Source organism: Coleofasciculus sp. G2-EDA-02, from assembly GCF_040226375.1.
Lineage (GTDB): Bacteria > Cyanobacteriota > Cyanobacteriia > Cyanobacteriales > Coleofasciculaceae > Coleofasciculus.
The window spans coordinates 1-45429 of sequence record NZ_JAVKEW010000085.1; the positions used below are offsets into that span (position 1 = coordinate 1).

The following is a 45429-nucleotide window of genomic DNA, read 5'->3' on the forward strand; positions in this document are numbered from 1 at the left end:
TTTAGCAATACAGTGATTCGTGTCAGCGATAAACCGTCTCTCCCGTCCAGACAATGCAACCAATCTACGAGTTGCACTACGGGTGCCTTTACGCTGCAAAGACTTTCTCGCTCTAACATAACGAGAAGCTTTGTGTCTCACATAAGAGCCACTGAAAAACTGAGTCTTATTGCGAGTATCTGCTGCAACAGCAATATAGCGTTGCCCAACATCTACACCCATAACTCGGTTAATATCATTTGGCATCAGCTCATGGGCTTCCACTTCCATACTCAATAGCAAGTAGTAAGTTTTGGTGGGTTTTGAGTACCAAAGTTTTGCTGCTCCAATTTTGGCTACTCCAGAGCTAATCATTTCCAAATGCTTGGAGTAGCATTGGTAATTTACCTTGATTCGACCATCCAGTGTGATCACACTTACTTTCTGGTCTTTGACAAATGAGTAGTCACGCTGATAGTTCAATGTGCAGGTACGAGAAGCGTATTTAGGTGGTTTATCTAAGCCTTTATATCGCTTCTTAGTACGACCTGCCTTAATCGCCTCCTCATTCTTTTTTAGCTTTGTCCGCAATGACTTGTATGTTGCCCCAACTTGACGAGGAACGTTGCAAGCCATTTGTGATGGAAGCTTAAATTGCTCTCGCAACCTATAATAAACTTCCTTCTGGATTTTGGTGCCCTTGTAGGTTTTGCCCAGATCAAAGGCAACAGCAGACGTGTAATTTAGGGCGTCCCTGTACGCCAAAGAAGTCACCCGGAGCTGTTCTTTTTGCTCCTGGGTGACTTCTAGTTTTAATTTGGCGGTTAGGGTTTGCAACATACTTGTTTCACGAAGTGAGTTTATAGTAGCATTGTCGTGAAACAAACACAAGTGCTTGGACAGCCCCGTACCTAAGCTGTCCCGCCATTCCTCCCCCTCCTCAAAACGAGTGGGGGGAAGAATGGCATTTTAGTTTAATTTTAGCTTTCTTTGCCGGAACGTCTGCACAAAGTAACTAAAAAGTGATCAAAATCACATATTGATGTTGCCGCAAATGCCAGACAGAGTTTAGCCAAACTTGTTAGGCTGTGGAAAACAGTAGGTATAACCAGAGGTAAAGCGTCTCCAAGCTGATGCTAATCTGTGAGGAACTAGCATCAGATGTAGTAGCTAGACCCCTTAACCCTAGAAGTAACTGGATCGCTTTGTGCAACTACCTCAAAAAAAACCATTACTGCTTTGCGAGCCTGGAATGATGAGCGGTGTGAGCAACTCGAAAACGTCAGGCAAGGATTTATCGCGAGAGCGAATAAATTCCCTGGCGGTCAATTCCGCAGGCGTTGAATGTTACTTGACGCCCATAAGCTCATCCATCCACAATCAAAACAACTGGTTCAAACCAGCTTGAACAAAAAACTCCTAAACCACCATGACTATTCTATTTAAATCCCTAAGGGAGTTTTTTGGGGTTGCCTACCGCTCAAGGATGGGTTGATGATTACTCCAGGTCGGTGGAGATGTTAAGACTGTGGGAATTGGATGAAAAAGACTCCTCATCAACCTGATCAAACGTTACATACAGACTGCCTGAAAAAGCCTGCAAGGAAAAAATATGTCTAGTCAGCACAACGGATTCACAATTCACTTTTGGGGCGTTAGAGGAAGTATTGCCTGTCCGGGTCCAGAAACAGTTCGCTATGGCGGGAATACTCCTTGTGTGGAAATGCGAGTGGGTAGGGAAAGGTTAATTTTTGATGGGGGTACGGGCTTGCGGGTGTTGGGACAGTCCATGTTGTCACAACTGCCAGTAGAGGCTCATCTGTTTTTTACCCACTCCCACTGGGATCACATTCAAGGTTTTCCGTTCTTTGTTCCCGCGTTTATCAAAAGCAATCGTTTCTGTATCTATGGAGCGATCGCACCGAATGGTTCCACGATTAAGCAACGCCTCACTGACCAAATGCTCCACCCCAATTTTCCCGTCCCTTTACAAGTCATGCAAGCTGATTTGCAGTTCTATGACTTGGAGGTTGGCGAAACCGTTGAGCTTGGAGAGATTACCGTCGAAAATACCCTGCTCAACCATCCCGGTGAAGCTGTGGGATATCGGGTGAATTGGCGGGGACATGCAGCCGCCTACATTACCGATACCGAACACCGAGGTAGTGGTTTAGATCAAAATATCTTAAAACTGATTCAGAATGCGGATGTGCTGATTTACGACGCCACCTACACGGATACCGAATATTATTCTCCGGCAACCAGCAAAGTGGGTTGGGGACATTCGACTTGGCAAGAAGGCATCAAGTTAGCCAAAGCCGCTAACGTGAAAACTTTGGTCATTTTTCACCACGATCCCTTACACAACGATGATTTCTTGGATCGAATTGGCGAAGAAGCCATTCAACACTTTCGCAATACCGTCATGGCTCGTGAAGGTTTATCCATTTCTCTGGTGGAGTCGGCTATTTCTGAGCCAGTACCCCTGCAACAAGAGGCAAAAGCTTCTGTTTAATAGCATTTCTTACCTTATCTCTCCTACCAGATAGCCGACTTCTTGAATACGACTTCGGGTATTTAATCTAACTTGAACCTAAAGAATTAGTCAAGATCTAGCCACGACTCATTGAATGTGTAAAAATGTAAAGCGTGTGGGTTACTTCTTCTCTTGCCACTGCTTTAACACCAACTGCTGTTGCCCTAGGAAACTTTGACGGCATTCACCGAGGGCATCAACAGGTTATTCAGCCTATTTTGCAGCACTCTAGCCTTTTACCTCATGAGTCTGAACCGATAAATCCCCAGGAGAGGGTTGATCGGGAAGGAGAGCATATTTATCCGACTTTGGCAACCTTTTATCCCCATCCCCGTGAATTTTTTTCCGGTCAACCGTGGAAGCTATTGACTCCAAAACCTGAAAAAGTAGACCAGTTAAAGCGCTTGGGCATTGAACAACTGGTGCTGCTGCCATTTGACCGTGAATTGGCGGCATTAAGTCCAGAAAAATTCGTGGACAAGATTTTAATTGAGCAATTGCGAGCCACCCATGTCAGCGTCGGAGAAGACTTTCGCTTCGGATATCGCCGGAGTGGAACAGCGAAGGACTTGCAGGCGATCGCAGCCACTTATGGGGTTCAGGTTAGTATTGTTACCATCCAAACCTGTCAAGGTGAACGGATCAGCAGTTCCTTAATTCGCCAATCCCTTGAGGCAGGAGATATCCTCAAAGCTAATCGCTTATTGGGTCGTCCTTACAGCATTAAGGGTCAAGTTGTCCAAGGGCAGCAACTAGGCAGAACCCTGGGATTTCCCACCGCCAATCTGGAATGGTTCCCCGACAAGTTTTTACCCCGCAACGGGGTTTACTGTGTGCGCGTCAGTAGTACCTCATTCCCTGAGCAATGGGGGGTGATGAATATTGGAGAACGTCCTACCGTCAAAGGAACCTGCTTGACAGTTGAGATTCACCTGCTAAATTGGTCTGGTGATTTATACGGACAGACCATAACAGTGAGCCTAGAGCAGTTTTTGCGACCTGAACAAACGTTTGCCTCCCTAGATGACCTCAGGAAGCAAATTCAGGCTGACTGTGCGGCGACGATAACTTTTTTTGAAACCCAGCAATAGGGAATGGGGGAGCGGTAATGAGAGAACGGATTGAGCAACTCAAAGAAAATCTGGCTCGGACAATTGTGGGTAAAGCTGATACCATTCGTTTAGTCTTGGTTGCTTTGCTCTGTGGCGGTCACGTTTTGTTAGAGGATGTGCCTGGAGTCGGTAAAACTCTGCTGGCAAAATCCTTAGCACGTTCTATTGATGGGCGATTCCAGCGGATTCAATGTACCCCTGACCTTTTACCTGCGGATATAACTGGGACAAATATCTGGAATCCGAGTAGTCGTGAATTTGAATTTCTCCCAGGTCCAGTCTTTGCCAATATTCTACTGACGGATGAAATTAACCGAGCAACCCCGCGCACACAGTCAGCCTTACTAGAGGTGATGGAAGAACGGCAAGTTACGGTGGATGGGGTATCGCGCAACGTTCCTCAACCCTTTTTTGTGATTGCCACTCAAAATCCGATTGAGTATCATGGCACGTTTCCCTTGCCAGAGGCGCAAATGGATCGGTTTACCCTATCATTATCCTTGGGTTATCCGACGCCTGAGGAAGAACTGCAAATGCTGCAACTGCATCAGGGGGGGATGGTGCTTTCGGATCTTAAACCCTGTATTTCAACCGAGGACGTTTTGGAGTTACAGCGTCTTTGTCAGCAGGTGCAAGTTGAACTGGAGTTACAGCAGTACATTCTCAACTTGGTACGGGCATCTCGTGAGGCGGAAGACGTGGTGTTAGGAGTTAGTCCACGGGGGACTTTGGCATTACAACGGGCGGCACAAGCTTTTGCATTTTTGGAGGGGCGAAATTATGCGATTCCTGATGATGTGAAGATGCTGGCACCTCATGTTCTGTCCCATCGTCTCATGGCAGCAGGGGGGCGACAGGCAAAGCCGATTGTTGAACAGTTATTGCGTTCGGTGGCAATTCCTTAAGAGGATATGGTTAGAGACGTTCCGACAGAACGTCTCTACAAAGTTAATAGATAGTCCGTAATTTTCTAAACCTATGTTTCCGATGAAATACCCTGTTCCTCAAAGTGATCCACCCAAATCGCCGAGGGAAACCTTGCCGTCGATGTATGATCTGCCTAGTGAAAATCCGGAGGAACCTGGTTTGCCTGATGAGTTCCATGATTGGCAGGCACAATTGTTGAGCCTAACGTTCTGTCCGCCCTATTATCCGGCGGCGGAGGTGTTTTGTGCCAGTGACATGAACCTTTACTATGATGTACGTCATGCTCTGTGGTACAAACGACCTGATTGGTTTGGTGTGGTGGGTGTACCCCGATTGTATGATCAAGTCGATATGCGCCTGTCTTACGTCGTTTGGCAAGAGGGTGTCAATCCGTTTGTCGTGGTGGAGTTACTGTCTCCTGGGACAGAAAAAGAAGATTTAGGGGAATTAGAAGCGGACAGGTTGCCAGATGAGCCAAGTTCGCTGGAGGGTAATGGACAAGCGATTGAGTCTCAGTCTACTCAGACTCAATCTAAGGACAAACCGCCGCGAAAATGGCAGGTTTATGAACAGATTTTACGGATTCCTTACTATATCGTTTTTAGCCGTTATACTAATCAGCTCCGCGTCTTTAAACTAGAGGGGGCGTGTTACCAAGAATTAGAGTTACCCGAATCGCGAGTATGGATGAAGGAGTTAGGGCTAGGTTTGGGATTATGGCAGGGTGAGTTCCAAGGCATTGAACGGTTGTGGTTACGTTGGTATGATGCTGAAGGAAACTGGATTCTGACTGAGGCAGAACAAGAGCGACAGCGAGCTGAGGAGGCAGAATCTAAGTTAGAATCATTGCTTCGGCGACTGCGGGAATCCGGAATTGACCCTGATACATTTTTGGAAGGTGAGCAATAACAAATGACAAATGACGAATGACAAAATACAATCTGCGATCGCAAGTCATTTTATTTGGGCTGGTACTGGTTTGGAGTATCCTCATCGGTGGCGGTATGGCAGGGGTTTTAAAGGCAGCAGAACCACCTAAACCCCCGAATTCAGAAACACTGGTGGCAATTAACACCATTGACCCCATTCCAGAGCGCTATCAGACGGGGTTAAAACTCTACCTAGAAAACTGTGGCAGTTGTCATGTTGCTTTACCGCCAGAAGTCCTACCAACCCAAACCTGGCAAACTCTGTTATTAGAACCCGAACAGCATTATGGGCAAAAGTTAGAGCAGATTCCGCGCCCGTTTATCTTTATTGTCTGGAATTATTTACGCACCTTTTCTCGTCCTTTAGGGGAAGATGAGCAAACGCCCTATCGTGTAACTGAATCACGGTATTTTAAAGCACTTCATCCCCTTGTTGATTTACCTCCGACGTTGACGGCGGCTGGGTGCATCAGTTGTCATCCAGGAGCAAGAGATTATGACTATCGGCGTTTAAGCCCAGAATGGGATGATGCACCGTAGGGACATGGATAGAAGATTGTGCTTCCGATGATCCGTCACGGCAAGCAGAAGCTTTGATTGAGCTAGTGGATGCTGAAGCTTATGTGGCTGCACTGCAAATCAACAAGTTACTCACTGCTGCTGATCCGGCGATTCGCTCTACGGCGGCTTACGCTTTGGGTTATATGGGAATACAGGAACCAGAAACAATTGGTTCTACCTTAGTAAACTTACTTAACGATCCAGAAGTAATTGTTAGATCTGAAGTGGTTGAGGCACTGGGAGGGCTTCATTATAAAAGAGCGATCGCACGTATTCAGCATACATTACGAAATGATCCTGAGCCACTGGTTCGGGCTTCAGCTGCTGAAGCATTGGGAGATATAGGGGATGAACAAGCTTTAACAGCCCTAGAAGATGCCCTAAAGGATGCTGATGAGGCTGTGCGAGCTTATGCGGCTAACTCCATCGGACTTTTAGGTACAGCGCAACTTTTACCTAAACTTGAAGTATATCTGAAATCTGAACCTTCTGTGGGAGTACAAGCCGAATTACTCGGAGCGATGTATCGGCTGGGCGCGGTAGAAGCCTTAAGTCAGCTCTTAAATTTGTTGGATAATGCTGATGAAGATTTGGCAACCTGTATTCTGAATCTTTTAACGGATTTAACGGAACGCAAAATCCCCTCAACGCTGATAGAGAACGCCTCTGAGATTCGCCAGTCATTATCCGCGATCGCACAACGTTTTCCCCTGCTGCGTTATCAAGCTGAAGAAATTGGCGAACAGTTAGCAACTGGAGTTTAGACGATAAAAAATTGACTCAAGGGATGTTAAATAGGTAACTAGCCACTCAAATTACTGCTGGTTTTACTAAAATCGGACGCCGGATGCTTGACTTCGTAAGCATTCAACTTATTATTCAGTTCTCGAATGCGGCGGGAGAGTAAGCGGATAATATTAATGGCAATTCCTGGGGTCTCATCAATGGCGTCATACAATTGCAGTTGAGTCAGCATCAGACATTCGCAAGTTTCCAGCGTCGTCACTGAGGCGGAACGCGGTTCAGCATCAAAGAGTGACATCTCGCCAAAACAAGCACCTTGCCTCAGATATGCCAAGTCGCGATCGCCAATGTGAACCCGCACAGAACCGGATACCACAATATAGAGCGATCGCCCTTCTTCCCCTTGAGTGACAATCGTATGGTCACTGGGGAATGATAACTCATCCATAACCGAAGCAACGCGCACCAGAAAATCGTCCCGCAATTCCTGAAAAATGGGGACGCCCCTGACAAAAAGTAAACGCTCAACGCTGGTTAACATGGGATTAGCGGGTAGCTGCTGAGGATTGGTGCTAAGTATAGCTGAACCAAGCTCTAGTTTACTTTATCCCACATTGACTGATAATCAAGGATTTAAGGGCACTAAACACGCTAATCCGCTTAATATCCCTGAAAATTAAGCCAATAACCCTTTAATAAACCCTTTCCTAACGACTGCTCCATCAGCTCACTAGACCAAATTCGTTACTCATCTGCTGAGCTACCGCCGCCACTAACCGATCGGAATCATGTTTAAGCATCGGTAGTAATTCGATACAAGAACGGGGCGATGCAGCTTTCAAATAAGTTAAAACTGCTTCTCGGACAAAACCTGTGGGATGACGCAGACAGACTAACGTTGCTGCCGGTGTCAAACTCACATGAGCCGCCCGCGCTAAATGGAAACAACAAGCCAGTGTCCAATCCGAGAGAAAATGACGAAAATCAATTAATTGTCGCACGCGATCGCTGGGATTCATCGGTTGATAAGAAACTAGCTCCTGCACACATTCCAGCTTTTCGGCAAAGGAACGGCGATCAAACAGAGCTAAAAAGGCTTGCTTTTGGGGAATATCTATGGTATTGTCCAGTATTTCCAGTCCCATAGCAATATTGGAGCGAGACTCCGATTCCAGATTAAAAGATGCCGCTTGAATCGCACCGACTGGATAAAGAAACTTCATCAGCAAAAAACAATTATCCAGCAGATCCTTTTGCTGATCGTTTAACGCCCGCCGCAGCAAATCTGCCTCCTGTCCACTGATCAGTTCTGGCTTCAAATCCACCAGTGCGGCGTAAATCTGACCCAAAAACAGCAGTTCTTGCTCAATTAACGTCTCAATACCACTACGTCCCAACCGATCAAGTACCGCATCGATTCCTTGCTCATTGGGAATTTTCAGTAAGCTGCGGAGGATATTACGGCGGCTGATCCCCCAACTCGTCATTAACTGTTGCACCAAATGATTGAGGGCATCGGATGTGCCAATTTCAGCCAAAGCACTCCAAGCTTGTACCCGAACTAAATCAGGTTTATGGATATCTTCTGCCAACTCCAGCAGCAACGGAATCGCTTCATCACCCAGACGCACCAACGCCATGCGAGCAGCTTCACGAGTCGATTTGTAATACAGCCCCCGTACTAGCGACGGATAGAACTCGTCCAAATGGGTTGCTGCAATCACCTCTAATAAAGCGCAACGGACGCGCAACGACTCATCTTTTAACAGATAGGGAATATAAACTCTCAAGGCTTGCAAATACTCTGCCTCTCCCAATGCTCGCGTTCCCATCACCCGTTCTCGTTCCCGTTTTGAGATCACCATTCGCCGCAGGATATCTGTCGCTTCCGCTTTCTCTTGTGAGGTTCCCCGACGCAAGATAATCGCGGCGGCTGTGGCTCGCACCATAGGATCAACTGTCCCATGGAGATACGGTTTAATCGTATTAATATCCAATTCGGGTTGAGTCAGCCAAACATAGCGCAGCGCCAACGCCAAAACTTCTGGCGGCGGTTTTTGCTCAATCAAGACTTGCACATCCTGACAATAGGTTGGGTTGGGATACTCCAACATCGTCTCTAGACTTTGACACTGGAGTGTAATTGAAAGGCGAGGCAAAAGGGGAGCCAGAACCTCACCCACATTTGCGGGGTCAATCTGGGATAACAGTTGAATGCAAGAGCGTTTATCGGCTTCAGTACCTGGTTGTTCCAGGGTTTCTATCACCGTTCGCTTGAATGCATTTAAGTCCACATCAGAAAACCCTAAGCGTCCTTGTTCAGCGCTATCAACCAGCAAGGTGACGTAACTTGATCGCATCGACCAAGCACTCAGCAACCAGATCAGGGAGAAAAATACAATGGCAAGAATAAACATACCACTCTGCCATTGCTGAATTTGAGCTTCCGGCTGTCCAGGAAATACATGATGCAACAGCCAGATCCCAGCGAGCATACTAATGCCCGTAATACCCGTGGTTATGGGTTCAGCAATCCCCTGAACCCTGGTTTGCAAGCTATTACGAATTCCTTCGGGTATCGGTTGAAACAGGAATGGTTCAATTCCGGCAATTAAGGTATAGCGCAGGAGTTCGTCAATAAACCGCAGGAAAATTAGACCGACAAAGAGTCCGGTTACAAATCCTGGGATGGTAATCACTGAACCCAATAGCTTAAGGATCACATCCAGCAAACCACTCAATGTGATTAATCCCATAATCGCTAACGATGCAGGTAGCATCATTGCGGCGACAAAAACTCCCAGACGTTCAACGGCGCGACTGGATAGGAACCACTGAGAGGTGAGTTCAAATATCCCGACAATCCCACTGAACAAACCCAAGAACCCGGCAATCTCTGAGGCTTCTAAATTTGCCTCTAATTGACCGAGATACTGGAACTCTACCAACAGATAGAGGGCTTCGCCGAGAATAAAAAAGGCAAATAACGGAACAATATAGCGTTGTAGATGTCCCGTGGTGCGGCGGACAACAAATTCCTGACCATCCTCTTCCCAGTCCCGTGTGGGTAAGTTAGGAAAGGCTTGCTGGTAGCGTTGGGTTAAATAAAACAACGTGCCAGCACCAACTATCATCATCAACGCCGCCACCACGAGAACGTTTTGAATTGTGCCGACAACGAACAGCAGCAGGGGTAAAGAAAAGCCGGAGATCACATCGGCAACTAAAAGTCCCGACGAGACAATCGGATAGGTGCGCTTAATTTCCCGGATATTGAATAATTGATTCGCGGCAACTTGAGAGTTGAGATCGTTGAGAACTTCGACTGCATCCATCCACAGTCGCAACAGAAAAACGGTACCCAAGGCGATTAAACCGTTTAAATAGCCAATGCCTAGGGTCAACCGTAAGATCAACAAGGGTATGCCCGTTAGGAAAGCGACTGTGACTAAGACACCCCTCATGGGAACCCGCTCTTGTAACCAAGAGTATAAGACTCCTAGTCCAGAAACCATCACGGAGCTGGCGATATAAATCACGGGTAACCACCTCGCACCGTACTCATCCAAGAACAGTGCTGTCGCACTATACTCGAACCAAAGCAGCCCAACTGAGGTAGCGGTGTAGAAGGCGAACATCAAAAAGGTGCGCTCGCCTTCTTCCGGGCGAAGATTAACCCATTCTAGGATTCGCCGTACCCATTCATTTTGAATGCGAGTACGAGTTTGTAGTTTCATTTGGCAGTTTTTCCTTAGTCGTTAGTCCTGAGTCATTAGTATTGAGTCCATCGTGGCTAACCCATGACTAGTGACTAATGACCAATGAACCCAATTCTTATTTTTTGGGAGAGAGTAGCATCATCATATTACGACCTTCACGTTTGGGGGCTTGCTGAACTTCGGCAACGTCCTGCAAATCCATTGCCATGCGCTTGAGCAAGTCTTCGGCTAAGTTGGCGTGCTGAATTTCTCTCCCCCGAAAGGTAATCGTGGCTTTAACTTTGTCTCCTGATTTCAGAAAGCGCTCAGCCGCGTTAACACGCACTTGGTAGTCATGATCATCAATCTTATAGCGCATCTTGACTTCTTTAACGTCCGCCGTGTGTTGCTTCTTGCGAGCTTCTCGGGCTTTCTTCTCCTGTTCAAATTTGTATTTGCCGTAGTCCACGATGCGGCACACTGGCGGATCTGCCTTATCGCTAACCAATACCAGATCCAACTCTTTTTCCTCGGCGATGCGTAAAGCCTCTTGAGGAGCAATGATTCCTAGCTGTGTGCCATCTGTATCAATCGCACGAATCTTAGGATAACGGATTCGTTCGTTGATTTGGGGTAGATCGCGTTGGCGTCTTCTATCACTCACGGGCGTCTGCTTGAATTTCTAGTTGTTAAGGGTTTGATAAAAAGCAAGCTGATTTTACTTGCCATTCTACTGAGTCTGATCCGGTTTCTGTCCATCTTTTTAACTTAACTTCCAAAATGCCGGGGGATTGGAGAGAAACCCTTCTAGGAGGTGGAATATGTGAGACGTTTGTTAGTCCTCATTTTTCCTAGGCTATGGGGCATCGGCTGTAGAGAATAATATCCAGAAACCACTACAATGAATAGGTGAGGATTTGTAAACGTTTTTGAAGTTGAGGCAGGTTGTGAACCCATCCGTATCGTGGCAGCAACGAGTCGGTAGTCAGCGAGACTGGGTTTGGCAAGGTTGGCAGACTCGTTACACCTATATTCGTCCACCGCACTCTCTCTCAAGGTTGGTTCCTCCAGTCCTGATGCTGCACGGATTTGGTACTTCAATCGGACATTGGCGTCACAACTTACCTGTACTGGGTCAACACTACCCGGTTTATGCACTGGATCTGTTGGGGTTTGGCGGTTCGCGTAAAGCTTGGGCAACATATACGATTGACTTGTGGGTCAATCAAGTTTATGAATTCTGGCAAACCTTGATACAACACCCCATGGTGTTAGTGGGTAACTCGATCGGTTCACTGGTGGCTCTGAGCGCCGCTGCAACTCACCCGGAGATGGTCAAGGGACTCATCTTGATTAATTTGCCGGATTTTTCCCTACGAGAAGAGGCGCTTCCGGGTTGGCTGCGACCTGTTGTATCCACGGTTGAGGGTATAGTCGCGTCTCCTGTGGTTCTCCAAAGTCTGTTTTATTTGCTGCGACGCCCATCAATCGTCCAGAAATGGGCAGGACTCGCCTATTACAACCCCAGCGCTATTGATGCAGAATTAGTGGAGATTCTCACGCAGCCTGCTCGCGATCGCGGGGCGGCGGCTACATTTAGTGCGTTGTTTAAAGCGATGACCTCTTCTAAATTTGGTCCTCCTATCAAAGCAGTTTTGCCGACTTTGGATATTCCTTTGCTGTTAATTTGGGGACGTCAAGACCGGATGATCCCTCCCCAGTTAGCCCAACAGTTTGCCGATCTCAACCCTAATGTGAAGTTAATTGAGTTAGATCAGGCGGGTCATTGTCCTCACGATGAATGCCCAGAACAGGTAAATCGGATTCTACTCGACTGGTTAGCTGGGATTTAGGAAGTTTTGACCTTTCACTTCGCCCATAGAGCATAGCGCGTGAGTGAACTCCTAATACTGCTCGCAGCGAACTCTAATTTAACTTTTTCTCCCAGACGCGCCATGGCGCGTCTCTACATTGCTCCCCCTGCTCCCCCTACTCCTCTGGGTTAAGATCGAAGCGGAATGAGAAAAGTCTCCCGCTTTCCTTGAACTTATGAACAGCGCTGATTTTACAGATACCTTAGATTGGACACCTGAAGCTAAAGCGAAACTCAAAAAAATACCTTATTTTGTACGTACTCAAGCTCGACAACGGATTGAGCATTTAGCTCGTGAGGCTGATTTGGGTGTGGTTACCGTAGAAATTGTCGAGCAAGCTAGGGTTGAGTTTGGTCAATAGGAAGTGACTTGTAGTCGCTAGATGTCTCAACTATTATATAAGCTTGTATTGCAGTTACTCCCATGCCATTGATAATCCTGGTTGTAGATGACAACCTAGGTACTCGTCTTTCTGTGAGCGATTACCTGGAAATGTCAGGCTATTCAGTTGTAACGGCAGAGGATGGTCAAGAGGCTCTGTCTCTGATTGATAAGTATCATCCTCACTTAATCGTGACCGATATCAATATGCCGAAATTGAATGGCTATGAACTTGTGCAACAAGTTCGGAAACGACCAGCTTTCCGCTTGTTACCTGTGGTTTTTTTAACTGAGCGCAGTAGTACTGAGGAGCGGATTAAGGGTTATCAGTTAGGATGCGATCTGTATTTGCCCAAACCCTTTGAAATGAAGGAATTGACTGCCGTAATTCGCAATTTGCTGGAACGTTCTCAGATGATGCAAGCCGAATTGCGATTCTCTTCCACTGAGATAGGACAATCACCCCCACCGACACAGATTCAGGAGGCTATGCCCAAATCCGAATCAACTCCCCGTGCGATCGCCTCCCTCACTTCCCCGCCCAATGTACTACATCTGACTCAGCGGGAACAACAGGTTCTAGAATTACTGACCACAGGGTTATCCAATAGCGAAATTGGTAGCCAGCTACACCTGAGTCCTCGGACGATTGAAAAATACGTTAGCTCTCTCCTGAGAAAAACAGAAACTAGCAACCGAGCCGAAATTGTGCGTTTTGCCCTGGAAAATCATTTAGTGGATTGACTCAAAAGCTTTTTTGTGGTAGGAAAATTTATTCTGATTTACGATGGGAATCATTGAATTCTGTCAATCAGGAGACCACATTACCCACTGACATAAGGCACAATAGTAGTAAGGGCTGGCTAGAGTTGCTAGCGATCAATTTGGAGGAATTGACACTTAGCAACTCTAAAGCTACAATACCGAATTCACACCGCTTTAGACTATGCTTCAGGACACTCGAACCATACGTTACTATCAGCAACTTACAGATGCTCTAGTTTTTATGTGGAACCGGGGATATCGCTTTGATGACCTACGGTTATATATTGATGGCTATCTTGATGCTCTTCGACATAGTAACGCTATTGAAGTTTATTTAATTCATCGCTTGGAGGAAGATGCTGTTCGTTATCTGCGCGATCCCTCAAACTTTGAAGCCGTACCCTTACCAGAACCTGAAACTGATTACTATTAAAAATAAATAAGGTACTTAGGTGTGGGCGCAAGCCTTCATCCGTGGCAACTTAAGCCACAACCCTTACCAATTCTCGTTTCCAGCAATTCAAGGTAAGCAGAGCCTCAACAGAGGTATTCCCTTTTGAGATCTGGAAACGAGAGATTCCCGGCTCGCCCTGCTTTTCAGCATAGACTGAAAAAGCCTGCTTAAGCAGGCTTTTTGGTTTATTTGGTGCTAATTATCTTGAAACGTGTAAAATGTCAAGATGCCAGTGCTACTTCGACCATTTGCTGTAATTCGCCGTTCTGATAAAGCTCGATCATCACATCTGAGCCACCAATGAACTCGCCGTTGACGTAAACTTGCGGAATCGTGGGCCAGTTGGAATATTCCTTAATGCCTTGACGCACTTCCGGATCATCAAGAACATTCACCGTTTCGTAAGAAACACCTAAGGTATTCAGGATTTGGACAACATTGTTGGAAAAACCGCATTGAGGCATCAGTTTGGTGCCTTTCATAAACACGACGATTTTGTCTTGGTTAACGAGCTGGTCAATCCGTTCTTTAACTGCTGGCGTCATAGCTTTGCTGAAATGTCTTGTGTAGTTTTATATGGGTCTAGTGTAGCGAGAGTTTATACAGCCTGACTGGTAGCTTGCCAAGATTCAGGGGTGTAGGTTTTCAGCGCTAGAGCGTGAATGGCTTCGCTTGCCATTGCTTGTTGGAGAGCGCCATAAACAAGCTGGTGCTGTTTGACCAAGCTTTTGCCTTCAAACTGGGAGGATACAACAATCGCTTGCAGATGATCACCGCCGCCCGTTAAGTCTTGCACCTGTACCTGAGCATCGGGAAGTTCTGCTTTGATCATTGCCTCAACTTGCTCTGGACTAATCATACCCACTCCATTATTCTTCAACTTTCCACTATTAATTTAACGTTCTGGAGTCACCGATGATGTAGGTTCACGATTGCCAGAGGGGGGAAAGGGAGAACCGACGAATCCCAATTCAAAAAGCTGTTGGTAGGCTTTTTTGCCCAAATCGCGGGTGGGATTCTGAGAGCGAATGATCTGAATCAGTAAGGGAACCGCCAATTCCGGTTGATTTTGGACGCGATGCACCAACGCCAATTGATAGGTGGCTTCATCCCGCATTTCTGCCGTTTGCAGCGCGTTTTGCCGATGCTCGTTGAAAATCCGGTTATCGATACCCGAGAAACTTTCAGCCAACTGCTGATAGAAATTCGATAATTGGTTAAAAACCTGACGCGCCTGCTGGAGTTTTTGAGCGGCTAAGGTATAGTCTTGAGCTTCAACAGCTTGATTCGCCTCTGCCATTAAGCGTTCTCCCCCCTGTAAACTCAGAAGACTATCCTCCTGCGTTAAAGGGCGTAGATTACTGGGATCATCTGGCTCAGGCTGCATTTGGCTGACCTCTTCTGGAAGCGCAGCCGCTTGAGTTTGAGCGTGGGCGGGTAGTAAGAGCGCCACACTCGTCGTGAAGGGAAAGGCAACAAGGCAGGTAAAGCCAAGGCTATGAATCGTTCCAGAAGAGAGCATGTAAAAAATAGGGAAGGTATTTTAGAGACAAAAACAGAAACCTTCGGGTATCTTACCATCGCCAGATGCGGCAAGGGGAGTCCCATTTCAATCGCCAGACTTGGGGGCAAAGAAATTGCCGTTCCTAGTGAGATTGGCGGCAAGCCCACATTATAGCTGTAGGCTTTGGCAGTAGGTTCCGTGACAGTTAACCATCAGCGATCGCGATGACTGGAATACAAGGCAGTCCCCCCGTCTCAACCAGCTAGACTTAAAAAATACCCTGAAGGTTTCTTAAGCATTTTGGAGACTAGGTTGACGCTCCCATCGCTTTTAGCGAGGGATTCTCAGTTCAATGAGCGAACTTACCCAAACTAAGTCTCCTTACTTTGAGCAGAGGTTCTTCTCTCCCTGAGCGTTAATTTCTGTCCGCCCGACAGTATTTGTAGCGCCCGATCTAGGATGTTCCTGGCTGCATTCTCATCTCTATCGATAATTGTTCCACAGCCACAAATGTGAGTCCTAACCGATAGCGACTTCTTGACTCTTTGTCCGCAACTTGAACAATCTTGGGAAGTATAGTTAGGAGCAACAGCTATCACTTGCTTCCCAAAAAGTTTGCCAAAATACTCAATCCACTCTCTGAATTGAGTCCAGCCAACATCAGATATCGACTTCGCTAAACAGTGGTTCTTAACCATATTCTTTACACTTAAATCCTCATAGGCTATCAAGTCGTTAGATTGACAAACGCACCGTGCTAACTTTATAGCATGGTCTTTACGCTGCCTTGAAATCTTTAAGTGAATGCAACCCAGCTTAACGCGATTCTTGTGATATCTCTTTGACTGCAACTGACCTCTCTTATGTTTTCTAGAGAGTCTTTTCTGTAGACGTTTTAAGGCTTTCTCGCTTTTCCTCAGATACCGTGGATTCTCTACTTGATTACCCTCAGAATCTGTGTAGAAATGATTGAGTCCTACGTCTAATCCAACCTGCTTGCCTGTAAACTCAACAGACTCTTTACGCTCAATGTCAATGCAGAACTGAGCATAGTAACCGTCAGCTCTACGCACCAAACGTATTCTTTTGATTTGAGCGCAAGTGTAGTAGCTTAAGTCTCTTGAGCCTGCAAGCTTAAGTTTACCGATTCCAGTTCCATCAGTAATGGTTAAGGTTTTCTTGTCGCTGGAAATCCGCCATCCACTCGTTTTGTATTCGACAGAGCGGCTGAATTTATTGAACTTCGGATACCCTTTTCTTCCCGGAACCTTCTTCTTGCAGTTCTCAAAGAATCGACCAATGCTAGCCCAGGCTCTCTCAGCCATAGACTGTCGAGCCATCGAGTTCAACTTAGCAACAAATGGATAATCAGGATTATCAGCTAAGACCTTGCAATATTTGTTCAGAGAAAACCGATTAACTTTCTCCTCTCTAGGTGCATCCATCCAGTACCTTAAGCACTTGTTGCGGATGAACTGCCCTGTGCGTATCGCTTCGTCTATTGGTGAAAACTGATGCTTATGTGATTTAATTTTGAACTCATAGACTAGCATTTATTGACTCTTAAACACTGCTAGACTAATCATAGTTACTTAACTGTACAAATGTCAACTCCGCAAAAGACTATCTACAACAGCACTCGCAGAGCAGTATACAATCTTACTGTACACATGGTATTTGTGACAAAATATCGGCGCAAGGTACTCTCTGAACCTATGATGCGTAGATTGGGTGATGTTTTTGGCTCAGTCGCTGAAAAATGGGATTCCAGCCTCATTGAATTCAATGGAGAATCTGACCACGTTCACTTGCTGCTTAGCTATCCTCCTCACAAGCTGTTGAGCAATCTCATAGCTAATTTAAAAGCCACAGCATCTAAGACACTGTGGCGAGAATTTGAACCAGAACTGGCTAAAATTTATAGGAAACGTGTTTTATGGACAGGTTCTTATTTTGTCGCTAGCTGTGGTGGAGTTACTATTGAGCAACTTAAAATTTACGTTCAAAACCAAGATTGTCCGGATTCATCCCATCGCTTTTAGCGATGGGATGAATCCGGACGCTAAGATAAAAAAGATTCATATAACTGATCTTGTATGATTGACGGTAGTCCATTCTAAACTATGATCCCGCATTCTGATTCTGTGCCAGACGATTCTCCTCAAACAACTCCGGTTCCCTCTGAAAGCCTGGGTCTAGTCCTGCAACGGGGCGGTGAAGAACTGGCATTACTCAAGGTGCGCGATCGCTTCACCCTTTGCCCCCAGAACCAAATCCCCGTAGAGCAACTCGAGCAAGTCTTCAGTGTCCAATATCAGCGCCAAATTCCTCACACCCAACTTGCTGAATTTACGGTTGACGTCGAACAACGGGATGAGGCGATGCAAGCCGCACGCGATCGCGAAGATGTTGTTTTTGCTAGTCATGTCTACCAGCTCAAGGACAATCCGGCTACCTTAATTTACCTAGGCGATCAACTCACTATTCAATTTCACCCAGACACCGATGAAGCAACAATCTCAGCCCTTCAAACTGAATTTGGCTTAAAATCTGTGCGATCGCTCGTCGGTATTCCCAACACCTTCGTCTTTCAACTCACCCCCAATTCCCCAGAGAATCCGCTAAAAATAGCCAATCGACTCATTAGACTCCCCGAAGTTTTAACCGCAGAACCCGATATCATAGTCCCCAAACAGCCGAGCTACCATCCCCAAGACCCCTTATACCCTCAACAGTGGTATCTAAACCACAGTGGCGGTTCAACCTTAGCCCCAGGTTCTCATATCGACGTAGAAAAAGCCTGGGATATTACCCGGGGAAATCGCTCCATTGTCGTTGCCATAGCTGATGATGCCATTGATGTCAACCATCCCGATTTTCAGGGCACCGGAAAAATTGTCGCGCCCAAAGACTTTAAAGACAAAGACTTCATTCCTCTACCCAGTGGTTCTGATGAAAGTCATGGTACCGCTTGTGCTGGAATTGCGGTTGCTGAAGAAAATGGTCAGGGTATTGTCGGTGTAGCACCCGGATGTGCGCTGATGCCCATTCGCACCAGTGGGTTTCTGGATGACACTAGCATTGAAGAATTATTCAACTGGGCAATTGAAAATGACGCCAGCGTTATTTCTTGTAGCTGGGGTGCCGCAACGGTTTACTTCCCCCTTTCCTTACGGCAACGGGCTGCCCTAACCCGTGCGGCGACTGAGGGACGAGGCGGGAAAGGCTGTGTAATCGTCTTTGCTGCTGGAAATGCTAATCGCCCAATCAATGGCACCATCTTTGAGCGCGGCTGGACGAGTGAATTACTGCGTGGACCGACAAACTGGCTCAGTGGTTTCGCCGTACATCCAGATGTGATTGCGGTTTCGGCTTGCACCAGCTTGAGCAAAAAAGCGGCATACAGTAACTGGGGAACCAATGTCTCCGTTTGCGCCCCCAGCAACAATGCTCCGCCAGGAATGTGGTTTGAAAAAACAGGTTTTATTGGCACGGCACCCCAAGTGAATGCCCCAACCCCAGGTAATGGTGTCTTTACCACCGACTTACTCGGAGCAGCCGGGTATGAAATCGGTGACTTTGTCGGCAGTTTTGGTGGCACATCGAGCGCCTGTCCAGTTGTCGCGGGTGTTGCGGCACTGATTCTCTCAGCTAATCCTGATCTGACGGCTAAACAAGTCAAACGTATCCTGCAAGATACAGCCGACAAAATTGTAGACCGTGATGCTGACCCCCAGCTTGGGATGCGATTGGGGACTTATGATACGAATGGGTACTCTCAATGGTTTGGCTATGGTAAGGTCAATGCTTTTAAAGCGGTACAAGCGGCTCAACAGCAACGAGTTCAAACCGCTAAGGTTGCCCAAATCCTCAAACGACGCAATGATCAAAACTTAGCTATTCCTGATGATAATCCCCGTGGTGTGACTAGCACGATTCAAATCACAGAATCTGCCCCAGTGCAAAACATTCAGGTGACGGTGGACATTGAACATGAGTTTTTGGGAGATTTAGAAGTGCAGTTGAAATCACCCAATGGTCAGACAGCGCTGCTACAAAGTCGTACATTGGGTATTAATACTCAACTCCAATACACCTATTCTATAGACAATACTCCAGCGCTCAAGTCGTTGCTGAATCAGGATAGTGTTGGGAGTTGGCAGTTAAGAGTCATCGATTATGTGCCGATGGATACAGGGAGACTTAAAAGCTGGGAATTAGTTATAGGAATCTAGTTGGCACTCCCCGCCCATAGCTAGGCTATGAACGAGGATACCTTCTTCTGTGACTCGCCGTTAGACGACAGGATTGCTCCAATAGCTTGCGTAGGGCAAATCTCCCCAAGGGAGGGTGGGGTAGCTTTTGCTACATTATTTCAGGTATTTATGTTTTCAAAATATAATGAGTAATATTTTATTTCGGCATCAAATTATCCCAAATAATTTGATAGATTGAGAGAATAATTGAGGCGTTTAAATTTAATTGCTTAAAATAATAATTGGTGACGAACAGTTGTTTAAAGTATGAGTAAAGACAACCGTGAAACTCTGTGAATATTCCATGAATACAAAACATTACAAGCCATCAGAAAGCATACTCCCCCATGGGTATTTCTCTGAAAGCTTTATAGAATAAGCCTTTAATAGATTTAGTTGCCCGGGGATATCTATAGTCATAGAATTAATGATTTAGGAACCCAAGCAACCTTAAATTAGTCTAATAATGCTAAGGTAAGAATGAAATGCCTTAATTTCCGTGCCTGTTGAGGTTGAAGAAAAATTCACCTATGTCACAGCCTACTATGAATGCGTGTTCCCAAATTCAATGCCCTTTTTTCGATGCTAAGTCTTCTGAGGGCGGATGCATACGATACAGTCATCCTACTCAATGTCATTTAACCTCGATGTTTGAATTTGACTCAGATGGTAAGTGGTTATTTACTTCCGCCGAAAGTGAATTCCAGGACATCCAAACTCTCAATAATCGTTTTATCAACAAAGACAAAGCTAGTCGAAAACAACTCCAGCAGTTAAGGAATAAGTCACCGAGAAGTTTAGAGTTACCAATTCCTCAGGCAATACCTCATCCCCGAACAGAAACACAGTTACAACTGGAAGGGTAAGTTATTTTTGAGCATTCATTAGTTGATGGTTGGTTAGAGCTGTTTTGGTCTCTCAACAGCTTGACTTTAGTCTTGCTTTGGGTGAAAAAATGAGTTTTTATTCTCAGGTTATTCTCACGTCAGTTATGGGAGAGCGACGTCTTCCTCTATACACTTAAAGCAGGAACACAAAAAACGGTGCTCCTGCTTTCCCTACTAAGATAGTTAGCAGACTTATTGACGGATTAGGCGCGTAAGTTAGCGCCGGAGAAATTTGGACGCAATTAGTACAGTTCTTCTTCTTGGTGAGTGATGATGGTGCAGTCAGATTTAGGATAAGCTACACAGGTCAAAATATATCCAGCTTCAATCTGATCGTCATCTAAGAAAGACTGGTCAGACTGATCGATTTCACCACTGACGAGTTTACCTGCACAGGTAGAACAGGCGCCAGCACGGCAGGAATAGGGTAAATCAATACCCTGCTCCTCCGCCACGTCGAGAATGTACTCGTCATCGGGTACTTCTATGGTACTATTCAAGCCTTCAGTTTCGTTCTTTAAGGTGACCTTGTAACTTGCCATTTGTGTTCCTCTCTGTTAGTTTGAAACAGCAGAATCAATTGTGCTGTAGTATACTGACCCAACTAGCATAAGCCGATGGGCGAACTTTTTCTGCTTCACTACTGATACTACGAAAAAAAGTTAAAAAGATTAAACGGGATTAGGAATGAAAGTGTTAATTGAATATTAAATTAGTTATTCTTATAGGTAAACTGACCGATTAATTTCCCGATATGTGCTGCTGATAGCCCCAGTCAATAGCCGTGTTGACAAAGGTTTACCAGGTTTCCTATGGAAGCTATGGACGGATTCAATCCTTGATTAATCAGTATTAGTTATATTTATAATTAAGTTCGATGATTTGTACTTAGACATGAACGACCCCGCCTACTGTAAGGACTTTGCTGGCGAATGTTACTGGCATAGCGCCAAAGGCAATAAAATCCTTAGCGGCTCTAACGTAGTTCGGTCATCCTAGGGCAGAATGTTAAATTCGCCAGCAGTATCCTGTGAGAGCGGGGAAGGTAGAAGCCCACAGGGAATCAGAGATTCCCCTGTGGGAGGATGTCACTCCACCCAGTTCTTGGCACGTTCAACGGCTTTTTGCCAACAGATAAAATTATCCTGGGCGGCTTTTTTGCCATCTCCCGGCTCAAAAGTCCGTTCGATGGGGGTTTGGGCAACTAGCGTATGGTAATCATCCCAGAAACCAACGGTTAACCCTGCACCAAATGCAGCACCTTGCGCCGTAGCATCGAGAACGGCGGGACGTTCCAGGGGAATGTTGAGGACATCGGCTTGAAACTGCATTAAGAAGTCATTCTGAGACGCACCACCGTCTACTTTCAGGAGTTTGATCGGGGTGTCGCCGTCTTTGTTCATCGCATCGACGACTTCTCTGACTTGATAGGCGATGGATTCCAATACCGCCCTTACCATGTGTTCCCGCTTAACACCGCCTGTAATGCCAAGGAATGCACCTCTGGCACTCATATCCCAGTGGGGGGCACCCAAACCACTGAGAGCGGGAACAAAATAGATTCCATTTGTATCTTCGACTTGACGCGCTAGGGGTTCCGTTTCGGCTGCAGAATTAATCAGTTGTAGACCATCTCGCAGCCACTGAATACAAGCCCCTGTGGTAAACATCGCACCTTCTAGGGCATAAGCGACATCTGCGCCACTGCCATTTGCCGCGTTTGTCCAGGCGACGGTGGAGAGAAGTCGGTTGCCCGATCGCGTCAGTTCTGTGCCAGTATGGGAAATCAAGAAGCAGCCTGTACCATAAGTACATTTGAGCATACCTGGGCGATCGCAACCGTGGGCAAATAAGGCGGCTTGTTGGTCGCCAAAAATCGCCATAATCGGAATTTGTCCCCCTAACAAACTCGGTTCAGTCTTACCAAAGAGTCCCATACTGGGCTGAATTTGGGGCAAAATCTGAGGGGGAATGCCAAATAAATCTAGGAGAGTGTGATCCCAATCCTGATTGGCGAGATTCATCAGCATGGTGCGGCTGGCATTACTGTGATCGGTAGCGTGGACTTTTCCCCCGGTGAGATTCCAGAGAATCCAGGTATCGATGGTTCCAGCTAATACGTTATCGAAATTCGTATCCGGTTTTTCTTGGCGCACCCAGTTGAGGAGCCATTCTAACTTTGTTGCCGAGAAATAGGCATCCAGAACTAATCCGGTGCGTTCTTGAATATCTACATCATGACCTTGTTGGCTTAACTCCCGACATCGGTTAGCTGTGCGCCGATCCTGCCAGACGATCGCATTATACAACGGTTCACCGGTGGTTTTATCCCAGAGTAAACAAGTTTCGCGCTGTACGGTTAAACCAATCGCCGCAATCTCTGAGGCTGACACCCCCTTATCCTTTAAAACTTTCTCTATACAGGCGCGAGTATCCCGCCAAATTTCTTGGGGGTCATGTTCTAACCAACCGGGTTTGGGGTAGTGTTGGCTAAATTCCTGATAAACTTGTCCCGCGATCGCACCCTGTTTGTCAAATAGAATCGCTCGGTTCCCCGTGGTACCGAGGTCAAGGGCGAGGACGTATTTAGCGTTAGTAGTCATCACAATTTTAAAAGCTTACAGCTAAACCCCTAATAGGGTTGAGTACAGATTTACCAGGTTATGCGATCGCTCGGCTACTCTCTGTAGTCTTTCTTTGCGTTAACAGCGGAAATCACAGATCAATTCAAGTCCTTGGATCGATTGACAAAATTTACAATCTGTACTAAAAGCCTAATAAGATTACCCAGCTTATAGCTCACCCATGTCACCCTAAGTCCTGAGAATGCCTAACCCCGCTTCCCGTTCAATATAATCGGCTAGATTAATAAAATCATCGCGGGGATAACAAATTCCGCCCACCAGTTTAAACGCTAACTCACTGCGAGCTTCTTCGGGATTTTCCAGTAAATGAATTCCCCAATAATACAGTTGATCACTAGAGCGAATACAAGCGTATTTTGGATCAATACAATGAAACTTATTGTCGAAGGCTTTGACCTCATTATACGTATTCAAAAACGTATCTCTGAGCAACCGCAATCGCCTCTTAGACCCCGGATATTTAAAATTATTTACCAGCACAAATAAGTGAGCTTGTTGATTGAGTTCTCGGATTTCTTTTACCGTATCTTTAATCACTTGACCATGTTTGTTCAGTCCCAAGGGATTTAAGGTAGTCGGAATAATACAATAGTCAAATTGACTCACCAGCTCTTTGGGGTTACGTTCTAAGGCAGGTGAGCAATCACAAACAACTACTTTACAATCCCGTGCTGCATCTTCATGCCACTCACGCCAATCATAGACAGCAATATAGGTACTCGCCCCAACCCCTCTAGGGCGGGGAACATCCACCCCATCTCCTAATAGCTTTTGCAGGTTTTGTTCCGGGTCTAAATCGACGAGCGCTACATTAAATCCTTCCAAAGCAAACGCGCCAGCTAAATGAGCCGCTACTGTCGTTTTGCCAACGCCACCTTTACAGGTAAAAACCCCAACATAAATTTTACCCGATTTCGGCGGTTCTGGCGGTGGTAATTCATCCTCATTAACCCAGAGAATTTGATTATCCGCCGTAATTCCACATTGAATTTTAGCATCTGAACCCCAGGAGCGAATTAAAGCATTCGCGGGCGCACCATAGCCTTTGGTGGTGATAAAAAAGCCACAGTTAAAGTTTTGACCTGCTTTCGATTCTAAAAACCCTAAAAATCTGAGGATTTGGGGTTTTTGGACATTACTAATCAACCATTTCAGATGAACCGCACCAACTTGACCCTCTTTGCTAACCACTAAATCATACTCCGGCGGCTTGGGGTCGGGAGTGGTGACTGTCCACCCCTCGTTTTGAAAAATAGTTGCTACATGTTGCTCAAACTGAGCAAAGTCTCTCATATAAGGCGGCTTTCGAGATGATGACATAACTACGATGAAGTAATAAGTAATAAGTAATAAATCAAAAAGGGGATGCCAGAGAGGATAAACCGTTGTTTTTACTTACACACATTTTGCCCAATAAGTCAACCCTTGTTTTTAAGCGACTCTCTGGACTATTGTAACTTTTATCACCAATTCGCCCCACGTTTCTGGCGATCGGGGAAGGGGTGATTGCGAAGACCCAACGCGCTGGTTAGTGGAACCTGGTTTGTCGGGGTTCTTTTCACTATTATCATTTGTTGTCACCTTGATGTTACTCGCGCCCGCCCCCATCTCCCTTGTCTCCCCCATCTGTGTGATCTCCGTGATCTCTAGTCTCTATAAAAAAGCGGTACTGTTTACAGTTTAAGCCCCTAGATGGATGCATTTGTTCTAAACGCCTCAACAGTGGATTCAATTTAATTCGCCAGAGGGATGTACGTTAATTAATTCTTCTGTAGATTGATAAGTGGAATACATATTGATGATTTTCGAGGACTTATTATGGATCAGACAAATCCTTCAGATCGCCAAGCCAAGACAAAAAAGCAAATTAAATCCGATACCTACGACAGAAACATCGTTCCGGCGGAAACAGCCGCCCGTAAAGAACGGGAAGGAGATAACTATAAGGCAAAGATTACGCAAGATAAGCAAAGCAATCCTGATAGTATCGACACCACTGAAGGTTATACCGTAGACAACGAAGGCTTGGTCAATAACTTTGCCATAGAACCCGAAATGTATGTCAACGAACCGGGCGACTTGCGCGAAAAAGAAGAACAAGAGACGGCTAAACGTCGCCAAGAACTTCAACAACTCGATGAAGAACGCGAAGGCGAGTTGACGATGGAAAAAGATGAGCGTGGTAGAGGACCCGGACTTATCTAAGATAGATATGCAAAACTGATTACCTTTTGATAATTGAATACCATTTGGTACAGAAGAGGGCAGTCAACCCTCTTTTTTTATGGAATTTATGTAAGTATTAAGTTTTGTAACTCATAGAGTTAAGCCCAGATACTAAGTAGTCGGACTAAATTAAAGTTGACGGTTGGGATTAGGAAAAAGGGAAAGCAGCCTCCCATTCCATCACTTATTGTGGCTTAATCTTTTATCATAAGGATATTAAAAGACATCGTATTTATCAATGAATGTTTGGCAAGCGGATTTTTACCGACGTCCTCTGCGAAATGAAACTGGACAAGTCTTGTGGGAATTATTGATTGGCGATACTATAGGCAACGTTATCTATAAATCATTCTGTCCTCAGCCAGAGGTAACCCCTGATTGGTTGCTGTCTCAGGTGCAAGTCGCGGCGGCTAAAACAGGGTTACCGGATGCTATTCAAGTCTTTCGCCCCCAGTCGTTCAATTTGTTCCAGGAGATTGGACAAGGATTGGGGATTAAGGTAGAAGCGACACGACGCACTCCAGCCTTAAAGCAGCGATTACAAGAAAGAGCGTTAGAGTATCAACAGCAAGAGAATTACACCGGGGAAGCGTACAACCCCCTTGGCTTGGACAAACCGCCACCTGTACCCTTACCCGAAAATCTCTGGGGCGATCGCTGGCGATTTGCTACTATTCCCGCAGGGGATATTGAGGAGGGGTTTGCCCAACGCCCGATTCCGATTTTACAGATGCCAAATGAACTCTTACCTTTCCATTTAGGTTTAGCCTCAACGGTAGCTATTCCTGGAGTTGTGATTGATGGGGGACGCCAGTCCATGCCATTGGCGCGTTGGCTGCAAAAGGTGCAACCTGTAACACTTAATTATATCCCAGGTGCACCGGATGGGTTAATTTTAGAGGCGGGGTTAGTAGAACGCTGGGTGATGGCAACATTTGAAGATGAAGAGGTTGCTGCGGCGGCGAGGTTGTATGAACAGCGTAAGCAACAGAGTCAGGGGTTGCATTTTTTATTGGTGCAACCGGATGATTCGGGAATGACGTATACCGGGTTTTGGTTATTGATGGCTGATTGATTTTGTCATTTGTCATTCGTTTATGTCATTTGTCATTGGTTATTAGGCATCTTTAATGTTGATGAAGGGCGGGTTTTGTTGAAAGATTATCCGTAGGTATCCAAATTAAATGGCTAAACCCGCCCCTACAGTTACTTTTCATTCTTCGACCCACCCTACTTATCCGATTCATTCTGTTTACGCTCTTTGAGAAAGTAGGTAATCATTTATCCCTTACCTTTAACATGAATTGAACCGCGTTCTTGAAAAACGTATTTATTTTTTAAGTGTTCATACGTGGCATCGGAAACCTGAATATAACCAGGAATACCAGTTCAAACAGAAAGTGATACCTTGATCTGACCCCTCCCTAACCCTCTCCTTGCCAAGGGGAGGGAACAATACTGAGAAATTCTTTAACTAATTGTTGGAGGTGGCTTGGTTCATGAGTTGCCATTACACAAATGCGAATCCGACTGGTGGGAACGGTGGGAGGACGAATTGCTGGGACAAAAATACCTGCTGTTTTTAGCTGTTGTGCCGTGGTGAGAACATCTTTGGCGCTGGGAAATTGAAGGCAGAGAATAGGAGATTCAGACGGCAATAATTTGAGATGGGGTAATGTTTGGGTAATTAAAGATTGGAGCATTTCTACATTTTGCCAGAGTTTAGCGCGACGTTGGGGTTCTTTGTTGATAATTTCAATCGCGGTTAAAGCGGCGGCGGTATCAGCCGGAGATAATCCAGTGGTATAAATCCAGCTAGGGGCGCGATTTCTCAAGAAATCAATTAAAGTCGCTGAACCTGCAACATATCCCCCTAAACTTCCTAACGCTTTACTCAGGGTTCCCATTTGAATCAAGGGTTGTCCAGTACAGCTAAAATGTTCTACACAGCCTGCACCTGTAGTCCCTAAAACACCAGTAGCGTGGGCTTCATCTACCAATACCATGCAGCTAAATTGATCAGCAAGTGATAAAATTTCAGGTAAAGGACACAGATCCCCATCCATACTAAAAACGCTATCGGTGGTGATGAGACAACGGCGGTAATTTTGCCGATGGTGAACCAGTTGACGCTGTAAGTCTTCTATATCAACATGAGCGTAGTCGATAACCGTTGCACCACTTAAAATTGCCCCATTTTTTAGGCTAGAATGATTATACTGATCTGCCAGAATCAAATCACGCTTTCCGATTAAAGCCGCGATCGCACCCAAATTAGCCAAATAGCCAGAACTAAACACCAGTGCGTCTTCAGTTTGTTTCAGGGATGCGATCGCACATTCCAATTCTCGATGCAATTCCCGATGTCCACTGAGTAACCGAGAACCCGTACTACCTGTACCATAATCCTTTGTCGCCCTAATCGCCGCTTCAATTAAGCGATCATCCCCCGCCAATCCCAGATAATCATTACTGGCAAAATTAATCACCTCTCGCCCTGCCAATTTTACCACCGCACCCGGACGACTTTGCAGCGTTTGGACTGAACGATACCAGTTAGCTTTGTGGATAGTTACAAGAGAATCTTCTAACCAAACATAAGGGTTAGTTCTCATATTGTCTCCCCCTTATTTCTTCCCCAAAATTTCTTTGCCAAATCCGCCAACTCCCTCTGCGCCCTCTGCGTTAACCTCTGCGCTCCTCTGCGTTAAAAAAATATAATTTCTATGCTCACCAATTTCTTTATTTATCAATATCTCCAGTTTTATCTTTTTGTTCTTCCGCCTTAGAAATACCCTCAACCAAACTGTCAGATTAAGTGTACCACCGCGAGTCCTCAATCTGTCGCTGGTTCCATGATTTGGGTGAGCGTCGTGAAAAGGCGATCACAACTCGGTGCAGCTTGACGGACTTTTGCCACATCTAACCGTTCGAGAATTTGTGCCGCATGACGTGTTTTATGATACTCTTTCTTTAGAGTCTTAGAGGCTGCAATTCAATTTCTTCACCTTCACTACCATAGGATAGTAAGTTTTTGAGTCGCAGGGTGCGAATTAATCGTTTGCCTTCCATATTGTCCGCCTCGGTCACGTCTTTATTATTTTAGAGTAATCCAGCCGTTGAACGATTTTGATCCGGATGAGTAGCCAGTCACCTCGAATCCTAAGTGAGGAACATCTACCTGAGGCAATCAGCTCTCGACTATGAATCGTATTCAACCGTATTTTATCCCCGCGATCGCAGGAATTATTATTGCTGGTTTCAGTAGCTGGGGTTGGCTAGCCGCAAATGGTAAGGGAACTCCTAACAATCTTGTCGAAAATTCCTCTGAGTCATCATCTCTCACTACGGCAAATCCTGACTCAACCGCCTCCCTTATCGCTCAACCGGATTCCTCTGTCATCCCTGAAGTGAATCCAGTCTCGACTCCCCAACCCGCTGATGCTGTCAAAACCATAACTCTTAATATTTATCGAACTGACAGCCAATGTGAAACCCTTATCCCTGAACCCGTTGCTGTTGCAGCAGAAACCCCAGTAACAGCGTCCGTGGGAAACGTTATCGCCCAAGTTAGTTCGGGTGACTTGGATTTAACGGGTTATCGCGTTAACCTCAATAACGGTATTGCTACTATCGATTTGCGCTTATCTCCGGATTCCCAACGTCAATTTATCTCCCTCTCGATGTGCGAACAATTGGCATTATTTGGTAGTATCCGCAAAACCTTGTTAGAAAACCCCAGACTCAATATTAAAGACGTTCGCTTTACAGACCAAGGAAGAGATATTGTACTTTAATTGTCATTCGTTATTTGTCATTTGTTTGCTCCCTCTGCTAAGAGACGCGCCATGGCGCGTCTCTACATGCTTCCCCATCCCTCATCCCTCATCCTGAGCCAACTCGCTACAATCTAGAAGAATATCAGCTTAAGATTACCGTAATTTGCATGATTCCTACAGTTATCGAACAATCGGGTCGCGGTGAACGCGCCTTTGACATCTACTCTCGTCTGCTGCGGGAACGTATCGTTTTTCTCGGACAACAGGTTGATTCAGATTTAGCTAACCTAATTGTGGCTCAACTGTTGTTCTTAGAAGCCGATGACCCCGAAAAAGACATTTACCTCTATATCAACTCCCCTGGTGGTTCTGTAACCGCAGGAATGGGGATTTACGATACCATGAATCAAATCCGTCCCGATGTCTGCACCATCTGTGTGGGTTTGGCGGCGAGTATGGGTGCGTTTCTCCTGAGTGCTGGGGCGCAGGGTAAGCGGATGAGCTTACCCCATTCCAGAATTATGATTCACCAGCCCTTAGGCGGCGCTCAAGGACAGGCGAGTGATATTGAAATTCAGGCAAAAGAAATCCTGTATCACAAACAACGGCTCAACCACCTTTTGGCTGAACATACGGGTCAACCCCTTGACCGAATTGCTGAAGATACAGAACGTGACTTCTTTATGTCAGCCGAGGAAGCCAAGGAGTACCGCTTAATCGATCAAGTGATTGATCGGCGTCCTTCTGCAACCAAAACTCCAGTTAAGGTGGGCTAGGCAATTTAATCTTGGCAAGAGTGAAACCCGTCCCTACACATCAGTCTGGGCGGGTTTTGCACAAACGTTATCATCAACAGCAAGACGAAAGTGACTAAACCCGCCCCTACTTTCCTCAAATCTGATTAGTCGGGTGTCGGTTCTAATTCGAGATGATGCAAGAAGTCGAGTAACTCTTCATCGGTTAACAACTGACGCGATCGCTTACCATAGGTTTCGATGAGGTAATCCCGTCCCTGTTGATTTGTCCAACCCAGCCGTTTGAGTTCCACATTGGTTCGGGCAATAATTTCGGAAAAGTCAATGGGTGTTTCGGATTTGGGTTGATTGTCACTATCGGGTTCAGCTTCCTTTTGTGCAGGTGTATGAGATGGGGGTGGTGTTAATTCTGGCTCAAACAAAGACTGAGTGACTCCCACTGGGGTGGGTGTTTCTTCCTTAAACATGGGTGTCTGTGATGCTGATACTTCCTCCGTTAAGGAAAGCGGCTCAACTGTATCAGGAAGCGTTACTGTCGGTTCAGGTGTTTGGCTAGATTTTGTCTCAGTTAAGGGGGGTGGCTCAACCGTCTCTGGGAGGGTTTCCTTCGGTTCAGGGGTTTGAGTGGATTTTTCCGATATGGGGTGAGTCTCTATTGGACTAGCACTTGGATTGTCTTCAACCTCAGGTGTTGATTCCAGACTTTCTGAGGAAAAAGCGGGAGGTGAGTTGGGAATTGACTCAGGGGATGAGGGAACTTCAGCCGCCGCTACTGAAGTTTGGGGATGGCTAAGGGGTGGGGACGTTTCGGCGTCTGTATTACTCTCGTGATCAATCGCTAAAACGGTTATTGCTCGAAGTCTTGCTTGGTCTTCTGCTAATTCTACCCTTTGAGCAGCAGCTAGACCGGTTGAGCGGGTTACGCCATCAATTTCCACGCTGACACGCACGATATACTGACCGTGATCGATGGCTAAAAGCTCACTAATCAGGTTCCCTTGAGGATAACAAACTCGGAATTTATTCAACATATACTCCATAAAACTTTACTCAACGCGGTACATTGACACGGTATATTTCGGACTGTCCGGATAGACAACGACAGTATTGTTGGTACGGTGAGGGCGTGTCGATCCAAATATGTAACATAACGTTACATCAATGACTCAGGACAGTCCTGTGGCTTTTGAAACGACCCGGAACAAGAATGGGCAAGTATAAGCCACCCTTTGGTGAACGGGCATTTAGTACAAATTTACCAATTATTTCCCACCTGTTGAACTTCGGCATAACAACCGACGTTTAAAGGCATAACTTTTGATGCTTGACTTCCAAGGTAGGGGTACGAGAATCTACAATAATGACATACTGTCCCAAGTGAGCTGTAACTCACGGACTCTTGCCGCAACGCGACGCCAGCGAGCGAACAGCGGCAATTATCCGAAACAGGTCGTGGGTTAACGTGTGTCCGTAAACCTGAACTGGATAGCTCAAGCCCTATCCGCTCGCGATCGCGTCCCTGAAGAGACGGTTGTATTCTGACAGATCCTATTCTATTTCTATGACTGCTCCGTCAGATGAGGCGCGATCGTTCTCGAAAAGGAAAATAGCTCTTCTGGCAAGAGATGCCATTACCGTTGCCATAGCGATCTTGATCGGTAAGCATTCTGGCATCAAATCCACGGGATTCTCTCAGCCCTTCTTTTATGAGTGATTTGAGCGTCAGTTTCAGTCAGAGAACACGGATATAGGTCAATGGGAGCAACTGGAAAGCACCGTTACCCATTGACTCTCCACGTTTGGAGTAAACTCCCCCACACTAACGCTACGGGTAGCGTATTGCCATTAGGCAAATTCAAGTAAACGCCGAATCAAAGAAAAAAAAGGATTGTTGGATGGAATTTTCAATCGCTACATTACTCTCCAATTTTACCGATGACAAGTCAGTCGCCCCAAAAGTTTTGGAAAAGAAACTGGGGTGTCAGGACGACGAAAATATGCAAAAACTCCAGATTGCTCTGGATGTGCTGGAGAAAGTTGGCATTTTGGAAAAAGAACGGGGTCGGTATCGACGAGTCTATGAAGAGGATGTGGTCGAAGCCAAACTGCGCTGTTCGAGTAAAGGATTTTGCTTTGCCATTCAAGATGTTGAAGGCGCCGATGATATTTACATTCAAAAGAATCATCTGAGTAGCGCTTGGAATGGCGATCGCGTTTTGGTCAAAGTTACCAAAGAAGGAAGTCGTCGCCGTTCTCCAGAAGGACAGGTACGGTTGATTCTCGAGCGAGTGAATCCCTCGGTACTTGCACGAGTCAGACAGGCTGAAGATGGCACTTATCACGCTGTCCCCCTGGATGATCGCCTACTATTTGAACTAGATCTGCGACCCAACAGCGCCCCTCTGGAGGAGGCGGTCGATCATCTAGTTCATGTGCAAGTTCTGCGCTATCCCCTCGGACAAAACCCACCCCTGGGCAAAGTGGCTCGCGTTTTGGGAAGTGATGCCGAAGACGCCGCCGATACGGATATAGTTTGTTGTAAACACGATCTGCGCCGCCAATTTCCCAATCCAGTGTTAAAGGCTGTCGAAGGGTTACCCGACTCACTCCGCAAGACTGATTTGAAAAATCGCCTGGATCTGCGGAATCGGCTGACAATGACGATAGAAGACAAATCAGACTCCCTAGATAGCGCCATTGTCGAAAATGCCTTTACTCTAGAAAAAACCAAGACCGGAAATTGGCAGGTGGGCATCCATATTGCAGATGTAGCCCATTGGATACCCCTAGACTCACCCCTCGATAGAGAGGCGCGAAAGCGAGGAACTGCAGTGTATTTGGGAGATACGGTTCTACCCATACTCCCGGAAAAACTCCTGTCTCAGGTGTCCCTCGTACCCGGTGAAGATCGCTTAACCCTTTCAATGCTGTTAACTTTAACTGAATCCGGACAACTCGTAGAATTTGAAATTCAACCCAGTGTTATCCAAGTAGATCACCAGCTCAGTTATGAACAAGCACAGGCTTTATTGGGAGGACATGAACAAAGCCAACCCGAACTCGCACCGATTGTAGAAAAGCTCAAGGAACTCTTCTTTAGCTTGTCTCCAGCACTCAGAGCCGTGCGACAGCAACGAGGCGCCTTTGAATTGAATGGAACATTGCCAAAAGAAGCCATTGCTCGACCCCTTCCCCACAGCAAAGATGAAGGACGACACGGTGCAATAATGGTTTCGGCGTCTATGCCGTTGCGATCACTCCTGACAGAACTGATGGTACTGGCAAATAAAGTGGTAGCATCCCATTTGCACGCCTTATCCTTGCCAGGAATTTACTGTGTCCATCCGACTCCCGATTTAGAACGGCTGGAAGATTTGCTCAAGTTAGCGAGTAATCTAGGACTCGATGTCGAGCAATCCTTGGAGGAAGATGTGACGTCCCAAGATTATCAGCGCTTGACCCAAATTTTGGCGAAATCAACGGCGGCTAAAGTCCTGAATCACTTACTTCAGGGAACCTTAAAACCGATTGGTTATAGTTCTAAACCTGGATGGCACTTTGGTTTAGCTGATGATACCAGCTATTGCCACGCTGTCTCTCCCGTATGGCGCTATGGGGATTTATTTGTCCAGCGAGTCTTAGAGTACACCTTCTTAGAAGGACGCGATCGCCGTACCACTCGGTCTAAAGATCGGGTCAATCTTCACCATAGTAGCGCCCATGGCAATATTAACTGGAATGTTTTACCCCCTGACATTCAACAAGAGTTGGAAAGTCAATTAAGCACCTTGGTTCCCCATCTCAATGACCGGGAAAAGCTAACCGAAGATGCGGAAATTGATTTAGAGGGCTTGAAAAAAGCCGAGCAGATGAAAGAACGCACCGGTCATGTATTCAGTGGTTTAATTACAGGAGTGCAATCCTATGGATTCTTTGTCGAAATTGAAGATTTGTTGGTGGAAGGATTGGTTCATGTCAGTTCCCTGAAAGATGACTGGTATGAATATCGCTCTCGTCATGCTTGTTTAGTCGGTCGGAAAAACCGCACAGCTTATCGATTGGGCGATCATGTAGAAGTTCAAGTCAAGAGCGTGGATTATTACCGTCAACAAATTGACTTGGTAACTGTTAGTGGCGGTAGCGTGGCGAGTAATGAAGATTTAGAGGATTAAATTTCTGGTCATTGGTCATTGGTTATTTTAACCTGACAAAAAGGACTAATGACAAAGGACAAAGGAGAAAGGACTAATGACCAATGACTAACTGGTATACTCTCAATCTTGTCGATGTTCTCAAACAGCTTAATACCGATGCCACCATCGGGTTAAGTCACAAAGAGGCTCGTCAACGTCAGGACATCTACGGACTCAATGAGTTAAACGATCGCCCCCTAGAAAGCCCCTGGAAAATCTTGTGGGAGCAGTTTACCGCCACCGTGGTGGTGGTGCTGATTGTGGCGGCTGTGATTTCGGCTCTGTTGGGTGAATATAAGGATGCGATCGCGATCTTCGCAATTGTGGTATTTAATGCCATCCTCGGCTTTCGCCAAGAATACCAAGCCGAACGCGCGATCGCAGCACTGAAAAAGCTGGCGGTTCCGACGGTGAAAGTGCGTCGCGATGGCATCCTCGAACAACTGTCCGCCCGTGAACTGGTGCCGGGGGATATCGTTATCCTAGAATCTGGCAACTTAGTCCCGGCTGACTGTCGGTTGCTCGAAAGCAGCAATCTCCGCACCTCAGAAGCTTCACTCACCGGGGAATCTGAACCCATTGATAAAATTTCCCAGCAGATTGCCACAGCTAATCTGCCTTTAGCAGAGCGACAAAACATGGCGTACATGGGTACAGTGATTAGTTATGGGCGGGCATTAGCCGTGGTGACGGAAACAGGCATGAAGACAGAACTCGGTCAGATTGCCAAAGCGATTCAGGGGATAGAACGGGAAGCAACCCCCCTCCAGCAACGGTTAGACCAATTAGGATGGATATTAGCGATCGCGATTTTAATCTTAGTCCTGGTTATTTTTGGTTTGGGGCTACTCCAGGGCGAATCGGTTCGCTTAATGTTCCTCATGGCAGTCAGTTTAGCCGTTGCCGCGATTCCCGAAGGATTACCCGCCGTCGTCACCATCGCCTTAGCATTGGGCGCTCAACGGATGCTGACACAGCGAGCTTTGATTCGTAAATTACCCGCCGTAGAAACCTTGGGTTCGGTAACAACGATTTGTTCGGACAAAACCGGTACCCTCACCCAGAATCGGATGACAGTTACTCATCTGGATCTGATTGGGCATCAAATTGAGTTGGGGATGCCAGAACTTGAGGAGTTAATGATGCCCTCACAGAAGGATGAACAGTCTAAGCTGTTAAAAGAGGAACCCGCCACCGCCTTACTACTCACGGCGGCGACTCTGTGTAATGATGCGATCGCGGAGTTCCATCTGGAGCAATCCAACCCCATCCAAGTTCTCGGTGATCCCACAGAAACCGCTCTGATTGTCGCCGCCACCCGTTTTGGTTTATGGAAAACGGATATAGACTATGCTTTTGAACGGATAACCGAGGTTCCCTTTGACGCTGAACGCAAGCGCATGACTACGGTTCACGAACTCCCAACTACCACAGACAAACGTCCCGATGACCTAAGTTGGCTTAAGCCTTGGGAATTACTCTTTAATCAGGCGCCCTATATTGCCTTTACCAAAGGTGCCGTTGATAGTCTCTTAGATATTTCCACTCAGGTTTGGTTCGATGATCAGATTACCCGATTAAACGATAGTTGGTATGAAAAAATTTCTCATGCCAATAACCAACTTGCGGAAAATGGAATCCGTGTTCTTGGTATCGCGGTTCGTCCCATAGAATCTCACCTCCTCGCCACACTTCCCCTAGAACGACACGAAGATGTTTTAGAGAAAGACCTGATTTTTATCGGCATGATTGGTATGATCGATCCGCCGCGCCCGGAAGTCAAACAGGCGGTTCTGACTTGTCAGAAAGCCGGAATTCGCCCCATGATGATAACCGGAGATCACCCCCTAACCGCTCGCTATATTGCCTCAGAAGTGGGTATTTCTACCAACGGTTTAATGTTAACGGGTCAGGATATGGCAAAACTGTCAGTATCAGACTTAAGTGAAAGGGTTGATGAGGTGTCTGTTTATGCCAGAGTTTCGCCCCAGAACAAATTAGATATTGTTCAGGCGCTGCAAAACCGGGGACATATTGTGGCAATGACAGGGGATGGCATCAACGATGCACCCGCTTTAAAAAAAGCCGAGATTGGCGTAGCAATGGGGTTAACGGGTACAGATGTGGCGAAAGAAGCGGCAGATATGGTGCTGCTCGATGATAACTTTGCCACGATTGTAGCAGCGACTCAAGAAGGACGAGTTATTTACGATAACGTCCGTAAGTTTATTAAATATACATTAACCGGGAATTGTGGGGAACTGTGGGTGATTATATTAGCACCATTTTTAGGGATGCCTTTACCATTGCTTCCTTTACAAATTCTCTGGATTAATTTATTGGCTGATGGATTGTTAGCATTGGCATTAGGCGTCGAACCGGCGGAGCCGAATATCATGTCCCGTCCGCCTCATAATCCCCAAGAGAGTGTCTTTAGTCGGGGAGTGGGTCGAGATATTGTTTGGATTGGGTTACTTCTGGGACTTGTCTTATTAGTAGTTGATTATCACTATTGGTTTACGGGTCAAGCGGCTTGGCAGACGATGGTATTTAGTATATTGACGTTTTCCCGCATCGGTTTAGCTCAAAGCATGAGATCTGAGCGAGAATCCATATTTACCTTAAATTTACTCTCGAATAAGCCATTATTAGGCGCGGTTGTTTTAACCTTTCTATTACAACTTGCGGTGGTGTATGTCCCATTATTACAGGATATTTTTAATACGACAGGGTTATCACTTTCTGATTTAGGCATTAGTCTCGCCATGAGTACAATTGTGATTTGGGCAATGGAATTGGATAAAGGGCTACGTCGATACAAAAAAGCTAAGCTAAATTATGAATTATGAATTCCCTGTTGCCACCATAGTGAGAGTAGCAGCAAATAGGGTGATGAGTAGGATTTGGATATCCATCAGTCATTCGTCATTAGTCATTTGTCCATGGTTATGTATAATTTGATGAACATCCGCTACAGTAGTTACCTATGCCAGGTAATCCGTAAATCGTAGGGGCGGGTTTGACTCCTAACTGATGCAACTCACTATTTAATTCGCTAAACCCGCCCTGATCGCATCCCAGACGAATCGCATCCCAGACGAGAACAGATTTATGATGTTGGTAGGATGCCCTGAGTAGGCATGATTGTTTGGCACGATTGGGGTGGAGAGGGGGCGGGTTTAGATACGTTAATTCCTACAACCGTTACGTTTTTAGTGAAACCCGCCCCTACAGATTTAATTATCGATAAGCAGATTTTATTTAATTAATCAGGTTTTGGAATTCTCCAGCTTTTGGGACATCTGCTTTCATTTTCAGTTTACCTAACCCGATCACATTCACACTAACTTCTAAAGATACATTTTCCGTAGGAATATCTTTTTCAATAACCCGTTTGCTAGCAATTTGCATCACATTTACAGCCCGATCAACCGCCGCAGTAATCGCATCCTCAGACAACTCTGCCGCTTTATCTTGAGTAACATTGGCAACCTTCTCTTTGACCTGTTGTCCTTTTTCTTCTAGTGTATGAGTGACTTGATCCACTACATTTTTCCCTTTCTCTTGAAGGTTTTGCAAATCCATACCTATCTCTTTAGCTTGGTAAAACGATTGAGTCTAGTGTAAGGATTGTACTTCTGTTCCACCTCATCCCAGAGTTAGATTATCTGTCATGCTATAACCCAGACGCGCCATGGCACGTCTCTACAGTCTAGAAATACGGGTCTTCCGTAGTTAGTGTGCTAAATTGTTAGTTGTATTTGCCGGAATATTGGACAGCAATAGCTTTAACCATTTTCATCCGGATTTCAAGAGAGTTTTGATGCGATTAAAAGCTACAGTTCTTTTCTGGTAAGCTTCATGACTCATTGAAGCTAATAGTTTAGCACAGTAAGTCCGGAAGACCCGTATTTCTGACACTAAAAAGTTATGATTCCTTATAAAAATAGGATTGCTCAACAAAAAAAGGGACTCAATTGTCCCCTGATTCTTAAACAGTGCGGAAATCCTCAAACTACATCGAATCGGTCAACTGTGATTGAGTCACCCAAGTCCCATGAAACCCATAAGGAACACGTTGAGGCATCAAAACCCGCGCTATCGGTTCAGCCGTCAAGTCTTGAGCATTCAACACCATCAGTTCAGAGGTGTCTGAATTATGATCATGGACAAACGTGATTAGCCAGCCATCATCTTCAGCCGTGCCATTCGGACGCGGCGCAAATACCGCCTCACCGCCATAACATTTTGCCCCATAGTTGTGAACTTGAGACGTGCCATTACTAAAGTCGTATTTAATCACGCCCTCAAACAATGGCATCGGATTATCTGCCATCTTTGCCGTGTAACCATAGCGCATTTTGCGTCCGATTCGCTGTTCATTGATGCGGGGGAAATCCGAGATGCGCTCATCTAATGGCTCTTCTTGCACTTTGCCTGTGCGAAGATTAAACCGCCACTGATACAGCCGAGCTTTATCAGTCCCAGCTTCAGGCGTAGCCTCTTCAGAGGTTAACACTGTCGTCGAATTCATGCGACAGGCAATCAGCACCACCTCATCCCCTTCCTGATAGGCATTCAGGGTATGGAAAACAAAGCAGGGCAGACTCTCAAACCAACGGATACTGCTATTATCACCATGACGGGGAACAATACCAAACCGACTGGGACGTTCAGGTTTAAACTGAAGCATTGGTTCTCCCTGGGGGTTAAACACCATCGGCAGATCCATAAACAAAGTGTAATCTTGGGTAATGGCAAAATCATGCATCATGACCGGTTCTGGCAAGTCAATTGGCACAGTACGCAACAATTCACCTGATGCCGACACAATGCTGTATATTAAGAAGGGTGGCTGCATGGGTGAGTAGCCAAAAAACATCATTTCGCCAGTGACTGGATCAATTTTGGGATGCGCCGTAAATGGAGACGCTAACTTGCCGTCGTAGGTATAAGCACCAATCGTCTCTAACTCCGGAAGCTTAATCGCGTAGGGTTCCCCACCTTCCCACAGCGCCAGAAAATGACCAGCGTGCCAGATAACAGACGTATTCGCAACATTTTTAACCGAGGGTGGGGAGTTCTCGTCCTTAGGCGGTTCCATTAACCCTGTCCAGATAGCATGACCCGCTTCTCGCTCTTTCTCAAACCCTGGAGTCCGGACATAGCGATCGCGGTAAGATGCTGTACCATTACTAATGTGCACCCCATGTAACATCCCATCGCCATCAAACCAGTGATATTGACCGATAGGCGAAAACTGAGGATTCGGACCATTGCGAACAAACATCCCGGATAAATCCGCAGGAAGTTCACCAATGACGGTTAGTTCATCCGCCGTGATTTCGTCCTGTACTGGGGCAAAATTCCCCGCTAAAAACGGATTGACGGCTGTTGTATTCATCTTGTTCACTGAAGTTGTTACCTACAATTTGGGGAAAAAATTCCCACTATCCTCTATTGTGTCTTGCCGAGACAGAGTCAAGACAGCTGCTGAAGCACCCTAATCCTCAACCTTTTGCTTCAGTACGACTAAGGTAATATCATCAAATGCAGTTCGGCAAAGAGCAATTCCACGTCCACAGAATCGCAAACCTGATCAAATACAAATATGATGAACCTGGAAAGTCAAGCCTTTAGCGCCAACGGGATGATTCCTTCCCAGTACACCTGTGATGGAGAGGAGATTTCTCCCGAACTCCACTGGGATGCACCCCCCATAGGAACCCAGAGCCTTGCTTTAATCGCACATTGGGATTAGACGCAGGTGCAACCAAAGCGCAGATTCAAGCCGCGATGAGTGGTCATATTCTGGCAAATGGGGAACTGATTGGACGTTACTCGCGAGCTTAATTGGGTTAAAGTTAGGGGTTTTCTCTGTTACAATCCTCTTTGTTCAAAACTTCTGCTCTTAAAACTGGCACCGCAACCCTACCACTTGCCCCTTGAGGATGTCCTGATGTCTAGCTCTGGTTGGCGTAAACCAAAACCATTACACTCAATAGCGACGAGAAGATTAGCTGTGTCCAAGCCGACTTTATTTCTGGTGAGTAGCCTATTCCTCACCGGCGTGACGATAACCTTAACCCCTGTAGCTCAAGCGAGTCAACCCCAGCTAGTGAGCCAGCTACAGCCGGAACAACAGCAGCTGCGTGAATTACTCCGCCAAGCGCGAGACTTGGTGGATGCAGGGAATTATCCCCAGGCGATCGCAACCTATCAACAAGCGGCTAATCTAGATCAAGACAATGCCAGGATTTTCTCCGGAATCGGTTATCTCCAGGCGCGTCAGGGAAACTTCCGAGAAGCGGCGAGAGCCTATCAACAGGCAATTGCCCTTGAACCCAATAATGCAGAATTTCAGTATGCTCTCGGCTACAGTTTAGCCAATGCCGGAGAGAATGCGGGAGCCGAACAGGCGTATCGTCAAGCACTGAGACTTGAAAGCAACCATATTAATTCCTATTGGGGATTGGGGGTTGTCCTCCTGCGTCAAAAAGATTATGACGGAGCTATCCAAGTTTACCGCCAAGTCATCAGTCTTCAACCCAAGAATGCTCAAGCTCACCAGTTGCTGGGTAGGGTTTTTCTCCAGCAGGGGCGTGCCCAAGAGGCGATTCAGGCACTCCAACAAGCCGAAACCTTATCACCTCTGGATAGTAATATTCAGCTTACATTGGGAATGGCTTGGTTAAGTCAGGGCGATATCGACACCGCACTGAAGGTTTTTGACCGCGCGGCAAAATTAGAACCCAATAATAGTCAAGTTTATCTGCAAATTGGCAAAATTCTCCAAGCTCAAGAAAATTTCGCCGGTGCATTGAAAGCCTTTCAACGAGCTGTGGCGGTGCAATCGGATTTAGTTGAAGCTCAAGCCGCTATTGGTGAGATTTTACTCACTGAGGAAAATTACTTAGAAGCCATTGTTGCCTATCGGCGCTTAATTGAAATTGCCCCCCAAGACGCCCAAGCCTATTACAATTTAGGACTAGCCTTAAAAGGACGGGAGCGCATTGCTGAAGCGATTACTTCTGTGGAAAAAGCGCGTGATCTCTTCCGTCGTCAGGACAATCGCGATGGCGTCAAGCAAGCTGAATCTTTGCTACAGGATTTAAAGAAAGCGCGACGTTAAACTGGGTTCGTAGTCGGGGATGCGAGCCTTTCATTCTGTTAAGCTTCCTGCGTCAACCCATATGTAGAGACGTGCCATGGCACGTCTGGGAGCAGGGGAATGCTCTTGCTGATTGCTCTTTCTTTTACTCTTCCTAACCTTTTAATTCATCATTTTTTAACATATATTCAATTTAAATTCATATTTATTCAGATTTTACAAATCTATAATATTTGCTGAATATTCTGTGAAATCATTCCATTCCTATAGACAAGGCAATCACAGATTCAGTAAATTATAAAAATATAAGGGATTACTAATTTTTTAGTTATTCAACCCGAGTACCCTGAGTTTTATAATCCTATCACCCCTCTATTGAACATGAAACAACTGCCTTTACATCTCCTAAGTCACAGCTTACTTGCTACCAGTTTTACACTCATATCCTGTTTTATTTCAACTAACGCGGTACAAGCTTCAGTTATTTCCTTGGATAACACCAGCACATCAACACATACGCTTACTACTGACGCTGTTGTTCAAGTCAACGAAGCAAATAGAAGAATACTTATTAGTACAATGCCTCATATTCCTGAGCATAGTCTGGATCATGATGATGGTTCTGCGTCCCAACCAACTATGCTAATAAGTTTTGCTTTGATAGTTGGTTCTATCGCCGCCACAGCCGCACGTTATCGGCAGTCTTGCTAAATATTGAGTATGAATCGGTTGGCTGATTGGGGTTGGAAGTTAAATGATACTTCTAACCCCTTTTTTTCGTTGTTGTGAATTATATAGCGTTTCACATATTGATACTTGGCTTGAATTGCCATGTCTAGTTAAGCGTAGGTATTTTTAGAGTCTGAAAGGATTAGCTGAGGAGAGATAGGATGTCTTCGTTCCTCCCGTTTATCAGGACTTCATAAATCAAGGCATTTTGCTGAAATTTATGTAAAATTAGATACTTTTTATAGACAACATACGAAAACATTCAGTAACGTAGTAAATAAGAAGAGGGTGCTGATTCTTCTGCCATTCTAAAAAAGTCTCATAAGTTTTCTACTCCTACAAGCAAAGCACAAAAATATGACAACTTTCACCTCTCGTTTACTGGGTTCCAGCTTACTCGCTACAAGCATTGCTCTCGCTTCCTCTTTGGTTTCAGCCAACGCCGCACAAGCCTTAACCATTAACTTTGATAGCACCAGTACTTCAACCAATACTCCAGCGACAGGCGCTTCGGCTCAGGTAGATTTTAATTTCGTTGATGTAGCAGATGGTGTTCAACTTGATTTAAGGTTACTCAATACCACAAATCAACTGGCTACTTCATTTGGGCTAGGAGCGACTGACTCGGAATTTGTAGCATTTGGATTCGATTTACCCGATTTTATTTCATCCTACACTTACGATAGTCTGAGCAGTCCCTTTACCAGGCTTTTCGCCGATGCTGAAATTAATGGTGCTGGCGGTAAAAATGTCTTTGACATTGGCATTCGTGTTGCTGGCTCAGGAACGTTTAGTGGTGGACAAACAGCCGCCGGACTCAATTCAGGTGAGTCTGCACAAGTCAGCTTTTTCCTGAATACAAATGATAATGCACAAGCGGTTGAACAAGGGTTTGCGAATTTATTTAATGGTCAAGAATTCCGTGCTGTCGCTCGCTTCCAATCAGTCGATGGGCTAGGGTTTAGTGGCGCTTCTGACAAGTTACTAGTTAGCACTATTTCTAACAGTGATCCTGGTGATGATGGCGAAGTTTCGGTTCCTGAACCAGGTACGCTGGCAGGTTTAGCCTTGATAGGTGGTTCCTTAGCCGCAGCGCGTCGCCGCAAGTCTTGCTAACTATTCAATTGTTAATTGGCTGGTTGACGGGGGTTAGAAGTTGAGCCATACTTCTGACCCCTTTTTTTAGGGCGCACCGATGTCATTGGTGTCAACTTAAGCGCTAAAAGGTTTGTAGAGACGTGCCATGGCACGTCTGGGAGCAATGTAGAGACGTAGCATGCTACGTCTCTTAGCTGGGGGAGCTGGGGAAGGTTCAGTCTAGAGTTAATATTTTTCCATTGGTAGGATCTAGAAGTCTTGACCTCTGCTGATAAAGCTTTTTGAGGATACTAACATCACCCATACAATAATCAATCACTTGTCCTCGTTTCCCGCGTTGCCAAAGTTCTGGTGCTAACTCTCCTTTCCCTGATTTTCCATACCCCAGATTAACTCTGGCTAGTTGCTCTAAACTGTAACCCCCACGAGTTTTACCTTTAATATAATTAGGCGGCATTCCGGCGGCGACACGGACATGGCACAATAGGTCGTATGTCGTCTTGACGTGTAATCCATTGGCGGCACAAAGTTGATCATCAAAGGCGATAGAATTAAAGCCGATAATTTCTTCGGCTTGATTGATTAGTGCTTGGAATTCTGCTAGATTATCTTCTAAATAAATATGATATCGCTCCTGCCAGGATGAGTAAGCACAGATAACTGATATCCCCATTCCCGAAAAATCTTTCCAGCCTTGGCAGTATTCTAGGTCAGGTGAAGGCTCGTTGTTAGGGATACAACGGGCAATCTCGCAGTCGTATATCACTGCTTTTTGGGGAAATTCTGGTTTAGGCTGAGATATTCTATCTCTTTTTGAGCGTCTATTTGGTAACCAATTCAGCATTTTAAGTAGGTAGGTACAATAAAACTTTCCCTCCTTTAGCTTTATTTCCCTGTCAAAACAAAGTCAATTGTATGGGTGAGTGATCAATCTGATTCCACGGTAAGGGGGGAACGGGTACACCATGATCCGATCGCGGCAATTTGGGACAAAGCTGAAAACCGGGTGACATCTGGGATTTCCACTGCGCGATCGTTTCTGAACTGGGAATCGCGTAAAATGTGGTATTTCCTTCAACTGTCCTCAACCGCTGACTATAAAGATGCAGCAATTGTCCCCCTTGACTCTTCGGCGGATAAAATTCACCTATCCAACCCTTATATGCCCAAACTGCACAACCCAATAAAAAATTCATCTCCACAATGAACCTGCAACGATTAGTCATCTCACCCACGCAACGACAAAACCAACACATTCTCCTCACCGAAAGCCAACAGCATTACCTGGTGCGAGTCTTGCGACTGAGTAAAGGCGATCGCTTTATTGCGATGGATGGACAGGGAAACTGGTGGTTGAGCGAGTTAGCGGCTAACTTGAGTGCAGCTATCATTATTGAATCTATTCCTATCCAAACCGAATTACCCTGTACTATTACTTTAATGGCAGCGATGCCAAAGGGGAGTGGATTTGAGGATATCATCTCCGGTGCAACCGAACTCGGTGTAACCTGTATCATGCCCATTAAGAGCGATCGCACAATTCTCAACCCCAGTCCCCGCAAACTGGAACGCTGGCGGCTTATCGCCCAAGAAGCCGCGGAACAATCAGAACGTCAGATTGTACCTACGATTCTTGATCCCCTGGATTTTACCTCAGCCATTGAACAAGCTATCCACTCAGCCAGCCACTGTTATATTTGTGTCGCACGAGGTAACGTTCCTCATCTGTTAAATTGCTTACCCAACTCAGAAGTTTTCAACTCTAAACCAGAAAAGGAAGATGAGGGCGGGTTTAGTAACCTCAGGGTGACAACAAACGATAGTAGTGAAACCCGTCCCTACGTTCAAAACCAGGTTCCCTCGAACCCAGTGAAGGGTCAAAACCACGCCCTCGAACCCAGTAAAGGGTCAAAACTTCCTGTTATCGCCATTGCGACAGGACCCGAAGGCGGCTGGACTCCCGCAGAAATTGAACAAGCCATGGTTGCTGGATTTCAACCTGTTTCACTAGGACACCGGATTTTACGTGCTGTTACCGCCCCGCTCATGGCTCTCTCTTTAATTGCCGCTAGTTTAGAGGTACAAAAGTTGACATCCTCCCCCGGCTAAAGAGAGCGGGGGATTCCTCACCACGCCACCTTTTTAGGGGTGGTCGCTGATTGGGGTTGACGCTTCGCTGAAGGTTGCCTCCAAATGAGGTCTTACACCCTCTCCACGTCCGTTTATAGTCTCGGAATGCCCTCCCGCGACTTGTATTTACATTACCACAATAGTAGAACGTTATCC

The 45429-nt window shown here is 45.9% G+C and carries 43 protein-coding genes and 1 pseudogene; 25 read left to right on the top strand and 19 right to left on the bottom strand.

Annotation, left to right across the window (positions count from 1 at the left end; all coding sequences use genetic code 11):
• A pseudogene (locus RLO19_RS08945) lies at window positions 1–819 on the bottom strand (RNA-guided endonuclease InsQ/TnpB family protein); the annotation flags it as partial.
• Window positions 820–1591: 772 nt separating this feature from the next.
• Here RLO19_RS08945 and RLO19_RS08950 point away from each other — a divergent pair.
• The 6 genes from RLO19_RS08950 to RLO19_RS08975 all read left to right on the top strand — a co-directional run bounded on the left by RLO19_RS08950 (window position 1592) and on the right by RLO19_RS08975 (window position 6808).
• Window positions 1592–2494, top strand: coding sequence for an MBL fold metallo-hydrolase (locus tag RLO19_RS08950; RefSeq protein WP_446337230.1), 903 nt, complete (start codon window positions 1592–1594; stop codon window positions 2492–2494).
• A gap of 134 nt (window positions 2495–2628) precedes the next feature.
• Complete coding sequence (locus tag RLO19_RS08955) at window positions 2629–3606, top strand: bifunctional riboflavin kinase/FAD synthetase (RefSeq protein ID WP_446355672.1); 978 nt, start codon at window positions 2629–2631, stop codon at window positions 3604–3606.
• 17 nt (window positions 3607–3623) lie between these two features.
• A complete protein-coding gene (locus RLO19_RS08960) occupies window positions 3624–4532 on the top strand; it encodes an AAA family ATPase (protein ID WP_446355674.1) in 909 nt (302 codons plus the stop codon).
• 73 nt (window positions 4533–4605) lie between these two features.
• Window positions 4606–5463, top strand: a complete 858-nt coding sequence (locus RLO19_RS08965; RefSeq protein WP_446355676.1) for a Uma2 family endonuclease — start codon at window positions 4606–4608, stop codon at window positions 5461–5463.
• A 17-nt stretch (window positions 5464–5480) separates the two neighbouring features.
• Window positions 5481–6023, top strand: a complete 543-nt coding sequence (locus RLO19_RS08970; RefSeq protein ID WP_446355678.1) for a cytochrome C — start codon at window positions 5481–5483, stop codon at window positions 6021–6023.
• Between the two features lie 53 nt (window positions 6024–6076).
• Window positions 6077–6808, top strand: coding sequence for a HEAT repeat domain-containing protein (locus RLO19_RS08975; RefSeq protein ID WP_446355679.1), 732 nt, complete (start codon window positions 6077–6079; stop codon window positions 6806–6808).
• A gap of 38 nt (window positions 6809–6846) precedes the next feature.
• On the opposite strand, the gene RLO19_RS08980 is transcribed toward RLO19_RS08975, so the two are convergent.
• The 3 genes from RLO19_RS08980 to infC all read right to left on the bottom strand — a co-directional run bounded on the left by RLO19_RS08980 (window position 6847) and on the right by infC (window position 11150).
• The gene (locus tag RLO19_RS08980) at window positions 6847–7329 is read right to left on the bottom strand and encodes a Crp/Fnr family transcriptional regulator (protein ID WP_446337237.1); all 483 of its coding nucleotides are present in this window, start codon (window positions 7327–7329) and stop codon (window positions 6847–6849) included.
• Window positions 7330–7510: 181 nt separating this feature from the next.
• Complete coding sequence (locus RLO19_RS08985) at window positions 7511–10525, bottom strand: HEAT repeat domain-containing protein (protein WP_446355680.1); 3015 nt, start codon at window positions 10523–10525, stop codon at window positions 7511–7513.
• A gap of 97 nt (window positions 10526–10622) precedes the next feature.
• Window positions 10623–11150 carry a translation initiation factor IF-3 gene (infC, locus tag RLO19_RS08990; RefSeq protein WP_446355682.1) on the bottom strand — a complete coding sequence of 176 codons (528 nt, stop codon included), beginning with the start codon at window positions 11148–11150 and terminating at the stop codon, window positions 10623–10625.
• Between the two features lie 283 nt (window positions 11151–11433).
• Here infC and RLO19_RS08995 point away from each other — a divergent pair, with 283 nt between their 5' ends.
• The 4 genes from RLO19_RS08995 to RLO19_RS09010 all read left to right on the top strand — a co-directional run bounded on the left by RLO19_RS08995 (window position 11434) and on the right by RLO19_RS09010 (window position 13939).
• Window positions 11434–12339: an alpha/beta fold hydrolase gene (locus RLO19_RS08995; RefSeq protein WP_446355684.1), complete on the top strand. Its 906-nt coding sequence runs from the start codon at window positions 11434–11436 to the stop codon at window positions 12337–12339.
• Window positions 12340–12535: 196 nt separating this feature from the next.
• On the top strand, window positions 12536–12721 hold the full coding sequence (locus RLO19_RS09000) for a PCP reductase family protein (protein WP_446337241.1): 186 nt from the start codon (window positions 12536–12538) through the stop codon (window positions 12719–12721).
• Between the two features lie 62 nt (window positions 12722–12783).
• Window positions 12784–13485: a response regulator transcription factor gene (locus RLO19_RS09005; protein WP_446355686.1), complete on the top strand. Its 702-nt coding sequence runs from the start codon at window positions 12784–12786 to the stop codon at window positions 13483–13485.
• 202 nt (window positions 13486–13687) lie between these two features.
• Entirely contained in the window at window positions 13688–13939 is a 252-nt protein-coding gene (locus RLO19_RS09010; protein WP_446337243.1) for a DUF6761 family protein, read from the top strand.
• A 242-nt stretch (window positions 13940–14181) separates the two neighbouring features.
• On the opposite strand, the gene grxD is transcribed toward RLO19_RS09010, so the two are convergent.
• The 4 genes from grxD to RLO19_RS09030 form a co-directional block, all read right to left on the bottom strand.
• Window positions 14182–14505 (bottom strand): Grx4 family monothiol glutaredoxin, encoded by a 324-nt coding sequence (gene grxD, locus RLO19_RS09015; RefSeq protein WP_446355688.1) that lies wholly within the window; start codon window positions 14503–14505, stop codon window positions 14182–14184.
• A 53-nt stretch (window positions 14506–14558) separates the two neighbouring features.
• Complete coding sequence (locus tag RLO19_RS09020; protein WP_446337256.1) at window positions 14559–14819, bottom strand: BolA family protein; 261 nt, start codon at window positions 14817–14819, stop codon at window positions 14559–14561.
• A 36-nt stretch (window positions 14820–14855) separates the two neighbouring features.
• On the bottom strand, window positions 14856–15482 hold the full coding sequence (locus RLO19_RS09025) for a hypothetical protein (RefSeq protein ID WP_446355690.1): 627 nt from the start codon (window positions 15480–15482) through the stop codon (window positions 14856–14858).
• Window positions 15483–15835: 353 nt separating this feature from the next.
• A complete protein-coding gene (locus RLO19_RS09030; RefSeq protein WP_446355692.1) occupies window positions 15836–17017 on the bottom strand; it encodes an RNA-guided endonuclease InsQ/TnpB family protein in 1182 nt (393 codons plus the stop codon).
• A 51-nt stretch (window positions 17018–17068) separates the two neighbouring features.
• On the opposite strand from RLO19_RS09030, the gene tnpA reads away from it, so the two are divergent.
• From tnpA to RLO19_RS09045, 3 genes are all read left to right on the top strand, one after another.
• Window positions 17069–17506, top strand: coding sequence for an IS200/IS605 family transposase (gene tnpA, locus RLO19_RS09035; protein WP_446355694.1), 438 nt, complete (start codon window positions 17069–17071; stop codon window positions 17504–17506).
• Window positions 17507–17587: 81 nt separating this feature from the next.
• On the top strand, window positions 17588–19699 hold the full coding sequence (locus RLO19_RS09040; protein WP_446355696.1) for a S8 family serine peptidase: 2112 nt from the start codon (window positions 17588–17590) through the stop codon (window positions 19697–19699).
• Between the two features lie 668 nt (window positions 19700–20367).
• On the top strand, window positions 20368–20586 hold the full coding sequence (locus RLO19_RS09045; RefSeq protein WP_446355697.1) for a hypothetical protein: 219 nt from the start codon (window positions 20368–20370) through the stop codon (window positions 20584–20586).
• Between the two features lie 263 nt (window positions 20587–20849).
• On the opposite strand, the gene RLO19_RS09050 is transcribed toward RLO19_RS09045, so the two are convergent.
• The 3 genes from RLO19_RS09050 to RLO19_RS09060 form a co-directional block, all read right to left on the bottom strand.
• Window positions 20850–21149 carry a ferredoxin gene (locus tag RLO19_RS09050; RefSeq protein WP_446355699.1) on the bottom strand — a complete coding sequence of 100 codons (300 nt, stop codon included), beginning with the start codon at window positions 21147–21149 and terminating at the stop codon, window positions 20850–20852.
• Window positions 21150–21695: 546 nt separating this feature from the next.
• Window positions 21696–23210, bottom strand: coding sequence for a glycerol kinase GlpK (glpK, locus tag RLO19_RS09055; RefSeq protein ID WP_446355737.1), 1515 nt, complete (start codon window positions 23208–23210; stop codon window positions 21696–21698).
• Between the two features lie 210 nt (window positions 23211–23420).
• Window positions 23421–24572, bottom strand: a complete 1152-nt coding sequence (locus tag RLO19_RS09060; protein ID WP_446355700.1) for a nucleotide-binding protein — start codon at window positions 24570–24572, stop codon at window positions 23421–23423.
• Between the two features lie 498 nt (window positions 24573–25070).
• On the opposite strand from RLO19_RS09060, the gene RLO19_RS09065 reads away from it, so the two are divergent.
• Both RLO19_RS09065 and RLO19_RS09070 read left to right on the top strand, forming a co-directional pair.
• A complete protein-coding gene (locus tag RLO19_RS09065) occupies window positions 25071–25457 on the top strand; it encodes a hypothetical protein (RefSeq protein ID WP_446355702.1) in 387 nt (128 codons plus the stop codon).
• Window positions 25458–25716: 259 nt separating this feature from the next.
• Entirely contained in the window at window positions 25717–26553 is an 837-nt protein-coding gene (locus tag RLO19_RS09070; protein ID WP_446355704.1) for a Tab2 family RNA-binding protein, read from the top strand.
• A gap of 206 nt (window positions 26554–26759) precedes the next feature.
• On the opposite strand, the gene RLO19_RS09075 is transcribed toward RLO19_RS09070, so the two are convergent.
• From RLO19_RS09075 to RLO19_RS09085, 3 genes are all read right to left on the bottom strand, one after another.
• The gene (locus RLO19_RS09075) at window positions 26760–26861 is read right to left on the bottom strand and encodes an adenylate/guanylate cyclase domain-containing protein (RefSeq protein WP_446355739.1); all 102 of its coding nucleotides are present in this window, start codon (window positions 26859–26861) and stop codon (window positions 26760–26762) included.
• 41 nt (window positions 26862–26902) lie between these two features.
• Window positions 26903–28093, bottom strand: coding sequence for an 8-amino-7-oxononanoate synthase (gene bioF, locus RLO19_RS09080; protein ID WP_446355706.1), 1191 nt, complete (start codon window positions 28091–28093; stop codon window positions 26903–26905).
• Window positions 28094–28314: 221 nt separating this feature from the next.
• Complete coding sequence (locus RLO19_RS09085; RefSeq protein WP_446355741.1) at window positions 28315–28473, bottom strand: DUF4276 family protein; 159 nt, start codon at window positions 28471–28473, stop codon at window positions 28315–28317.
• A 208-nt stretch (window positions 28474–28681) separates the two neighbouring features.
• Here RLO19_RS09085 and RLO19_RS09090 point away from each other — a divergent pair, with 208 nt between their 5' ends.
• On the top strand, window positions 28682–29275 hold the full coding sequence (locus RLO19_RS09090) for a sporulation/spore germination protein (RefSeq protein WP_446355708.1): 594 nt from the start codon (window positions 28682–28684) through the stop codon (window positions 29273–29275).
• 149 nt (window positions 29276–29424) lie between these two features.
• Complete coding sequence (gene clpP / locus RLO19_RS09095; RefSeq protein ID WP_446355710.1) at window positions 29425–30033, top strand: ATP-dependent Clp endopeptidase proteolytic subunit ClpP; 609 nt, start codon at window positions 29425–29427, stop codon at window positions 30031–30033.
• Window positions 30034–30158: 125 nt separating this feature from the next.
• On the opposite strand, the gene RLO19_RS09100 is transcribed toward clpP, so the two are convergent.
• Complete coding sequence (locus RLO19_RS09100) at window positions 30159–31052, bottom strand: hypothetical protein (RefSeq protein ID WP_446355712.1); 894 nt, start codon at window positions 31050–31052, stop codon at window positions 30159–30161.
• Between the two features lie 521 nt (window positions 31053–31573).
• Here RLO19_RS09100 and RLO19_RS09105 point away from each other — a divergent pair.
• From RLO19_RS09105 to RLO19_RS09120, 4 genes are all read left to right on the top strand, one after another.
• The gene (locus RLO19_RS09105; protein WP_446355714.1) at window positions 31574–31726 is read left to right on the top strand and encodes a hypothetical protein; all 153 of its coding nucleotides are present in this window, start codon (window positions 31574–31576) and stop codon (window positions 31724–31726) included.
• A 181-nt stretch (window positions 31727–31907) separates the two neighbouring features.
• Entirely contained in the window at window positions 31908–34184 is a 2277-nt protein-coding gene (locus RLO19_RS09110) for a ribonuclease R family protein (RefSeq protein WP_446355716.1), read from the top strand.
• A gap of 83 nt (window positions 34185–34267) precedes the next feature.
• Window positions 34268–37054: a cation-translocating P-type ATPase gene (locus tag RLO19_RS09115; protein ID WP_446355718.1), complete on the top strand. Its 2787-nt coding sequence runs from the start codon at window positions 34268–34270 to the stop codon at window positions 37052–37054.
• A gap of 291 nt (window positions 37055–37345) precedes the next feature.
• The gene (locus RLO19_RS09120; protein ID WP_446355720.1) at window positions 37346–37474 is read left to right on the top strand and encodes a hypothetical protein; all 129 of its coding nucleotides are present in this window, start codon (window positions 37346–37348) and stop codon (window positions 37472–37474) included.
• Here the strand turns inward: RLO19_RS09120 and RLO19_RS09125 are convergent.
• Complete coding sequence (locus tag RLO19_RS09125; RefSeq protein ID WP_446355722.1) at window positions 37467–37790, bottom strand: hypothetical protein; 324 nt, start codon at window positions 37788–37790, stop codon at window positions 37467–37469. The two genes, RLO19_RS09120 and RLO19_RS09125, sit on opposite strands and share 8 nt — an antisense overlap.
• 430 nt (window positions 37791–38220) lie before the next feature.
• Window positions 38221–39609, bottom strand: a complete 1389-nt coding sequence (locus RLO19_RS09130) for a carotenoid oxygenase family protein (protein WP_446355724.1) — start codon at window positions 39607–39609, stop codon at window positions 38221–38223.
• Between the two features lie 207 nt (window positions 39610–39816).
• Here RLO19_RS09130 and RLO19_RS09135 point away from each other — a divergent pair, with 207 nt between their 5' ends.
• The 3 genes from RLO19_RS09135 (at window position 39817) to RLO19_RS09145 (ending at window position 43161) form a co-directional block, all read left to right on the top strand.
• The gene (locus RLO19_RS09135) at window positions 39817–39966 is read left to right on the top strand and encodes a hypothetical protein (protein WP_446355726.1); all 150 of its coding nucleotides are present in this window, start codon (window positions 39817–39819) and stop codon (window positions 39964–39966) included.
• A gap of 261 nt (window positions 39967–40227) precedes the next feature.
• The gene (locus tag RLO19_RS09140; RefSeq protein ID WP_446355728.1) at window positions 40228–41337 is read left to right on the top strand and encodes a tetratricopeptide repeat protein; all 1110 of its coding nucleotides are present in this window, start codon (window positions 40228–40230) and stop codon (window positions 41335–41337) included.
• Window positions 41338–42402: 1065 nt separating this feature from the next.
• Window positions 42403–43161: a PEP-CTERM sorting domain-containing protein gene (locus RLO19_RS09145; protein WP_446355730.1), complete on the top strand. Its 759-nt coding sequence runs from the start codon at window positions 42403–42405 to the stop codon at window positions 43159–43161.
• A gap of 196 nt (window positions 43162–43357) precedes the next feature.
• On the opposite strand, the gene RLO19_RS09150 is transcribed toward RLO19_RS09145, so the two are convergent.
• Window positions 43358–43909, bottom strand: coding sequence for a hypothetical protein (locus RLO19_RS09150; RefSeq protein ID WP_446355731.1), 552 nt, complete (start codon window positions 43907–43909; stop codon window positions 43358–43360).
• A 130-nt stretch (window positions 43910–44039) separates the two neighbouring features.
• On the bottom strand, window positions 44040–44339 hold the full coding sequence (locus RLO19_RS09155) for a DUF72 domain-containing protein (RefSeq protein WP_446355733.1): 300 nt from the start codon (window positions 44337–44339) through the stop codon (window positions 44040–44042).
• Between the two features lie 7 nt (window positions 44340–44346).
• Between RLO19_RS09155 and RLO19_RS09160 the strand changes: the two genes are divergently transcribed.
• Window positions 44347–45252, top strand: coding sequence for an RsmE family RNA methyltransferase (locus RLO19_RS09160; RefSeq protein ID WP_446355735.1), 906 nt, complete (start codon window positions 44347–44349; stop codon window positions 45250–45252).
• Window positions 45253–45429: the final 177 nt, after the last annotated feature.

Excerpts from the sequence above, each read along its gene's own strand:
- RLO19_RS09030 (WP_446355692.1), bottom strand. The coding sequence starts at position 17,017 with ATGCTAGTCTATGAGTTCAAAATTAAATCACATAAGCATCAGTTTTCA.
- RLO19_RS09000 (WP_446337241.1), top strand. The coding sequence starts at position 12,536 with ATGAACAGCGCTGATTTTACAGATACCTTAGATTGGACACCTGAAGCT.
- RLO19_RS09065 (WP_446355702.1), top strand. The coding sequence starts at position 25,071 with ATGGATCAGACAAATCCTTCAGATCGCCAAGCCAAGACAAAAAAGCAA.
- RLO19_RS09070 (WP_446355704.1), top strand. The coding sequence starts at position 25,717 with ATGAATGTTTGGCAAGCGGATTTTTACCGACGTCCTCTGCGAAATGAA.
- RLO19_RS09005 (WP_446355686.1), top strand. The coding sequence starts at position 12,784 with ATGCCATTGATAATCCTGGTTGTAGATGACAACCTAGGTACTCGTCTT.
- RLO19_RS08965 (WP_446355676.1), top strand. The coding sequence starts at position 4,606 with ATGTTTCCGATGAAATACCCTGTTCCTCAAAGTGATCCACCCAAATCG.
- RLO19_RS09135 (WP_446355726.1), top strand. The coding sequence starts at position 39,817 with ATGATGAACCTGGAAAGTCAAGCCTTTAGCGCCAACGGGATGATTCCT.
- RLO19_RS09100 (WP_446355712.1), bottom strand. The coding sequence starts at position 31,052 with ATGGAGTATATGTTGAATAAATTCCGAGTTTGTTATCCTCAAGGGAAC.
- RLO19_RS09025 (WP_446355690.1), bottom strand. The coding sequence starts at position 15,482 with ATGCTCTCTTCTGGAACGATTCATAGCCTTGGCTTTACCTGCCTTGTT.
- tnpA (WP_446355694.1), top strand. The coding sequence starts at position 17,069 with ATGTCAACTCCGCAAAAGACTATCTACAACAGCACTCGCAGAGCAGTA.
- RLO19_RS09145 (WP_446355730.1), top strand. The coding sequence starts at position 42,403 with ATGACAACTTTCACCTCTCGTTTACTGGGTTCCAGCTTACTCGCTACA.
- RLO19_RS09155 (WP_446355733.1), bottom strand. The coding sequence starts at position 44,339 with ATGAATTTTTTATTGGGTTGTGCAGTTTGGGCATATAAGGGTTGGATA.
- RLO19_RS08950 (WP_446337230.1), top strand. The coding sequence starts at position 1,592 with ATGTCTAGTCAGCACAACGGATTCACAATTCACTTTTGGGGCGTTAGA.
- RLO19_RS08980 (WP_446337237.1), bottom strand. The coding sequence starts at position 7,329 with ATGTTAACCAGCGTTGAGCGTTTACTTTTTGTCAGGGGCGTCCCCATT.
- RLO19_RS09105 (WP_446355714.1), top strand. The coding sequence starts at position 31,574 with ATGACTGCTCCGTCAGATGAGGCGCGATCGTTCTCGAAAAGGAAAATA.
- RLO19_RS09050 (WP_446355699.1), bottom strand. The coding sequence starts at position 21,149 with ATGGCAAGTTACAAGGTCACCTTAAAGAACGAAACTGAAGGCTTGAAT.
- RLO19_RS09120 (WP_446355720.1), top strand. The coding sequence starts at position 37,346 with ATGATTGTTTGGCACGATTGGGGTGGAGAGGGGGCGGGTTTAGATACG.
- RLO19_RS09160 (WP_446355735.1), top strand. The coding sequence starts at position 44,347 with ATGAACCTGCAACGATTAGTCATCTCACCCACGCAACGACAAAACCAA.
- RLO19_RS09110 (WP_446355716.1), top strand. The coding sequence starts at position 31,908 with ATGGAATTTTCAATCGCTACATTACTCTCCAATTTTACCGATGACAAG.
- RLO19_RS09010 (WP_446337243.1), top strand. The coding sequence starts at position 13,688 with ATGCTTCAGGACACTCGAACCATACGTTACTATCAGCAACTTACAGAT.
- bioF (WP_446355706.1), bottom strand. The coding sequence starts at position 28,093 with ATGAGAACTAACCCTTATGTTTGGTTAGAAGATTCTCTTGTAACTATC.
- RLO19_RS09130 (WP_446355724.1), bottom strand. The coding sequence starts at position 39,609 with ATGAATACAACAGCCGTCAATCCGTTTTTAGCGGGGAATTTTGCCCCA.
- RLO19_RS08985 (WP_446355680.1), bottom strand. The coding sequence starts at position 10,525 with ATGAAACTACAAACTCGTACTCGCATTCAAAATGAATGGGTACGGCGA.
- RLO19_RS09090 (WP_446355708.1), top strand. The coding sequence starts at position 28,682 with ATGAATCGTATTCAACCGTATTTTATCCCCGCGATCGCAGGAATTATT.
- RLO19_RS09125 (WP_446355722.1), bottom strand. The coding sequence starts at position 37,790 with ATGGATTTGCAAAACCTTCAAGAGAAAGGGAAAAATGTAGTGGATCAA.
- glpK (WP_446355737.1), bottom strand. The coding sequence starts at position 23,210 with ATGACTACTAACGCTAAATACGTCCTCGCCCTTGACCTCGGTACCACG.
- grxD (WP_446355688.1), bottom strand. The coding sequence starts at position 14,505 with ATGACGCCAGCAGTTAAAGAACGGATTGACCAGCTCGTTAACCAAGAC.
- RLO19_RS09045 (WP_446355697.1), top strand. The coding sequence starts at position 20,368 with ATGTTTGAATTTGACTCAGATGGTAAGTGGTTATTTACTTCCGCCGAA.
- clpP (WP_446355710.1), top strand. The coding sequence starts at position 29,425 with ATGATTCCTACAGTTATCGAACAATCGGGTCGCGGTGAACGCGCCTTT.
- RLO19_RS09060 (WP_446355700.1), bottom strand. The coding sequence starts at position 24,572 with ATGTCATCATCTCGAAAGCCGCCTTATATGAGAGACTTTGCTCAGTTT.
- RLO19_RS09020 (WP_446337256.1), bottom strand. The coding sequence starts at position 14,819 with ATGATTAGTCCAGAGCAAGTTGAGGCAATGATCAAAGCAGAACTTCCC.
- RLO19_RS09115 (WP_446355718.1), top strand. The coding sequence starts at position 34,268 with ATGACTAACTGGTATACTCTCAATCTTGTCGATGTTCTCAAACAGCTT.
- RLO19_RS08960 (WP_446355674.1), top strand. The coding sequence starts at position 3,624 with ATGAGAGAACGGATTGAGCAACTCAAAGAAAATCTGGCTCGGACAATT.
- RLO19_RS08970 (WP_446355678.1), top strand. The coding sequence starts at position 5,481 with ATGACAAAATACAATCTGCGATCGCAAGTCATTTTATTTGGGCTGGTA.
- RLO19_RS09040 (WP_446355696.1), top strand. The coding sequence starts at position 17,588 with ATGATCCCGCATTCTGATTCTGTGCCAGACGATTCTCCTCAAACAACT.